Genomic DNA, 57,671 nt, shown 5'->3' on the forward strand with positions numbered 1-57,671 from the left:
ACCGCGCCCTCGTGCCACACGTGCCACAGCGCACGCGCGGCCGGGGCACCGGTGCCCCTGACCCAGATGAGGCCGGACTTCTTCGCGGCCTCCTCGATGAGGGCCCGGTCGAGCAGCTCGCTTGTCATGCGCCCAGCCTATCCAGCGCCGCTCACAGCCAGCCGTTGCGCTTCAGCGTGCGGTGGATGCCGAGGCAGATGACGACCGTGACCCCCATGATCACCGGGTAGCCGTACTTCCAGTGCAGCTCGGGCATGTACGTGAAGTTCATGCCGTAGACCCCGCACACCATCGTCGGCACGGCGATGATCGCGGCCCAGGCGGTGATCTTGCGCATGTCCTCGTTCTGCGCGACGGACGCCTGCGCCAGGTTGGCCTGGAGGATGGAGTTGAGGAGTTCGTCGAAGCCCAGCACCTGCTCCTGGACCCGGGCGAGGTGGTCGGCGACGTCCCGGAAGTACTTCTGGATGTCCGGGTCGATCAGCCGCATCGGCCGCTCGCTCAGCAGCTGCATCGGGCGCAGCAGGGGAGCCACCGCCCGCTTGAACTCCAGCACCTCACGCTTGAGTTGGTAGATCCGCGCCGAGTCCACACCACGGGACACCCCGCCCTTGCGGCCCGGCGAGAAGACCTCGGTCTCCACCTCGTCGATGTCGTCCTGCACCGCGTCGGCGACCGCGATGTAGCCGTCCACGACATGGTCGGCGATGGCGTGCAGCACGGCCGAGGGGCCCTTGGCCAGCAGTTCCGGGTCGTCCTGCAGCCGGTGGCGCAGTGCCCTGAGCGAGCCCTGGCCGCCGTGCCGGACGGTGATGAAGAAGTCCCGGCCGGTGAAGCACATGACCTCCCCCGTCTCGACGACCTCGCTGTTGGCGGTGAGCCGGTCGTGCTCGACGTAGTGGATGGTCTTGAAGACGGTGAAGAGCGAGTCGTCGTACCGCTCCAGCTTGGGGCGCTGGTGCGCCTGCACCGCGTCCTCGACGGCCAGCGGGTGCAGCCCGAACTCTCCGGCGATACCGGCGAATTCGGCCTCGGTCGGCTCGTGCAGTCCGATCCACACGAAGCCGCCGTCGCGCCGCACCAGCCGCATCGCCTCGTGCGGGGTGAGCGGCTTGGCGCTCGCGACCCGGGCACCGTCGCGGTACACGGCGCAGTCCACGACCGCCGAGGGCGTGGCGGGGTCGCGGGTGGTGTCGTACGACGCGCTCGACGTGCTCGTGGGCTTGCGCAGCGAGACACGGGACGGACGGACCACGGCGCGCAGGTCGCGGATCATCGACATGGGCAGGCTCCTTCGCGACAGGCAACGAAAGACCGCCGGCGACGGGTGGAACTACCCGGAATGAGGACGTTTTCACTGCGGATGTTTGGCACGTCCACAAAGCGGGGAGCACCGCACCGTCGCGGTGGCGACTTCGCTACTGATGCAGAACTGATTCGATCAGGCAGATCGGGTGATCAGGCGATCAGGGCAAAGCGAAACGAGGTGCTCTTCCGAAGGGCAACGCGCACGGGAAGGCGGCAGCGGCCAGCCAGAAAACAGCCAGTGACTACATCAACGGGCGGAAGAGCGAGTGGTACTGCACGGTCGACTTCGATCCATGACAGCCCCACCTCCTCCGGCCGGTCCCTCGTAAGGGAGTCTCATCGGCGTCGGGACTCGATAGCGACGCTTCTACGTGCTGTCCCGAACCACCGGCTCAGCGTAGCAGCCGCCCCATGTGTCAAGGCGCCGCTTTGCCCGCTGCTGACGAGTTCTATGCTCACCGCATGGTTGATGTTCTTCCTCTGGTCGAGGCACGGTTGACCACCGCGCTGGGCGAACCGGACGCGCGCGCCGCCGTCACCTTCCTCGGCACGGACCGCATCGAGGTGCTCCGGTTCCAGGAGGGGGACGTCGTGCGGTACGCCACCCTCGGCATGTCCGCGCACCCCATGACCGACCCCACCGCGATGCTCGCCGACCCGGTCAAGGGTCCCCGAGCCGAGCTGGTCCTGTCCGTCCGCGCAGGTGTCGCCGACACCGACAAGGTGCTCCGTCCGCTCGCCGTGCTGGCCGCGTCCCCGCAGGTGGAAGGGCTGATCGTGACCCCGGGTGCCTCCCTGGACGTGGGCGGCCCGCTGTGGCCCGGCGCCCCGTTCACCTCGGTCCTGGTGGGCGAGCCCGGCGGCCTGGTGGACGACCTGGAGCTGGACGACCCGATGGAGCCCGTACGGTTCCTGCCGCTGTTGCCGATGACCCCGAACGAGGCCGCCTGGAAGCGGGTGCACGGCGCGCAGGCCCTCCAGGAGAGGTGGCTCGCGAACGGCACGGACCTGCGTGACCCGGTCCGCCGGTCCGTCCCGCTGGACTGAGCGCCGACGTGAGCAAGCTCACCAACTGGCTGCCGCGGGCGGTCAGTTGGCGAAGGCCCCGACCACTTCCTCGGTGGCGCGCCGCGGCGCCGGCTCTCTCGGCTTCCCTCCTGGCACGTCAGGTCGCCTGGTGAAGGCGGTGGGCATGCGACTTGCGGGGTGACGGGTTCCGTCCGGACGGGTGATCGTCCTTGACGTGGGCGGTCAGGGGTAGGACCGTGGAGCCCTATGAGGGGCGAACCCAGTTGCCCGAGGTGCGGTGGCCGGGTCAGGGCGCCCGGTCTCTTCGCCGATGCCTGGCAGTGCGATGTGCACGGCACGGTGTATCCGCTGCAGCCCGTGATCCCGCCCAGCGTCGAAGCCCTCGGTGCCGTCGTGCACCGCACGCACGTCCCGCTGTGGATGCCCTGGCCGCTGCCGGTCGGCTGGCTCTTCACGGGCGTGGCCTACGCCGGCGACGACCGCAGCGGCGGTCGCGCGACCGCCGTCGCCTGCTCCGGACCCGGCCCGCTCGGCGGCCCCGGGGAGCTGATCCTGGTGGCGGAGGAACTCGGCGTCGGTCTCGGTGCGCATTACGCGGGCATCGACGGCCCGGACCCGGGGTCGTACATGAACATCGAGAAGCCGCCCCAGGCCAAGGTCCTGGCCGCCGGCCGCCCGACCCCCCTCTGGCACGTCTACCGCACCCCCGACGACCGCGCCGTCTTCGCCGGCGAGGCACTCGGCATGTGGCTGTGGGCGGTGATGTGGCCCGAGCAGTCCGGGCTGCTCATGTACGACGAGCTGGTGCTGACGGATCTGCGGGACGCGGGGGCGGAGCTGGATCTGGTGCCCTTCGGAGCGTTGTCGCCGCGCTTGCTCAGGCCCTGACGCCCACCGGGGTGCCGGGGCGAGGGGGTTCGTCCGATCAGGCCGGCTGTGAGGTGGGGTGCCGGTGCGTGGTGTGCGGCTCGCGCGGTTCCCCGCGTCCCTTGGGGTGCGTTCAGTAGGGGGTGCCTCCCGGGTGCGGGTGTGACAGCCGGGCTCCAAAAGCCCGCTATCCTTAGGTGTCCCTTCCGTCATGTCCCCGTCTGGAGTCACCGTGCGTATCGATCTGCACTGTCACTCCACGGCCTCGGACGGTACGGACAGCCCGGCCGAGCTGGTGCGGAATGCCGCTGCCGCCGGACTGGACGTCGTCGCGCTGACCGATCACGACACCACCCGCGGGTACGCCGAGGCGGTCGCCGCGCTGCCCGGGGGACTCACCCTGGTGACCGGTGCCGAGCTGTCCTGCCGGGTCGACGGCATCTCCATGCACCTGCTGGCCTATCTCTTCGATCCCGCGGAGCCCGCTCTGCTCGCCGAGCGTGAGCTGGTGCGGGACGACCGGGTGCCGCGGGCCAAGGGCATGGTCGCCAAGCTGAACGCGCTGGGTGTGCCGGTCACCTGGGAGCAGGTCGAGCGGATCGCGGCCGGCGGTTCCGTGGGGCGCCCGCACGTCGCGACGGCGCTGGTCGAGCTGGGGGTCGTACCGACGGTGAGCGACGCGTTCACCGAGGAGTGGCTGGCCGACGGCGGCCGGGCCTTCGTGGAGAAGCACGAGACCGACCCCTTCGAGGCGATCCGGCTGGTCAAGGGCGCGGGCGGGGTCTGTGTGTTCGCGCACCCGGCCGCCGCCAAGCGGGGTCGTACGGTCCCGGAGGCGACGATCGCCGAGATGGCCGCGGCCGGCCTGGACGGCGTCGAGGTCGACCACATGGACCACGACGCCGAGGCGCGCGACCGGCTGCGGGGCCTGGCGAAGGATCTGGATCTGCTGGTCACGGGCTCCTCGGACTACCACGGCAGCCGCAAGACCGTGACGCTGGGCGCGTACACGACCGACCCCGAGGTGTACGGGGAGATCACACGGCGGGCGACCGGCGCGTTCCCGGTGCCGGGCACCGGCGGGGCCTGAGGCCGTCAGCGGCCCTCCCGCGCCCGCAGTTCACCCTTTTCCAGCAAGGCCAGTACTTCCCCCATGTTCGACATCGCCGTCTTCGGCTCCCTGTTCCTGACCCTCTTCGTCATCATGGATCCCCCCGGGATCACCCCGATCTTCCTCGCCCTCACCGCCGGCCGTCCGGCCAAGGTGCAGAAGCGCATGGCCTTCCAGGCCGTGTGCGTGGCGGGCGGGGTCATCGCCACGTTCGGCGTCCTGGGCCACCAGATCCTCGACTACCTGCACGTCTCCGTCCCCGCGCTGATGATCGCGGGCGGTCTGCTGCTCCTGCTGATCGCGCTGGACCTGCTCACCGGCAAGACCGACGAGCCGAAGCAGACCAAGGACGTGAACGTGGCGCTCGTACCGCTGGGCATGCCGCTGCTGGCGGGGCCCGGTGCGATCGTGTCCGTGATCCTGGCCGTGCAGAAGGCCGACAGTGTGTCCACGCAGATCTCGGTGTGGTCCGCGATCCTCGCGATCCACGTCGTGCTGTGGCTGGTGATGCGTTACTCGCTGCTGATCATCCGCGTCATCAAGGACGGCGGTGTGGTGCTGGTGACACGCCTCGCGGGCATGATGCTCTCCGCGATCGCCGTGCAGCAGATCATCAACGGGATCACTCAGGTGATCCGGGGGAGCTGAGCCCTCGTCGGCTCGGCTCCCCCGGAAAGCTTGAGTGGCGCGGAACGCCCGAGCGTTACGAGGCCTTGGTCTCGGCCGGGCGGATCCACAGGCGCTGTCCGATGGCGGCGGCCTGCTGCACGATCCGGTTGACGGAGGCGGCGTCCACGACGGTGCTGTCCACGGTGGTGCCGTCGACCTCGTCGAGTCGCATGATTTCGAAGCGCATGGGCTTCTCCCTTCGTCTGGTCATCCTCCTGCGGAGAACTACTCGCTGCACCGGCTGTGTGTCCGGTGTCGTACGTAGTCAACATGCTCCGTGTTACAAACATTCCCTACGCTAAAGAAATTTTTCGAACGACTAATTACTGACCGGTAAGTCGAGCCCGTGGGACCTCGGCGGGACCGACCGGGAACGGTTGTGTTCGCTGCGTGACGACCGGGACAATGAAAGCGATGAACGACGACCTGGCGGCCCTGGGCGCCCGCATCGACCACACGAACGAGCTGCTGAAACGCATGCTCGCCGAGGTGGCGAAGACGCCCTCCACCCACGCGATCTTCGTCGACGCGGGCTACCTGTACGCGGCGGCGGGCCGGCTGGTCGCGGGGACCGAGGACCGCCGGGCCTTCGACCTCGACGCCGAGGGCCTGATCGAGGCCCTCATCGACCGGGCCCGCTCGGTCTTCGCCGACAGCCGCCTGCTGCGCGTCTACTGGTACGACGGCGCCCGCCGCCGCATCCACACCGCCGAGCAGCAGGCCATCGCCGAACTGCCCGACGTCAAGGTCCGCCTCGGCAACCTCAACGCCAACAACCAGCAGAAAGGCGTCGATTCACTGATCCGCACGGATCTGGAGTCCCTCGCCCGGCACCGCGCCATCAGCGACGCGGCGCTCCTCGGCGGCGACGAGGACCTGGTCTCGGCGGTCGAGGCGGCGCAAGGCTACGGCGCCCGTGTCCACCTGTGGGGCATCGAGGCGCCCGAGGGCCGCAACCAGGCCGAGCCGCTGCTCTGGGAGGTCGACAGCCAGCGCACCCTCGACCTGGAGTTCTTCAAGCCGTACGTCTCCCGCCGTACGGCCGCCGCCTACGAGGCCACCTCCGGCACCCGCCCCAGCCGCGAGGACGTCCGCTTCGTAGGCGCCCAGATCGCGGCCAAGTGGCTGGCCTCCCGGGGGCGCGAGGCCCTGGTCGAACTGCTCCCCGGCCACCCCTACCTTCCCGGCTCCGTCGACCAGGACCTGCTGGTCGAGGCGGAGAGCCTGCTGCAGTACTCCCTCCGCGGCCAGGCCGACCTGCGCCGCGCCCTCAGGGACGGCTTCTGGGGCCATCTGCAGGCGCAGTACTGACGCGGTGGTGCCGTCCCACCCCTGTCACGCGGTTCAGCCCTGCTGCGCCGCTCCAGACCCTGCGACGCCGGGATGATCCAGACGTGAGGGCCTAGCCCTGTTCGCCGGCGGCGTCCCAGAAGTCGGCGAGGGCACGCGCCGTGGGCAGGGGCTGGTCGGTGTTCGGGGAGTGCTCGGCGTCCTCGATCACGGTCCGCCGTGCGGCCAGCCGTACCGCCATGTCGTCCAGCAGGGGCAACGGCCAGGTGTCGTCCCGTGCACCGGACAGGATGTGGAACGGCAGCGGTACGGCGGCCAGTTCCGCGACCCGGTCCGGTTCCGTGCACAACTGGTGCCCGGTGGCCAGGAGTTGGGCGGGCTTGGTGCCCAGCCAGCGGCGCCGCAGGTCGTTCCGGTCGTCCAGGCCGTCGTCGAGCGCGGGGGTCTCGGTCTCCTCGGGCGGCTCCATCGCCTGGATCGCCTCCCACACCTCCGCCATCGACATCACCGCGAGCGCGTCCCGCAGCAGCTTCACGCGCTGCTGCTGGGATTCCGAGATCTGGGCTGGGCCGGACGCCATGAGGGTGAGCGACCGGAAGGGGGTGTGGTCGAGCAGGACGGCGGCGCGTGAGATCTGCCCGCCGAGGGAGTGCCCCAGCAGATGCACCGGCTCCCCGAGCACCTCGGCCTGGGCCAGCACGTCGCGTGCCAACTCCTCCTGCGCGTAGGCGGATTGATCGCTCTCGGGTCCGTCCGACTCGTACTGGCCGCGCCCGTCGACGGCGACGGTCCGGTACCCGCGCTCCGCGAGCGGCACGTGCAGCGGATTGAAGTCCTCCTTGCTCCCGGTGAACCCCGGCAGCAACAGCGCGACCCCGCGCGGCTCCACCCCGTCGGCCACGGGAGCGTCGACAACGGCGAACTCCCCCCGTGCGGTTCGCAGGGAGTATGCCCGAGCACCGGGCGGCGGGAGGAAGGTGGCGGGCCTGCTCATGGAGAGAGGCTATCGGGCCGGGGGAGGGGCGGCGGGGGAGGGGAGGCGCGGGCCGCCGGTGAGCGCGGGGAACTGCGGGAGGGGGCGTCGGCACGGGTACGGGGGGCGGAAACGCGACGGCCCGGTCCACCTGAGTGGACCGGGCCGTCGGTGACGGTGCGCCGGATCAGCCTTCGACTGCCTCGACGGCCGCCGTGGCCTTGCGGGTACGGCGGCGCGGCTTGGCCTCCGGCTCGTCGGTCGCCTGGGCCGGGATCTCGACAGCGGCCGTCTTCCGGGTCCGTCGCGGCTTGGCCTCGGCCTCGGGGGCCTCCGGTGCGGCTGCTGCGGCGGTCTTCCGGGTGCGGCGCGGCTTGGCTTCCGTGCCTTCGGCGGTGTCGACGGCAGCGGCGGCGGTCTTCCGCGTGCGGCGGGGCTTGACCTCGGCCTCGGGAACCTCGGCCGCCTCCGGCGCGGCAGTGGCCGTCTTCCGGGTCCGTCGCGGCTTGGCCTCGGCGGTCTCGGCGGCGTCCGGTGCGGCTGCGGCGGCGGTCTTCCGGGTGCGGCGCGGCTTGGCTTCCGTGGTCTCGGCCGGGTCCGTCGCGGGTTCGGCGGCAGCCGCCGTCTTGCGCGTGCGGCGCGGCCTGGTCGCCGGGGCGGGCTCCTCCGCCGGGACCTCGGTCACGACGGACGCGGCCTCGGCGACCGGCTCCGCTGCCTTGCGGGTACGGCGGCGGGGCTTGGTCTCCGTGCCTTCGGCCGTGTCCACGGCGGTCTCGTCGCTGTCCGCGGCCGTCTCGGCGGCTGCTGCCGCCTTACGGGCGCGGCGCGGCTTGGCCTCGGCCTCCGGGGCTTCCGGCGCCGTGGCGGCGGTCTTCCGGGTGCGGCGCGGCTTGGCCTCGGTGGCCTCGGCCGTGTCCACGGCGGCTTCGGCGGCGGCAGCGGCGGTCTTCCGGGTCCGTCGCGGCTTGGCCTCGGCGGTCTCGGCGGTGTCCGTGGCCGTCTCGGCGGCAGCTGCCGCCTTGCGGGTGCGGCGGCGGGGCTTGGCCTCCGCCGTCTCGGCCGCCGGCTCCGGCGCCGGGCTCTCCTCGACCACGGGGGCCGGAACCACGGGCTCGGGCTGCGCCGGCACCTCCGCGACCGCGGAGTCCGTCGCCTGCGGGGCCTGCGCGTCCGCGTTCCCGCGGGTGCGGCGGCGGCGCGGCTTCGCCCCAGCCTCCTGCTCCGGCGTGGTCGGCGCGGGCGCGCCCTCAGCCGTGTCCAGCGACTCGACGGCGGCCTCGGCCGCTGCCGGCTGCGCCGGAGCACCGGCGCGCGTACGGCGACGGCGGCGCAGGGTGCGGGGAGCCCGCGACGCCGCCACGCCCGTGGCGTCCGCGGTGCCGGACTCGGCGGCCGGCGCCGCAGGGGTCGTGGCGGCGTCGAGCGGTGCTCCGCCGCGGGTACGGCGGCGACGGCGCGGGGTGCGGGCCGTACGCTCGCGCTCGGCGGTGCCGGACTCGGGACGGCCGCCCCGCTCACCGCGGCCACCACGGCCGCGACCGCGTGCGCCGCGCCCGCCGGTCTCGCCCAGGTCCTCCAGCTCCTCCGCGTCCAGCCCGGCACGGGTCCGCTCCGAGCGCGGCAGGGTGCCCTTGGTGCCCTCGGGGATGCCGAGGTCGGAGAACAGGTGCGGGGACGAGGAGTACGTCTCCACCGGGTCGTTGAAGTCGAGCTCCAGCGCCTTGTTGATCAGCTGCCAGCGCGGGATGTCGTCCCAGTCGACGAACGTGATCGCCGTACCCTTGGCGCCCGCGCGGCCCGTACGGCCGACCCGGTGCAGGTACGTCTTCTCGTCCTCGGGGGACTGGTAGTTGATGACGTGGGTCACGCCCTCGACGTCGATGCCGCGCGCGGCGACGTCGGTGCAGACCAGGACGTCCACCTTGCCGTTGCGGAACGCGCGCAGCGCCTGCTCGCGGGCGCCCTGCCCGAGGTCGCCGTGGACCGCGCCGGAGGCGAAGCCGCGGCGCTGGAGCTGCTCGGCGATGTCGGCGGCCGTGCGCTTGGTACGGCAGAAGATCATCGCCAGTCCGCGGCCCTCGGCCTGCAGGATGCGGGCGACCATCTCCGGCTTGTCCATGTTGTGCGCGCGGTAGACGAACTGCTTGATGTTCGCGACCGTCGCGCCCTCGTCGTCCGGCGCGGTGGCACGGATGTGCGTGGGCCGGGACATGTAGCGGCGCGCGAGGCCGATGACCGCGCCCGGCATGGTCGCCGAGAACAGCATGGTCTGGCGCTTGGCCGGCAGCATGTCGATGATCTTCTCGACGTCGGGCAGGAAGCCCAGGTCGAGCATCTCGTCGGCCTCGTCGAGGACCAGGCACCTGACGTGCTTCAGGTCCAGCTTCTTCTGGCCCGCGAGGTCGAGCAGCCGGCCGGGGGTGCCGACGACCACGTCGACGCCCTTCTTCAGGGCCTCGACCTGGGGCTCGTAGGCCCGGCCGCCGTAGATCGCCGTCACGCGCACGTTACGGACCTTGCCGGCCGTCAGCAGGTCGTTGGTGACCTGGGTGCACAGCTCGCGCGTGGGGACGACGACGAGGGCCTGCGGGGCGTCGGTGAGGGCCTCGGGGGCGGCGCGTCCGGCCTCGACGTCGGCGGGGACGGTGACGCGCTCGAGGAGCGGAAGACCGAAGCCCAGCGTCTTGCCGGTGCCGGTCTTGGCCTGGCCGATGACGTCCGTGCCGGAAAGGGCGACGGGGAGCGTCATCTCCTGGATGGGGAAGGGGGTGATGATGCCGACGGCTTCGAGGGCCTCGGCGGTCTCGGGGAGGATCCCAAGTTCGCGGAACGTCGTAGTCAGGGTCATGCCTCTTCTGTGTGCGCGGTGCGAGGCGAGCGCGGGGGTCGTGTGCGACCGTGCCGGGGGGGACGTCGGCTGCCGTACGGGCAAACCATTCAAGGCAAGCCGTAAGACACGGGACCTCTGCCGACGCTCTAGCGCTCGTACCGCTGAGGGTGTCCCTCCGGTCGTCGTACGGACTGTGCCGTACGGCCGGGGAGGGCTGTCGGGTCGGAGCCGATCGGGCCACCGACCGGGCATCCTCATGCGTGCGCCCTGTCCGGAGACGTCGACCACCGTCAACGCACTCTTGCAGGCGCATTACCACCATACCCCGGATTCCCGCACATGCGATGGCCGATTTGGTCACGTCATGGTCGTCACAGTGGTTGACCAGGGGCTCCGAGGAGGGCCGAGCGGGCTATTGTGCGGCTCATGACTAGCTCTGACAAGCCTGTGAACGGGTCCGCCGCCTCCGCCGGACCCACCGGTGTCGCCGCCCAGGACTGGGCGCAGGCCTCCGCCGACCCGCAGTACCGCGCCGCCGTCGTGGACCTGCTCGGGGCGCTCGCGTACGGGGAGCTGGCGGCGTTCGAGCGGCTCGCGGAGGACGCGAAGCTGGCTCCGACCCTCGCGGACAAGGCGGAGCTCGCGAAGATGGCCTCGGCCGAGTTCCACCACTTCGAGCGGCTGCGGGACCGGCTGACCGAGATCGGTGAGGAGCCGACGGCCGCGATGGACCCGTTCGTCGCGGCCCTGGACGGCTTCCACCGGCAGACCGCGCCCTCGGACTGGCTGGAGGGCCTGGTCAAGGCGTACGTCGGCGACTCGATCGCGAGTGACTTCTACCGGGAGGTCGCGGCGCGTCTCGACTCCGACACGCGTGAACTGGTCCTCGCCGTCCTCGACGACACCGGGCACGCCGGGTTCGCCGTGGAGAAGGTGCGGGCCGCCATCGACGCCGACCCGCGGGTGGGCGGCCGGCTGGCGCTGTGGGCGCGGCGGCTGATGGGCGAGGCGCTGTCGCAGTCCCAGCGGGTCGTCGCCGACCGGGACGCGCTGTCGACGATGCTCGTGGGCGGGGTCGCCGACGGGTTCGATCTCGCGGAGGTCGGGAAGATGTTCTCGCGGATCACGGAGGCGCACACGAAGCGGATGGCGGCGCTGGGCCTCGCGGCCTGAGAAACGGATGCGCTCCGCGGGGGTTGCGCGGCGCGGGCCCGTCCGGGCCGGTCGCGCAGTCCCCGCGCCCCTGGGGAGGTGCCTGTGGCGCCCGCTGCGAAGGCGTCGCTACGCCGTCGCTGATCGGCGCAGTCTGCCTGCCGGGCGCAGCAGGAGGGACAGGGACGCCGCGGAGATGATCGCGGCACCCAGGAGGCTCGGCCAGGTGGCGGCGGAGCCGAGGGCGGTGTGGGTGACGAAGTCACCGAAGAGGGCGCCGGCGATGCCCGTCGAGAGGACCAGCGGGCGGGCCGGCAGCCGGTGGGGCAGGCGGTACGCCGCGATCAGGGCGAGGGCCAGACCGAGCACTGCGGCGCCGAGTGCTTCCAGGATCATGTCGGGGTCCCTCCCACGGCCGGTCTGCGTTGAACGGTCGTAGCCCGTCATACCCGTGACCTGCGGAGCACAATCCTCCGCTGTGGAGAGGTTGTGCGCCACATGTGTGTGCCGTGCATGCGGAAGGGCCCGGCGGCACAGGCCGCCGGGCCCTTCTCACGAGGCCGGCCTACAGTGCGCCGAACCCCACCTTGCGCACGGTCGGCTCACCGATCTCCACGTACGCCAGACGGTCGGTCGGCACCAGGACCTTGCGGCCCTTCTCGTCCTGGAGGCTCAGCAGCTGCGTCTTTCCGGACAGGGCGTCGGACACCAGGCGCTCGACCTCCTCGACGCTCTGACCGCTCTCCAGAACGATCTCGCGGGGCGCGTACTGCACGCCGATCTTGACCTCCACGGCTTTGTCCCTCCGACGGTCAGTGATGTGCGCGATCTTCCGCGCCGTACCCAGCACACATTAGCCCGGTGAGGGGACGTACACGCTGCGGGCCGGAACGCCGTCAGCGAACAGCGCGCGGGAACAAAGGGCCGTCAGTGGTGTTCGCTGCCGTGCAGGGGGAAGCCGGCGATGCCCCGCCAGGCCAGCGAGGTGAGCAGTTGCACCGCCTGGTCGCGCGGCACGCTGCGGTCGCTGTGCAGCCAGGAGCGGGCCACCACCTGGGCGAGACCGCCGAGGCCGGAGGCGAGCAGCATCGACTCCGCGCGCGAGAGGCCGGTGTCCTCGGCGATGACGTCGCAGATCGCCTCGGCGCAGTCGTTGGTGACCTTGTCGACGCGCTCGCGCACCGCCGGCTCGTTCGTCAGGTCCGACTCGAAGACCAGCCGGAAGGCGCCGCCGTCGTCCTCGACGTACGCGAAATAGGCGTCCATGGTGGCCCGGACGCGCTGCTTGTTGTCGGTCGTCGACGCCAGCGCGCCGCGCACGGACTGGATCAGCGACTCGCAGTGCTGGTCCAGCAGGGCGAGGTAGAGGTCGAGCTTGCCGGGGAAGTGCTGGTAGAGCACCGGCTTGCTCACGCCGGCCCGCTCGGCGATGTCGTCCATCGCCGCCGCGTGATAGCCCTGTGCGACGAAAACCTCCTGGGCGGCGCCCAGCAGCTGGTTCCGTCGGGCGCGGCGCGGCAGACGGGTGCCACGCGGGCGTGCCGCCTCAGTTTGCTCGATGGCTGTCACGCCGCCTCCCAAAGTCGTCCATATCGCGGTGTCACCCGCGCCGCCATCGTACTTTTCGGTAACCGTGGTGTGCGCGGTGCGAGCGCAGAATTTCACGTACCGGACGGCGGCGAAAGCGGCTGCGGGTCCCGGGTGGGGCCGCAGGAGTGCGTCGACGTCAGCGGCGGGACCGCTGTGACGTCAGCGGTAGTCGTCCTCGTCGAGTGAGACCACGCGCGCCTGTTCGACCAGATCGGCCTCGTTCGCACGGTCCGGATCCACTCCCGTCAGGGGGTCGTCCCGGTCCGGCTTGATGTCCGCCTGCTGCTCGGCGGCGTCCACCTCGGGAGCCTCGACATCGATCTCGGGGGTTGTCTCGGCCTCCAGGTCGTCGATCGCGTCGGGCTCGGTCGGGTCATAGGACATGGTGGGCTCCCTTCCTACGAACGTCCCTGGGAGAAGCAGGGGCCACATGCGGGTGCCCTCTGACGAGCCTATGAGACGGCAGATCCGGACGCCATGCCGTCTCGTCCCTTCGCCGCCCCTGTGCACCGGTCGCGGACGGTCCGGCGCGCCGCCCGCGCTCATTCCGGTTCACCCGTGACCCGCGTTTCACTCTGTGACGGCCACCACACGAATCTCGGCGTGATCACCTCGTAACATTGCCGCATGTCTTCGACCGAGTCGCCGTCCGTGCCGGCCGCCAGCGTCCTTCCGAAGGTGGCGCCCGTCCGGGTGGCAGAGGGCGAACGGCTGCGGTCCGTGAGGCTGCCCGGGGTCACTCTGTCGATCCGTTCCCGCCGTCCCGCGCGCGAGGGTCTGCCGCCCGCCCTGTACGTCCACGGGCTCGGCGGCTCCTCGCAGAACTGGTCGGCGCTGATGGCCGAGCTGGACGGCGTGGTGGACAGCGAGGCGGTCGACCTGCCGGGCTTCGGCGACTCCCCGCCCCCGGACGACGGGGACTACTCCGTCACCGGGCACGCGCGCGCGGTGATCCGCCATCTCGACGCGGCCGGCCGCGGCCCCGTCCACCTGGTCGGCAACTCGCTCGGCGGCGCGGTCACCACGCGCGTGGCCGCCGTACGACCCGACCTGGTCCGTACGCTCACCCTGGTCTCGCCCGCCCTGCCGGAGCTGCGCATCCAGCGCACCGCGGCGCCGACCGCCCTGCTCGGCGTGCCCGGTGTCGCCGCCCTGTTCACCCGGTTGACCAAGGAGTGGACCGCCGAACAGCGGGTGCGCGGGGTCCTGGGGCTCTGTTACGGCGACCCCGCGCGCGTGTCGCCCGAGGCGTTCGGGCACGCCGTGGAGGAGCTGGAGCGGCGGCTGCAGCTGCCCTATTTCTGGGACGCGATGGCCCGCTCCGCGCGCGGGATCGTCAACGCCTACACGCTCGGCGGACAGCACGGACTGTGGCGCCAGGCCGAGCGCGTGCTCGCGCCGACCCTGCTCGTCTACGGCGGCCGCGACCAGCTGATCGGCTTCCGCATGGCGCACCGGGCCGCCCGTGCCTTCCGTGACTCCCGCCTGCTGTCCCTGCCGGACGCCGGTCACGTGGCGATGATGGAGTACCCGGAGGTGGTGGCCACGGCGTTCCGGGAACTCCTCGCGGAGCGCGGGGGCGGCGGCACCGACTCGGGTACGGGGAGCTGAGGCCGGCGTGGGACGCCACAGCCGCCGCGGCCCGGCACCCAAGGGCGACTCCGCGGACATAATCGCCAGGCGCAGGGAACAACAGGACACCCCCTCGGACACCGGCGGGGACATTCCGGTCCGGAGCGGCGGCCAACCGCTGTTGCCCGGGCAGCGACAGGCGCCGCCGGGGCAGCGACCGGAGTCGCAGGGGCGGCGACCGGTGCCGATGGGCGGGGCGGGTACCGCTGCCGGCCATCCGCCGCGCGCCCCCCAGGGATCGCCGACGTTCCCGGACGGCACCCCCGCTCACGGAGTGCCGCGTTTCGGCGAGGGCACGCCTGCGCGTGGTGTCCCGACGCTTTCCGACGGTACGCCGGCGCGTGGTGTGCCCGGCTTCGGTGACGGCAGGCCCGCGCGTGGGGTGCCGCGTCTTCCTGACGGCACACCGGGGCCCGGTGTCCCGACGTTTTCCGATGGGTCGCCGGCGCGTGGTGTGCCCGGCTTCGGTGACGGCACGCCCGCGCACGGTGTACCCCGTTTCCCCGATGGCACGCCCGCGCACGGTGTGCCGAGGCTGGCCGGGGGCACCCCGGCTCACGGGGTGCCGCGTTCCGGTGACGGCACCCCCGCTCACGGCATGCCGGGGCTTCCCGACGGCACCCCCGCGCAGGGTGCGCCCCGCCTTCGTGGCGGTGCTGCCACGCGGGGTGGGCACCCCGAGCAGCGGGAAGCCGGGGGTGGCTGGGGGGAGTTCTCGGGGGCGGCCGGTTCCGGTGGCGTGCTTCCGGGGCAGCGGCCGGCGGGGCCGGGGTCCGGTAGGGGGCCCCGGCAGGAGTACCTCGACGCCTTCTCCGCCGGACACGCCGGCGCCGAGGACGACGTCGACGTCTTCGCGCCCCGCGTGGGCAAGCCCCGCCCCGCAGAGCGGCACCCGGCCGACGCGCCGGAGACGGACGGCCCCGGCGACAGCGCCCCGCAAGAGGCGCGGGGAGCCGCGCGGGCGGCCACAGCGCAGCCGCAGTCGCAGGACGGCGCAGCCGCCCCCCAGGGACCCCCGCGCGCCCGGACCTTCACCGGTATCGCCGCGGCCGCCGTCACCACGGTGCTCGCGGTGGTCGTCGCCGGACAGGTGACCGAGTCGCGCGACGGCGGCGCCGCGCAGTCGAGGTCGGCCACCGACCAGGCCCGTGACGCACGTCCCGCCGGCGGACAGGCCCCCTCGGCCTCGCCCGGCACGGCCACGCTGTCGTACGAGCAGAAGATGGGCCGGACGTACCCGCTCAGCGCCACGCTGAAGGGCCCGGGGAAGTTCGACGCGGTGCCCGGTTTCGCCAAGGCGCCGGGCCGGGGGCAGAAGTACACCTACCGCGTGGACGTCGAGCAGGGGCTGGGGCTCGACGGCGAGCTGTTCGCCGAGGCCGTGCAGAAGACCCTGAACGACGACCGCAGTTGGGCCCACGGCGGTGCCCGTACCTTCGAGCGGGTCTCCTCCGGCAAGCCCGACTTCGTGATCACGCTGGCCAGCCCGGGTACGACCGCCCAGTGGTGTGCGAAGTCGGGCCTGGACACCACGGAGGACAACGTCTCCTGCGACTCGGCCGCCACCGAACGCGTGATGATCAATGCGTACAGATGGGCCCAGGGCAGCAGGACATACGGGGACAAGATCCATGCCTATCGGCAGATGTTGATCAACCATGAGGTCGGTCACCGGCTCGGCCACGGCCATGTGACGTGCCAGAAGGACGGCGAACTCGCCCCCGTTATGCAACAGCAGACCAAGTTCCTGAACCATGACGGAATCCACTGTCTGCCCAACCCCTGGCCGTATCCCCGAAGTTGACGGGCGCCTCTTGCGTCACATTGACATGAGCCGCAAGGTCGTTCATATTTCTGCGCATGTGGTCTAGTCATGCCGCCTCCGGGAGCGCCGCCATCGAGCTGGCGCTCATCGGCGTGACCGCACTCTGCGTGGCCGACATCCACTGTCGCTGACGCCGCCTGCCTGGCGTCCGCGTCGCGACCCCTTTCCTTTTTCTGTGTCCGTGGCTGAGCCACGGATTTTTCGACGACCCGACGCCGAGGCCGACGTCTGCCCGCAAACGTCTCACTCCTCGTCCATCAGTCTCAGTATCCGAGAGGTCGTCATTCCGATGCGTCAACCGTCCGTCATAGCGCGCCGTGTGGCAGCGGCATCCGTCAGCCTGGCCGTGGCAGCGGGCGCCGCCGCCTGCGGCCCGAAGGACAACGATGCCAAGGTCTCCGGTGGCGACTCCGCGCCCCGCAAGGGCGGCACCCTGACGGTGCTGAACTCCCAGCCGCAGACCGACTTCGACCCCGCCCGCCTCTACACCTCCGGCGGCGGAAACGTCCCTTCGCTGGTCTTCCGCACCCTCACCACGCGCAACCGCGAGAACGGCGCGGCCGGCGCCAAGGTCGTCCCCGACCTCGCCACCGACACCGGACGCCCCACCAAGGACGCGACCGTGTGGACGTACACCCTGAAGAAGGGCCTGAAGTACGAGGACGGCACGCCGATCACCTCGGCCGACATCAAGTACGGCATCGAGCGCTCCTTCGCCCCGGAACTCTCCGGCGGCGCGCCCTACCTGCGTGACTGGCTGGCCGGCGCGGCCGACTACCAGGGGCCCTACAAGGACAAGGAGGGCCTCTCGGCGATCGAGACACCCGACGCGCGGACCATCGTCTTCCACCTGAACAAGCCCGAGGGCGAGTTCCCGTTCCTCGCCACGCAGACGCAGTTCACCCCGGTGCCCAAGAGCAAGGACAACGGCACCAAGTACGAGGAGCACCCGATCTCGTCGGGTCCGTACAAGGTCGTCAAGAACGAGAACGACGGCGAGCACGTGCTCCTCACGCGCAACACGAACTGGTCGGCGGCCACCGACGCCGAGCGCAAGGCCTACCCGGACACCGTCGACGTCCGCTCCGGGCTGGACTCCTCCGTGATCAACCAGCGGCTGTCCGCGTCCCAGGGTGCGGACGCGGCCGCGGTCACCACGGACACCAATCTCGGCCCGGCCGAGCTCGCCAAGGTCGGCGGCGACAAGGAACTGGCCGCGCGCGTGGGCACCGGCCACTTCGGTTACACCAACTACATCGCGTTCAACCCGACCGTGAAGCCGTTCGACGACCCCAAGGTGCGTGAGGCGATCGCCTACGCCATCGACCGGTCCTCGGTGGTCAACGCGGCCGGCGGCAGCGCGCTCGCCGAGCCCGCCACCACCTTCCTGCCCAACCAGAAGTCCTTCGGCTACACGCCGTACGACCCGTTCCCGGCCGGCGCGTCCGGCAATGCGGCCAAGGCCAAGGAGCTGCTCGCCCAGGCCGGCCACAAGAACGGGCTCACGGTGACCCTCACCCACTCCAACGCCAAGGACTTCGAGACCAGCCCGGAGATCGCGACCGCTGTCCAGGACGCGCTCAAGAAGGCCGGCATCACGGTCAAGCTGCAGGGCCTGGAGGACAACGACTACCGGGACAAGATCCACAGCGTGAAGACCGAGCCCGGTTTCTTCCTCGCGCACTGGGGTGCCGACTGGCCCTCCGGCGGTCCCTTCCTCGCCCCGATCTTCGACGGCAGGCAGATCGTCAAGGACGGCGCGAACTTCAACACGGGCCTGCTCAACGACACGTCGGTCAATGACGAGATTGACGCGATCAACAAGTTGACCGACCTCGACGCCGCCGCCAAGCGGTGGGGTGCGCTGGACAAGAAGATCGGCGACAAGGCCCTCGTCGTGCCGCTGTTCCACCCGGTCTACAAGCGCCTGTACGGCAAGGACGTCAAGAACATCGTCATCAGCGACTGGACCGGCGTCCTGGACATCTCCCAGGTCGCGGTGAAGTAGCGCCGTGAGCGGGGCACTTGTCGCCGTCGAGACCGCCGGGGCGGACACCGCCGTCCCGGCGGTCTCGGGGGCACGTCAGTTCTGGCGGCGGCTGCGGGCGCAGCGCGCCGCCCTGGTCGCCGCGGCCGTCGTCGCGCTGCTCGTCCTGATCGCGCTCGCCGCGCCGCTGTTCACCGCGCTGGAGGGCCAGGACCCCACCACGTACCACCCGTCCCTGATCGACTCCGCGCGCGGCGGCGTGCCCGTCGGCTCCTTCGGCGGCACGAGCGCCGACCACTGGCTGGGCGTCGAGCCCCAGACCGGCCGCGACATGTTCGCGCGGCTGGTGTACGGCGCGCGGGTGTCGCTCGGGGTGGCGCTGGCGGCGACGGTGGCGCAGGTCGTCATCGGCGTCCTCATGGGCGTCGCCGCGGGGCTGGGCAACCGATGGGTCGACCTGGTCCTGAGCCGGATCACGGACATCTTCGTCTCGATGCCGCTGATGATCATGGCGCTCGCGCTGCTCGCCGTCGTCCCGAACGGCTTCCCGCGGCCCGTGCTCGTGGCCCTCGTCATCGCCCTGGTCTCCGGCTGGAGCACGACCGCGAAAATGGTGCGCGCGCAGACCCTCACCCTCAAGAACCTCGACTACGTCGCCGCGTCCCGGCTCAGCGGCTGGAGCACCTGGCGGACCGCCGTGCGCGAGCTGCTGCCGGGGCTCGCCGCGCCGGTCATCACCTACGCGGCACTGCTGATCCCGACGAACATCAGCGCCGAGGCGGCCCTGTCCTTCCTCGGCGTCGGCGTGAAGCCCCCGACGCCGTCCTGGGGGCAGATGCTGACCTCCGCCGACGTCTGGTACCAGGCGGCCCCGCAGTACCTGCTGCTGCCCGCCGGCGCCCTGTTCGTGACCGTGTTCGCGATGACCGTCCTCGGCGACGGCGTCCGCGTCGCCCTCGACCCGCGCGCGGCCTCCCGCCTGCGCGTCGGCACCGGCCGCAAGCGCGAGGCCCGCGCGGAGAAGGCCGTACCGAAGGCGGAGAGGACCGTACCGAAGACGGAGACGGCCGTACCGGAGACCGAGACGGCCGTACCGGAGAAGGAGGACCGGGCATGAGCGGCCTCACCGGATTCGTCCTGCGGCGCGTGCTCGGCGCCGTGGTCACCCTGTTCGCGCTCTCGGTGATCATCTACGTCGTCTTCTACGTCACCCCCGGCAACGTCGCCCAGATCACCTGCGGCCCGCGCTGCTCCCCGGCCCAGGTCCACCAGGTGACCCAGCAACTCCACCTCGACGACCCGCTGTACGTGCGCTACGGACACTTCCTGCAGGGCCTCTTCGCCGGCCAGGACTTCTCCACCGGCACCTCCGTCGAGCACTGCCCGGCGCCCTGCCTCGGCCAGTCGTACCAGACCGACCGGCAGGTCACCGACATCATCCTGACCAAGCTGCCGGTGAGCTTCTCGCTGGTCCTCGGCGCGATGGTGATCTGGCTGCTGCTCGGCGTCGGCACCGGTGTGCTCTCCGCCTGGCGGCGCGGCCGGTTCAGCGAGCGCGTGCTCACCGCGATCACGCTGGCGGGCGTCGCCACGCCGGTCTTCGTCATCGGCCTGGTCCTGATGATCGTCGTCTGCGGCGAACTGCAGCTGCTGCCCTTCCCGCAGTACGTGAACTTCACCGACGACCCCGAGCAGTGGGCCTGGAACCTGCTGCTGCCCTGGCTCTCCCTCGCCCTCATCGAGTCGGCCAACTTCGCCCGGCTCACCCGGGCCTCGATGCTGGAGACCCTCGCCGAGGACCACATCCGTACCTTCCGCGCGTACGGCGTCGGCGAGCGGGCGGTGATCGTCCGGCACGCGCTGCGCGGCGCGACCGCGTCCGTCATCGCGCTCAACGCGGTCACCTTCGGCTCGGCCGTCGGCGGCGCCGTCCTCACCGAGACCCTCTTCGGCCTGCCCGGCATCGGCCAGGAGCTGGTGCACGCCGTGAAGGTCGTCGACCTGCCGGTGGTCGTCGGCATGGTCCTCGTCATCGGCTTCTTCGTGGTCCTCGCCAACGCCGTCGCGGACGTCCTGTACGCGGTGGCCGACCGACGGGTGGTGCTCACATGAGCCCGGACGAACGTACGAGCCTGGTCGACGTCACGGACCTGACCGTCGAGTTCGGTGCGCTGCGGGCCGTGGACTCCCTCTCCTTCAGCCTGGCGAAGGGCGCCGCGCTGGCCCTCGTCGGCGAGTCCGGCTCCGGCAAGTCCACGGTCGCCGGCGCCCTGCTGGGCCTGCACCGCGGCACCGGGGCGCGGGTCGCCGGCTCGGTGCGCGTCGCCGGCACCGACGTACAGGACGCCTCCGACGACGAGCTGCGGCGGCTGCGCGGCGCCAAGGCCGCCATGGTCTTCCAGGACCCGCTGTCCTCGCTGGACCCGTACTACGCGATCGGCGACCAGATCGCCGAGGTCTACCGCGTGCACGCGCGCGTGTCGCGTCGCCACGCACGCGCGCGTGCGGTGGAGGTGCTGGACCGGGTGGGCATTTCGGACGCACAGCGCCGGTCCCGGTCCCGCCCGCACGAGTTCAGCGGCGGTATGCGCCAGCGCGCGCTCATCGCCATGGCACTCGCCTGCGAACCGGACCTGCTGATCGCCGACGAGCCGACCACCGCTCTCGACGTCACCGTCCAGGCCCAGATCCTCGACCTGCTGCACACCCTGCGCGAGGAGACCGGCATGGGCCTGCTGCTGGTCACGCACGACGTGGGCGTCGCCGCCGAGAGCGTGGACGACATCCTCGTCATGCGGCACGGCAGGGCCGTCGAGCACGGCCCGGTCGGCACGGTCCTCGCGGCGCCCGTCGAGGCGTACACCCGTGAACTCCTCGACGCCGTCCCGCGCGTGGACGCGCGCCGCACCGGCTCCCCGGCCACCGACGAGGTCGTGCTGGAGGCCACCGGCGTGCGGCGCGAGTTCGGGCGCGGCAAGCGGGCGTTCGCGGCCGTGGACGACGTCGCGGTGACCGTCCGGCGCGGCGAGACCCTCGGCGTGGTCGGGGAGAGCGGCAGCGGCAAGACCACCCTCGGCCGCATGCTCGTCGGGCTGCTGGAGCCGACCGCCGGCGCGATCCGCTACGAGGGCCGCCCGCACACCGGCGTGAACCCGGCCGTCCAGATGGTCTTCCAGGACCCCGTCTCCTCCCTCAACCCCCGCCGGAGCGTGGGCGAGTCCATCGCCGACCCGCTCCGCGCGCGTGGTGAACGGGACGAGGAGCGCATCCAGGGGCGCGTGCGGGAACTGCTGGAGCGCGTGGGGCTCGACAGGGCGCACTACGACCGTTACCCGCACGAGTTCAGCGGCGGCCAGCGCCAGCGCATCGGCATCGCCCGCGCGCTCGCCGCCGAACCGCGCGTCATCGTCTGCGACGAGCCCGTCTCCGCGCTCGACGTCACCACACAGGCCCAGGTGGTCGAGCTGCTCGGCGAGCTCCAGCAGGAGCTGGGCCTCGCGCTGGTGTTCATCGCGCACGACCTCGCCGTCGTACGCCAGGTGAGCGACCGTGTCGCGGTGATGCGCCGGGGCCGGGTCGTCGAGTACGGGCCGGCCGACGAGGTGTACGACAGTCCGCGCGAGCCGTACACCCGGCAGCTCCTGGCCGCCGTACCGGCCCTCGACCCGGAACATGCGGCCCAGCGCCGTGCGGCCCGCCGCGAACCGGCCGTGGCGTAACGTTTCGTGCACGGTTGATCGCGCTGTGAGGCCCTAGCGCGACCGAACGCGACCCGCACGCGAAAGTTACGACCGTTCACCCCTTTTGGTGGCGCGATGGACAACCGTCCGTCGCGCCACCGCCTTGTCCCCTTACGTTCGTCCCGCTGCGAGCCGCCGGGACCGGGGCGGCTCACCGGACGGGAGATCGGGGGTGCACACGTGCGTATCGGACTGCTTACGGAGGGTGGCTACCCGTTTGTGGGCGGTGACGCCGGACTCTGGTGCGACCGGCTCGTGCGCGGGCTCGAGCAGCACGAGTTCGACATCTACGCGCTCAGCCGCAGTCGGCGCCAGGAGGACGACGGCTGGGTCGCGCTCCCACCGCAGGTCAGCGGGGTCCGTACGGCGCCGCTGTGGACAGCCGAGGACGACGGGGTCGCCCACGGGCGGCGCGCGCGCCGGCGCTTCACCGAGTGCTACGGCGAACTGGTCGCGGCGGTGTGCGCCGGGACCGGCACCGATGCCGCCTCCGAGGAGGGGTCCACCGCTCTGGCGGACCGTTTCGGCAGCGCGCTGTACGGACTCGCCGAACTCGCCCGGGACAAGGGCGGACTGGTCGGCGCCCTGCGCTCGGACGCCGCCGTGCGCACCCTCGAACGCGCCTGCCGCACCCCCGGCGCGCTGCGCACGGCGCACGAGGCGCGCGTACCCGATCTGCTCACCGTCACCGCACACCTCGAACGCGCCCTGCGGCCCCTCTCCCTCGACTGGTACGGCGACGACGGCCTGGGCGCGGCCGACCTCTGTCACGCCACCGCCGGCGGCCCGGCCGCCCTCCCCGGACTGCTCGCCCGGCACTTCTGCGACGTACCGCTGCTCGTCACCGAGTACGGCGTCCCCCTCCGCTCGCACTACCTGACCCTCGGCCCCGACACCGCCGCCCCCGCCGTACGCGCGCTGCTCGGCGCCTTCCACGGCCGGCTCGCCACCGAGGTCTACCGGCGGGCCGAGATCCTCACCCCCGGCAACGCCCACGCCCGCCGCTGGCAGGAACGGTGCGGCGCCGACCGGGCCCGGATCCGCACGGTCCACCCGGGGATGGACGCCGCCCGCTTCACGGACGTCGGCGAGGCCCAGGACCACGCCGACCCGGACACGCTGGTCTGGGTCGGGCGCGTGGAACCCGCGAAGGACCTGATCTCGCTGCTGCACGCCTTCGCCGAGGTCCGCAAGGAGGAACCCAAGGCACGCCTCCGGATCGTCGGCGCACCCGCCGGCCCCGAGGGCGCGGCCTACCTCGGCCACTGCCGGGCGCTCGCCGCGCAGCTCTTCCCGGACGAGGCCGAAGGGGTGCACTCGGTCGGCGACAACCCGGTCTCCTTCGAGGAGATCGGCGGCCCGGAGGCCCCCACGCTGCCCGACGCGTACGCCGCCGGCGCGGTCGTCGTGCTGTCCAGTGTGGTCGAGGGCTTCCCGATCGGCCTCATCGAGGCCATGTTCTGCGGCCGGGCCACGGTGTCCACCGACGTCGGCGCGGTGGTCGAGGTCATCGGGGGCACGGGGCTCGTCGTACCCCCGCGCAACCCGCGGGCGCTCGCCGAGGCGTGCGTGGCGCTGCTGCGCGACCCCGAGCGCCGTGCGCGCCTCGGCGCCGCCGCGCGCGCCCGCGCGCTCGAACTGTTCACCGTCGAGCAGAACATCGCGGCGTTCCACGGCATCTACCTGCAGATCGTCTCGCACTGCCCGGTACGCCGGGTCGTCCTCGACGAGGCCGGCGAGCCACGGCCGTTCGCCACCCCCGCCGAATCCCACGTCCCCGGCCGCTGGACCGGCCCCACGGCCCGCGTCCTGCCCCGGACCGTCCCCGGCTGGGCGACGGCCCCACCGGTGCGCGCGACACCGCTGGCCGCTGCCGAGGGGGCGTGATGGGCGTACGGGACGCGGACGAGAAGGGTGTGGTGGGTGAGCCGGCCGAGGCGGGGACGTCGGTCCGGCTGGACCGGCCGGCGATGCCCAGGGGGACCGAGCCCTGGGGCGCGCGGTCGGGGGAGAGGCGCAACCCGGCCGCCCGCGAAGAGGGTTCGGGCAGCCCCCGGCCGGGCGAGCGGCACGTCGCCGCGCCCCGGCGCGGCGCCGCCGACCCCGTGAAGGCCCTGCTGCACCGGCACCGGGAGCTGTGCGAGCGGGCCGTGGACCCGTTGGAGATCGCCGCCGGGCTCGAGGCGCACGGCGTCACCGACCGGACCGCCGCCCGGTTCCGCCACCGCGACGTCTTCTCGCTCGCCGAGGAGCTGTACGCACGCGTGCCCCGCACCGGTGAGCACGGCCCCCGGACCGAACCGCTGCCCGCACCCCGTGTCCGCGCGGACTGGGTCCTGCTCACCCTCCTGCCCGGCGCCCTCGGCGCGGCCACCGTCGCAGGACTGCGCCTCACCCACGGCCACCCCCGCCTCCTGGTCGCCCTCGCCGGCATCGTCACCGTCGCCCTCGCCACGCGGGCCGCACTGCGCCGCGGTCCCCTCGCCGGCCCTTCCGGCAGGCACACGGGCCAGACGCCGCACGGCACGCGCAGGTGGCACGCGGCGCACGGCACGCGCGTGTGGACGCTCTGGCTCCTCGGGTACGCCCTCCTCGGCGACGGCCTGCTGCGCGCCGTCGTGTCGGGCGGCCCCGACGCCCTGCCGACCGGGACCCCCGACGGCCCCTGGCCCACGGCCGGCGCGCCCGCCCTCGCCCTGACCCTGGCCTGCGCCCCGGCCGCCTGGTGCGCCCACCTGCTCACCGCGGGCGCCCGCCGCAGGCTCACCGGCAGCCGGGGCCTGGAGGACTTCACGGCCGCCGCCCGACCGCTGCTGTGCGGCACGGTCGTGCTCTTCCTCGGCGCGCTCACCGCGCTGCTCCTGGTGTGCGGCACCGTCCTGCGCGAACCCGCGGCCTTCCCGCAGACCCTCGCCCTGGGCGCGCTGCTCCTGCTCGCCCGCCTGCTCACCGCGCACCACCACCGGCATGCCCCGGCCGTGGTGCTCGGCGCCGCCGCGGTCACAGAGGTGGTGGCCCTCACCCTGCCGCTGGCCGGAAGACTGCCCGGCTGCGCCGCCCTGGCGGTCCCTGTCCGGACCCTCGTGCACACCTGGGGTGAGGCCGCCGTCCCGGCCCTCGCCTGCGGCACCGCGGCGCTGGCCCTGCTGCTGCACGCCGCCCGCACGCTGACCCGGGCCTCGGCGCACGCGCCCACGGGAGCCCCCGACTGAACCTCCCGCCACCGGCCCGGACCGCCGGAGGCGACCGCATCACCCCTTTTGAAGGAGAACACCAGATGACCACCTCCCGACCCGGAGCGTCCGGGGCCCCCGGAGCCGTCGGCGGGTCCGCCGCAGCCGCGGGCGCAGGAGCCGCCGGGACCGCCGGAGCCGGAGTCCGGGGAACGACCGGATCCGCCGGCACCGTGAGAGCGAGCGGAGCCGCCGTACAGTCCTGGGGCAGCGCGGCCACGGGCCAGGCGGATCCCGTCTGCCACGGCGATCCCGCCGGGCCCGTTCGTCACGCAGGACCCGCAGGTCGTACAGGCCCCGCCCGTCACGCCGGTATCGCCGCTCAGGCCGGCGCGCACACCCCGGGAGCCGTCCGATGAGGGTCCTGCTGATCGGAGCCAACGGATACATCGGCCGGTTCGTCGCCGACCGCCTGCTCGCCGACCCGGCCGTCCAGCTCACCGCGCTCGGCCGCGGTGACGACGCCGACGTCCGCTTCGACCTGGCCACCGGCAGTCCGGGGGCACTCACCCGGTTCCTCGACGCGGTGCACCCCGGGGTCGTCATCAACTGCGCGGGCGCCATCCGCGGCGGCGCCCGCGAACTCACCCGGCACAACACCGTCGCCGTCGCCACCGTCTGCGAGGCCCTGCGCCGCAGCGGCTGCGGCGCCCGCCTGGTGCAGATCGGGTGCAGCGCCGAGTACGGGCCGAGCCAGCCCGGCTCCTCCACCGCCGAGGACGCCGTACCGCGCCCCGGCGGCCCGTACGGCGTCAGCAAGCTCGCCGCGACCGAACTGGTCCTCGGCTCCGGCCTGGACGCCGTCGTGCTGCGGGTCTTCTCCCCGGCCGGCCCCGGCACCCCGGCCGGCTCCCCGCTGGGCCGGCTCGCCGAGGCCATGCGGCGCGCCATGCAGTCCGGCGACGGCGAACTCAAGCTCGGCGGCCTCGGCGCCCAGCGCGACTTCGTCGACGTACGCGACGTCGCCCGCGCCGTGCACGCCGCCTCGCTCTCCGCCGCGCAGGGCGTCATCAACATCGGCTCCGGCCGCGCCGTCCGCCTGCGCGACGCCGCCGCCGTCCTCGCGCGCGTGGCCGGATACGGCGGCGCCCTGCACGAACTCGACGCCCCGCCCGGCCCGCTGCGCGGCGCCATCGGCCATCCCCGGCCCGACTCCGACCACGCGGCACCGGTGGCCTACCCGTACCCGGACGGTTGCGGCGGCTGGCAGCAGGCCGATGTGCGCACCGCTCGCGACCGGCTCGGCTGGCGCCCCCGCATCAACCTCGAAGAGTCCCTGGCCGACATCTGGATGGAGGCGGCATGCCGCATCTGACCAGCACCACAGCAGGCGCCCCGAGCACCGGCCTGCGCACCGCCCTCGGTGTCCCCGGCTACGCCCACCCGCTCGTCGCCCCCGCCCAGTGGGCCGAACTCGCCCGCCCCGGCACCCCCCTGGACTGGGTGGTCCTCAACGTGGCCGCCGGACCGGGCACCCGCCCCGACCCGCACTGCCTGGAAGCGGCGGGCAGGCTGCGCGGCGCCGGCGTACGGATCCTCGGCCACCTGGACCTCACCCATGGCGCCCGCGCCTTCGCCGACCTGCTCTCCGACGCCCACCGCCACCTCGACTGGTACCGCGTCGACGGCTTCCTGCTGGACCGCTGCCCGACCGACCGCGCGGCGCTCCCCGAGGTCCGGCGCGCGGTCACCACCCTGCGGGCGATCAGTGACAGCGCGCACGTCGTCCTCGGCCACGGCAGCCACCCGTACCCCGGCTATGCCGAGAACGCCGACCAGTTGGTCACCTTCTCCGGCTCCTGGTCCGACTACCGCTGGTCGCAGGTCGCCGAGTGGACCGCCGACTATCCGCCGGACCGCTTCTGCCACTTCGTGCACGGCGTGCCCCGCGGTCATCTGGAGGAGGCGCTGCGCATCGCCCGCTGGCAGGGAGCGGCGACGATCTACTTCACCGACCGCACGGACCACGGCGGGCGCGCCGACCCCTGGGAGACGATGCCCGGCTACTGGGACGACATCGTCTCGCGTATCGGAACGGGTGTCTCGGAATGAAAAAGGCCGTGGCAGTGTTACGGGAAGAACAACCGTACTGTTTGACCGACCAACGGAGTCCCCGTGTCGCTGCCACCCCTGGTCGAGCCAGCCGATGAGCTCACCGTAGACGAGGTCCGCAGGTACTCCCGCCACCTGATCATCCCCGACGTGGGCATGGACGGGCAGAAGCGGCTGAAGAACGCCAAGGTGCTCTGCGTGGGCGCCGGCGGTCTGGGCTCGCCGGCGCTGATGTACCTGGCCGCCGCGGGCGTGGGCACCCTCGGCATCGTGGAGTTCGACGAGGTCGACGAGTCGAACCTGCAGCGCCAGATCATCCACAGCCAGTCCGACATCGGCCGCTCCAAGGCCGAGTCCGCGCGTGACACGGTCAAGGGCATCAACCCGTACGTGAACGTGATCCTTCACGAGGAGCGGCTGGAAGCCGACAACGTGATGGACATCTTCAGCCAGTACGACCTGATCGTCGACGGCACGGACAACTTCGCGACCCGCTACCTGGTCAACGACGCGTGCGTGCTGCTGAACAAGCCGTACGTGTGGGGTTCGATCTACCGCTTCGACGGCCAGGCCTCCGTCTTCTGGTCCGTGCACGGCCCCTGCTACCGCTGCCTCTACCCGGAGCCCCCGCCCCCCGGCATGGTCCCCTCCTGCGCCGAGGGCGGCGTCCTGGGCGTGCTGTGCGCGTCCATCGGCTCCATCCAGGTCAACGAGGCCATCAAGCTCCTCGCGGGCATCGGCGAGCCGCTGGTCGGCCGCCTGATGATCTACGACGCCCTGGAGATGCAGTACCGCCAGGTCAAGGTCCGCAAGGACCCGAACTGCGCGGTCTGCGGCGAGAACCCGACCGTCACCGAGCTCATCGACTACGAGGCCTTCTGCGGCGTCGTCTCCGAGGAGGCCCAGGCGGCGGCGGCCGACTCCACGATCACTCCGAAGCAGCTCAAGGAGTGGATCGACGAGGGCGAGAGCATCGAGATCATCGACGTCCGCGAGCCGAACGAGTACGAGATCGTCTCCATCCCGGGCGCCAAGCTGATCCCGAAGAACGAGTTCCTCATGGGCACCGCTCTGCAGGGCCTGCCGCAGGACAAGAAGATCGTCCTGCACTGCAAGACGGGTGTCCGCAGTGCGGAAGTCCTGGCCGTCCTGAAGTCCGCGGGCTTCGCCGACGCCGTCCACGTCGGCGGCGGCGTCATCGGCTGGGTCAACCAGATCGAACCGCACAAGCCGGTCTACTGATCACCGGTTCCGCCGACCAGCGGGACTGACGAAGCCCACGGCTCTGAACTGCTCGGATGCCGTGGGCTTCGGTCGTTGTCGGTCGACGCCGGGTGGCCTCGGACGGCCCAGGACGCGCGCCAGTGGCGCGCGTCAGGGAGGTGTCACCGTCCGGTCAGCGGACGAAGGAGATCTCCGGATAGCTCCTGGACGGGCCGTCCAGCAGGGTGCTGTGCTTGCCGCGCAGCTCCTGGTCGAAGAAGGCGGCGAGGTAGGTGGACTGGACCTTGACCGCTCGGTTGGGATCGATCGTGCCGAACTGCTGCTGCAGCTGAGCCTGGGAGAGCCCGAGCAGGCCCGCCTCCTGCGGCACCATCCACTCGTTGTCGCTGAACGACAGGTGCGCCGCGCCATGGAGCTGGATGTCGACCCGGTATCCCTTCAGATGCGACCACAGCGTGCGCCACGACCCGTCGTTGTTGCGGTTGTGGGTGCCGGAGCTGAAGAGCATGAAGGGGCGGTCCAGGTCCTTGCTCGGCGCCGTCCCGAAGAACTGGCCGTCCAGGTTGGCGCCGGCGGCGATACGGTGGTCGAGCTGCATGGAGGTGTCGACCGCGGCGCCGCCCAGCGACCAGCCGAACATCCCGATACGGGACATGTCCACGGCCTTCGACAGCCCGGTGGGGAGCGTGGGGTGGCTGGGGTCCGGGTTGCCGCCCTTGCTGATCGTGCCGAGCTGGTTGATGACGAACCGGATGTCGGCCGCGCGCACCTTCAGCGTGTCGGAGGAGTGGGCGCCGGCCGGCATGGTGTTGACCTCGAGCCGGTTCCCGGGAAACTGCACCTCGTTGGCGTCGTGGGTGTGGTCGACGGTGACGACGAGGTAGCCGCGGCTGGCGAGATCCTGGGCGAGCGCGGTGCCCATCGCGCGGTCCGAGTGCAGCCCGGTCGAGTACAGCAGGACCGGCAGCTTGCCGAGCTTGGTGTTCACCGGGGCGAGGACGTGGCCCGCGGTCCTCGGCAGCGTCACCTGCTGCGGCGACAGTCCCCGGGTGGCGAGGAAGTGGGCGCCGGAGATCGACGGCATCCACGGCGCCTGGTAGTGCCCGGACGTGGCGGTCGCCGGATACCAGAGCGACACCATCACCTCGCGAGGCGTGCCGCCGGGGACGTACGGATCCGTACGGGACTTGTCGACGAGGTGCAGGCCGACCATGCCCACGCTGTACTGCCCGGCCGGCGCGGGCATGGTGAGCTGCAGACCGGACGGGTCCGTGCGGCCGGACGTGAGGGCGTTAGGGCGGACGGGCTTGTGGTGCAGCGGCGCCTCGTCGTTCTCGGGCGCCCAGGGCGTCTTCGGGTCGGGCTGGTCGGGCGAGGACCCGGTGGCCGCAGGCTTGCCGGACGTCGTCCCGGCGGCCATCGCCGGCGTCATCCCTGCACCCAGCGCGACGGCCAGCGCACCCGCCGTACCGACCGCTCTGGCGAGCACTCTGCGACGGTGGCGCGGGCGGCGGTGTTTCATGGAACCCCCTTGTTGGTTCAGCGATCGCAGAACGGGCGATCGAAATGCCGCACACCGTACCGCTGCGGCGGCTGACGAGCAGCGCGGGGATCCACGCCGCCGGCGGCGCCTCCCAGCCGTTTTGCGAATGCGACTTCACAAGCGCCCCAGCGGACAGTGGTGCACTGACACATACGCGTCCCGTCGGGTTTCTGCTCAGCGAGGAGCGGTCGCTCTCGCGGTGCACGCCCGCCCGGTCCCGGCCCTCCATCCCGTCGGGCGGAGCCGAGGGCTTCGGTGATCTTGCGGGTCACCTCGGCCACCGAAGCCGACCGTCCCCACAGAAGACCTGTACAGGCGCCTTCCACGGCTCACCATTCCGCCGATCTTCAGGGAGGTCGGGCGGGGCGGGATCACCGCTCCCCGCGTCCGTATGGCAGGTCGAACGGCTGCGCACCACCAGAGCCAAGACCATGCCTTTGCTGGTGCGATCTGTCTCGGCGGTGATGCGGCACTCGGAGATTCCTGCTCCGCGGAGAGGTCAGGAGCAGACCGTGCCGGTCTTCGGTTCCCTGCCGTTGAGCAGGTAGTCGTTGACCGCGCTCTGCACGCACTTGTTCTTGCTGTCGTACGCGCCGTGTCCCTGGCCCTTGTACGTCAGCTCGACGGCGACGCCCTTGCCGAGCGCGTCCACCATCTTCTTCGCGCCCTCGTACGGTGTGGCCGGGTCGCCGGTGTTGCCGACGACGAGGATGGGCGCCGAGCCGGCCGCGCTGACGTCGGGATGGTCGGCGGCGCCCGGCACGGCCCAGTCGGTGCAGCTGACCATGCCCCAGGCCAGGTAGTCCCCGAACAGCGGGGATGCGGCGCGGAACTCGGGCAGCTTCTGCTGGACGTAGTCGGCGGTGTACCGGGGTTTGTCGTCGGCGCAGTTGATGGCGATGTTCGCCGCCGTGATGTTGCTGTATTCGCCGTTCTCGCTGCGGCCGTTCAACGAGTCGGACAGCAGCATCAGGATCTTGCCGTCGCCCTCGTAGGCCTGCTCCAGGCCCTCGGTGAGGTACTCCCAGAAGTCCTTGGAGTACAGGGCCTGCGCGATGCCGTTCGTCGCGGCGGTCTGGGTCAGCTGCCGTGGCGTGATGCCGGGGATCGGCTTCTTCTCCAGGTCGTTCAGGAGCTTCGCGATGCGGTTCTTCACGTCCTGGGCGGTGTCGCCGATCGGGCACTCCGTGGTTTTCGAGGTGCAGTCCGCGGCGAAGTTGTCGAGCGCCAGCTGGAAGCCCCTGGCCTGTCCCACCGCGCTCTGTTCGGGGTTCTGCGTGGGGTCGACGACGGCGTCGAATACGGCCCGGCCGACGTGCTTGGGGAACAAATGGGCGTACACGCCGCCCAGTTCGGTGCCGTAGGAGATGCCGAAGTAGTGCAGCTGGGCGTCGCCGAGGACCTGGCGCATCAGGTCCATGTCGCGCGCCGCGTCGGTGGTCGCCACGTGCGGCAGGATCTTCTGGGAGTTCTTCTCGCAGGCGGCGTTGAACTGCTTGGTGCGCTCCAGGAGCGCGGTGCGCTCGGCGCTCGTGTCCGGGGTCGCGTCCTGCTGGAAGTACGCGTCCAGTTGGGCGTCGCTCTCGCACTTCACCGGCTTGCTGCGGCCGACCCCGCGCGGGTCGAAGCTGACCAGGTCGTAACGCGTGCCCAAAGTGGCGTAGTCGGCGCCGAACGCGGGCAGCGTGCTGACGCCGCTGCCGCCGGGGCCGCCGAAGTTGAACACCAGCGAGCCGATCCGCTTGTCCGCGGGGCCGCTGGCCTTGGCGCGGATCAGGGCGATGCCGATGGTGTCGCCCTTCGGTTTGTTCCAGTCGAGGGGCGCCTGCATGGTGGCGCACTGCCAGGTGGTGCCGTTCGGCAGCGGCGAGGGAGCGCTGCCGCCGCCCTCCGCCTCGGACGGAGCGGGGCAGTCCTTCCAGTCCAGCTTCTGCGCCGTGAGGTCGCCGACGTGCCGGGTCCCGTCGCCGCATCCGGCCAGCAGGGCGGCCAGCAGCACGGCCGTGGTGGTCAGGGCGGCGGCGTGCGGCCGGTAGGGGTTCGCCATGCTCCCATCCTGGGGGCGTACGCCGAGGCGCGCGCGGGGCGCGGGCCGTACGAGGTACGGGCACGCCCCGCCGTGCGGGAGTCCGTCTACAGGGCTCCCTTGCGGGTGAGGTGGTTGAAGGCCAGCCAGCCCGGCAGGACCGGCAGCCACAGCGTCAGCAGGCGGTACAGCAGCACGGCCGGAGCGGCGACCTCCTTGGGCAGTCCGAAGGCGATCAGGCCGAGCGTGAGGCTCGCCTCCACGGCGCCCACGCCGCCCGGGGTGGGCGCCGCGGACCCCAGCGCGTTGCCGGCGAGGAAGACGACGGCGACGCTGGCGATGCTCAGCGAGGCCGAGCCGTCGCCGAACGCCCGCACGGAGGCGTCCAGGCACATCACGAAACAGGCCGTCAGCAGGAGCATGCCGCCGATGCCGGTGACGAGCTTCTGCGGCCGCTGCAGCACGTCGAGCATCCGCGGTACGACACCGGCGAACAGCGACCGCACGCGCGTGACGACGAACTTCCGCAGGAACGGCACCGACGTCACCACGAGCACCAGCACCGCCACGGTCAGCAGACCCGCGATGACCGTCCGGGACGGCGACAGCGACGGGGTCTTCTCGGTGCCGGTCAGATAGCCGAAGGACAGCAGCATCAGGATGTGGCAGCCGAGCCCGAACAGCTGCGACGCGCCGACGCTCGCCACCGCGAGCCCCGCGCGCACGCCGGCGCGCTGCAGGAAGCGTGTGTTCAGGGCGACACCGCCGACCGCGGCCGGCGCCACGATCTTCACGAAGGACCCGGCGACCTGTGCCGCCGCCGTTCTCAGGAACGGCACCCGCTCGGGCACGAAGCCCAGCAGGGCCATCGCCGCGGCGACGTAGCTGAGCGCCGAGAACAGCACCGCGGCGAGCACCCAGCCCCACTGGGCCTGCGCGAACAGCGTGCCGAACTCGATGTGGGTGAGCTGGGTCAGCAGGTAGTACGCGCCGATCGCACCCGCGATGAAGCTGATGAGCGTGCGCGGCCGCACGCGCTCCAGCCGGGCCGGCTCCACGGGGGCCTGCGGTCTGATCCGCAGCACCTCGTGCCGGATCTGGGTGAGCAGATCCTCCTCGCGGGCCTCTTCGAGGGCTTCGTCGATGGCCCGCCGCTCCGCGCGCTGCTCGGCGCGGACCGCCTTCTTGGCGGGCTTTCCCGGCTTCTTGTCCGGCCCTTCCCGGGCGTCCCGGCCCGTCTCGGTCGCGTCCTCCAGGCGGGCCTGCTTGGCCTGCCGGGACGCCTCCAGGACCGCTTCCCGCTCGCGCTCGGCGCGTTCGCGGCCCAGCCGGCGCAGCGTCGCGCGCGTGGAGCGCGTCAGCGCGATCGGCTGCAGCATCGGCAGGCAGTCGGCGACCGCGTCGGGTCCGAGCACCCCGACCGCCGAGGCCACCGCCCGCTCGGCACCGACCCGCAGCCCGAGGGTCGTGACCAGTTGCGCCACGTCCATGCGCAGCAGCAGCTCACCGGCCGCGATCTCGCCGCCGCGCAGCTCGGTCAGGATCACCCTGCCGGAACGATCCACCAGTATCGCGTCACCCGCGAGTCTGCGGTGTGCGATACGCCGCGACTGCAGCGCCTGCACCTGGTGCCAGGTGTTGCGCAGCAGCTCGTCGGTGATCTCCGCGTCGGCCAGCGAGTCCAGCGTGCGCCCGCCGGTGTGCTCGTAGACGAGCATGACGGCGTCGGGGCCGAGTTCGGAGGTGGCGATGAGCTTGGGCGCGCGGGCGCCGGCCGCGATCGCCGCGTAGGCCAGCAGCGCCTCCTGCTCCAGTGCCTGGCGCAGCGACTGCAGGCTGGAGCGGGTGGCGAAACCACGCAGGGTGAGATTGCGCCACGCCCGGTAGAAGAAGCCCTGGGCCTGCTGCTCGCGGTCGACGACCGTGACGTCCAGCGGCGGTCCGTCCTCCAGGGTGACGAAGTAGCGCCGGCCGCGGTCGCCGTTCTCCGTCTCCACGGCCTCCTCGCGGGCCGCGCTGACGGGGTGGAAGCCGACGTGCCGCAGGCCCGCCATCAGGGTCTGCCCGGTGGGGCGGACGTTGGGGGAGCCGACCGCGTACAGGGTGCCGTAGGCGATGGTCCAGCCGATCAGCACGGTCAGGATGATCGAGAACGGGGTCGTGTAGCCGGTGACCAGCATCGAGAACGCGTCGAGCAGCAGCACGATCCACAGCACCGCGCGCCATCTGGGTCTGCGGGACATGCCGACGGCCGTCATATAGGCGATGACGGGGGCCAGATAGCCGTGCACCGGGTCGGTCAGGGCGTGGATGTCGCCCGGCGAGGGCTGGGTGAGCGCCTCCTGGATCGAGTCCGGGGCGGCCCGGGCGACCCACAGGTCGGTCGCGAGGGTCACCCCGTGGGCGAGGACGGCCGCGAGGACGCCGTCGGCGATGCGCAGCCCGTCGCGTTTGATCAGCCGTTCGATCGCGAAAGCGACCGGTACCAGCAGGATCGCGATGCTGGACGCCAGACCCGCGAACCTGATGAGCAGGTCGGGGGCCTGCCCGGTGCCCTTGTTGATGTCCTGTTCGAGACCCGAGGTGGTGCCGTGCGCGAACGCGGCGATCGCGAGCAGCACCACGATGGCGAGCAGGCCCACCAGGAGCCGCATCAGGTCGGAGGGGCGGTGCACGCGCGCGGGGAGCAGCGGTTCGTCGCCCTCCACGGCCTCGGCGTGCGGATCGTCGTCCGCGCCCGGACCGCGGCCGGGGGGCGTGTTCTCCGGGACGTGCGCCCCCTCGGTGTCGCCGCGGTCGTGCGTGCGGTGGTCGTCCTCGCGCGCGTGCGCGCCGTCGTCCTCGGGCGGACCGGTGTTCACGGCGGCGTCGTCCCTGCGCGAACCGGCGTCTTCGCCGCCCTCCTGCCGACGCGGACCGGTACCGGGGCGTGCGCCGGCGTCAGGGGTGCCCGCTCCGCCCTCGGGATGCACGCCCTGCTGCTTCATGGTCTCTTCTTGGTCTCGTATCACCAGTCACCGCCCGCACGATGGTGGCATGCCCCACCGACACACGCGGGCATCAGGGTGCGGATGCGTGGGCGCACAGTCTGCCGGAAGCGGCGTCCTGGGGCGAGAGGGCCGCTCCTCGCGGTCCGCCCCGCGATGTCGGCGGGGTGCGGCAGGATGGGACGAATGAGCGAGCAGAGCCCTGCCGAGGACACCCCGGGGGAGTACGCGGACGCCCTGCCGGACTACGCCGAGCGGGTCCTCGAGACCGCCGAGCGGATTCCGCCGGGCCGGGTCATGACGTACGGCGATGTCGCCGAGTGGCTCGAGGAAGGGGGCCCGCGCCAGGTCGGCCGGGTGATGTCCCGCTACGGGGGCGCCGTGCCGTGGTGGCGGGTCGTCCGGGCCGACGGGCTGCTGCTGCCCGGCCACGAACTGCGCGCGCTCGCCCACTACCGCGCGGAGGGCACACCGCTGAAGGAGGCGGCCAGGAGCGCCGAGGGCCATCTGCCGCGACTCGACATGCGGCGGGCCCGTTGGGACGGCGGGGCGGGCACGGGGGGTCACATCTGACAGCTTCCGCCATCCGATGCCTCCGGGGAGCACCCTTGGCCCGTTCGGGTGACATGGGGGACGCCCGTGGCATGACGTACGTTCGTGAGGTGAGGGACGCACGTGACTCCGGCGCCGTGAGGGAAGAAGCCGAAGCCCTGCTTCCGTCCACGGCGGCGGCGTAGCGTCGGCTGCGCGCGTCCCCCTCACCCCGCGGCCACCGCCTCGCACGCGTGACCGCCCGACCACCAGCACAACCACCAGGACCGGACGATCACGTGAGCTCCTCCTCCACCACAAGGCGTCCGCCGCACCTCCAGGTGCGGCCGGGGGGCCGGGGCGCCTACCGACTGGTCCGAACCCCGCCGGCCGCCATGGACCCCCCTCGACTGGACGCGGCACAGCGCGCCGTGGTTGACCACCGCAGCGGCCCCCTGCTGGTCCTCGCCGGACCCGGCACCGGCAAGACCACCACTCTCGTCGAGTCGGTCGCCGCGCGGATCGCCCGGGGCGCCGACCCCGAGCGCATCCTGGTGCTGACGTTCAGCCGCAAGGCCGCCGTCGATCTGCGCGACCGCATGGCCCTGCGCATCGGCGCCGCCCGCGCGCCCCGTGCGACCACATTCCACTCGTACTGCTACGCCCTGGTGCGCGCCCACCAGGACAGCGGCCTGTTCGCCGAGCCGCTGCGCCTGCTCTCCGGCCCCGAGCAGGACGTCACCGTCCGCGAGCTGCTCGCCGGCCAGCCGGAGCTCGAACGGCTCGGGCTCACCTCTGTCCGCTGGCCCGACGAACTGCGCGCCTGCCTGACCACGCGCGGCTTCGCCGACGAGGTCCGCGCGGTCCTCGCCCGCAGCCGCGAGCTGGGCCTCGGCCCGGACGCGCTGGACGCCTTCGCCCGCCGTATCGGGCGCCCGGACTGGCGCGCCGCAGCCGGGTTCCTCGCCGAGTACCTCGACGTCCTCGACATGCAGGGCGTGATCGACTATGCGGAACTGGTCCACCGCGCGGTCCTGCTCGCCGGCCGCCCCGAGACCGCCGCCCGGCTCGCCGCCCGGTACGACGCCGTGTACGTCGACGAGTACCAGGACACCGACCCCGCCCAGGTCCGGCTGCTGCACGCGCTGGCCGGCGGCGGACGCACCCTGGTCGCCCTCGGCGACCCCGACCAGTCGATCTACGCCTTCCGAGGTGCCGACGTCAACGGCATCCTCGACTTCCCGGCGGCCTTCCCGCGCGTGGACGGCCGCCCCGCCCCCGTCGAGGTGCTGCGCACCTCCCGCCGCTCCGGTGGCGCCCTGCTGGCCGCCACCCGTCTGATCACCCGGCGCATGCCGCTGCCCCGGCTGCCCGCCGAGAAGGTCCGCGCCCACCGCGAGCCCGTCGCCGTACGGGACGGCGGCCGCGTCGAGGTCTACACGTACCCGACGTCCGGGACGGAACTGGACAACATCGCGGACATCCTGCGCCGCGCGCACCTGGAGGACGGCGTCGCCTGGAGCGACATGGCCGTCCTGGTCCGGGCCGGCTCCCGCACCCTGCCGACCCTGCGCCGCGCCCTCACCGCGGCCGGCGTCCCGCTGGACATCGACGGCGACGACCTGCCCCTGCGCCACGAGCCGGCGGTGACCCCCCTGCTGACGGCCCTGCGCGCCGTGGCCGGGGCGGAGGCGCGACGGCACGAGGGGAACAGCGCCGCGCGGGACGAGCCCTCCGCCGAGGACGCTGCTCCTGGGGACGCCGCCGAGCCCGCCCCGGACACGGCCTCCTGGCTCGGCACCGAGACCGCGCTCACCCTGCTCGCCTCACCCCTCGCCGGCATGGATCCCGCCGACCTGCGCCGCCTCGGACGGGCCCTGCGCGACGAGGAGCGGGCGGCCGGCAACCCGCTGCCGCCCCCCTCCGACGTCCTGCTCGCACGGGCGCTCGCCGAACCCGAGCGCCTGGCCGTGCACGACCCGGCGTACGCGCGCGGGGCGCAGCGCCTCGGCGCGCTGCTCCGCAAGGCCCGCGAACGGCTGGCAGGCGGCGGTACGGCCGAGGAGGCGCTGTGGGACCTGTGGGAGGGCACGCCCTGGCCCGCGCGCCTGGAGCGGGCCGCCCGGCGCGGCGGCGCGGCCGGCCGCAACGCCGACCGGGACCTGGACGCCGTGTGCGCGTTGTTCGCCACCGCCGCGCGCGCGGAGGAGCGCACCGGGGGGCGCGGCGCGCTGAACTTCCTGGAGGAGATCGAGGCCGAGGACATCGCCGCCGACACGCTCACGCGCCGCGCGGTGCGCCCGGACGCCGTCCGCCTGATGACCGCGCACCGCTCCAAGGGCCTTCAGTGGCGGCTGGTCGTCGTCGCCGGCGTCCAGGAGGGCCTGTGGCCCGACCTGCGCCGCCGTGGCTCCCTCCTGGAGGCCGACCGCATCGGCCGGGACGGACTCGCCGAACCGCTCACTCCGGGCGCGCTGCTCGCCGAGGAGCGCCAGCTGTTCTACGTCGCCGCCACGCGCGCGTGCGAACGCCTCGTCGTGACCGCGGTGAAGGCACCGGCCGACGACGGCGACCAGCCGTCCCGCTTCCTGACCGAACTCGGCGTGGAACCCCGCGACGTCACCGGCCGCCCCCGGCGCCCGCTGTCCGTGGCCGCGCTCGTCGCCGAGCTGCGCGCCACCACGGTCGACCCGCGCGCGTCCGCCGCCCTGCGCCGGGCCGCCGCCCGCCGCCTGGCCCGGCTCGCCGCCCTCGCCGACGAGGACGGCCGCCCGCTGGTGCCGTCCGCGCACCCCTACCGCTGGTGGGGCATGTACGACCCGACCGAGAGCAAGGTGCCGCTACGCCACCGCGACCAGCCGGTCGTCCTCTCCGGCAGCGCCCTCGACCAGCTCGCCCACACCTGTGCGCTCCAGTGGTTCCTGGGCCGCGAGGTGAAGGCCGACGCCCCGGCCACCGCCGCACAGGGCTTCGGCAACGTCGTCCACGTCCTCGCCGACGAGGTCGCCTCCGGCCGCACCCCGGCCGACCTCGACGTCCTGATGGAACGCCTCGACACGGTCTGGAACGCTCTCGCCTTCGACGCGCCCTGGAAGTCCCAGCAGGAGAAGGACAACGCGCGCGTGGCGCTCGAACGCTTCCTGAACTGGCATGTGCTGGCCCGCGCCGGGCGCACCCCGGTGGCGAGCGAGCAGGACTTCGACGTCACCCTCGAAGCGGGCGACTACCAGGTCCGCATCCGTGGCCAGATGGACCGCGTGGAGACCGACGGCGAGGGCCGCGCCTACGTGGTCGACTTCAAGACCGGCAAACAGGCGCCCAGCGCCGCCGAGGTGGCCCGCCACCCCCAGCTCGCCGTCTACCAGCTCGCCGTCCGCGAAGGCGCCGTCGACGACGCCTTCGACGGCGTACGTCCCGAACCCGGCGGCGCGGAACTGGTACACCTCAGGCAGGGGGCCGCCAAGCGTGACGGAGGCGACAGCCTGCCCAGGGTGCAGCCCCAGGAGCCGCTGTCGGGGCAGTGGGTCGGTGAGCTGCTGGCCACCGCCGCCGGCAAGGTCCTCGACGAGCGGTTCGCGCCGAACACCGGCCAGCACTGCACCCACTGCGCGTTCCGCGCCTCGTGCAGCGCCCGGCCCGAGGGGCGGCACGTGGTCGAGTGAGCAACCGCGAGATGTCGTGGTGACGCACAGCACCACCCGCGCTGACCTGCGGTTCTTCTGTCCGGGAAGGTCACTGTGTCCTCGGTTGTCAGTCCTCGCCGCTAGCCTCTTTCGACATGCCCGCCCGTATCACCGACCCCGAGCAGCTCAAAGAGCTCCTCGGTATCCCGTTCACCCCGGAGCAGACGGCCTGCATCACCGCGCCGCCCGCCCCGCAGGTGATCGTGGCCGGAGCCGGGTCGGGCAAGACCACCGTGATGGCCGCCCGCGTGGTCTGGCTGGTCGGCACCGGCCAGGTCGCCCCCGAACAGGTCCTCGGCCTGACCTTCACCAACAAGGCTGCCGGTGAGCTGGCCGAACGCGTCCGCAAGGCACTGATCAAAGCCGGCGTGACCGACCCTGACGTCATCGACCCGGACAACCCGCCCGGCGAACCGGTGATCTCGACGTACCACTCCTTCGCCGGCCGCCTCCTCACCGACCACGGCCTGCGCCTCGGCCTGGAACCCACCTCCCGGCTGCTCGCCGACGCCACCCGCTACCAGCTCGCCGCGCGCGTGCTGCGCGAGGCCCCCGGCCCCTACCCGGCGCTGACCCGCTCCTTCGCCGACCTCGTCAGCGACCTGCTCGCCCTCGACTCCGAACTCGCCGAACACCTCGTCGAGCCCGAGGAACTGCGCGCCTGGGACACCGATCTGCTGCGCACCCTGGAAGGCGCCAAGCTCACCAACGCCGATCTGCGCAAGGTCCCCGAGACGGCCGCGGCCCGCCGGGAACTGACCGATCTCGTCCGGCGCTACCGGGCCGCCAAACGCGAGCGCGACCTGCTCGACTTCGGCGACCAGATCGCCCTGTCCGCCCGCCTCGCCCACGTCCCCGAGGTGGGCCGGCTGCTGCGCGAGGAGTTCCGCGTGGTGCTCCTGGACGAGTACCAGGACACCTCGGTGGCCCAGCGCGTCCTGCTGGCGGGCCTGTTCGGCGGTGGTACGGGCCATCCGGTGACCGCGGTCGGCGACCCCTGCCAGGCGATCTACGGCTGGCGCGGCGCGTCCGTCGCCAACCTGGACGACTTCCCGGCGCACTTCGCGCACCCCGACGGCCGGCCCGCCACCCGGCAGGCGCTCAGCGAGAACCGCCGCAGCGGCGGCCGCCTCCTCGACCTCGCCAACGGCCTCGCCGAGCCGCTGCGCGCCATGCACGCCGGCGTCGAGGCCCTCCGCCCGGCTTCCGGCGCCGAGCACGACGGCACGGTCCGCTGCGCCCTGCTGCGCACCCACGCCGAGGAGATCGACTGGATCGCCGACTCGATCGCCCATCTCGTGCGCACCGGCACGGCCCCCGGCGAGATCGCCGTCCTGTGCCGCACGGCGACCGACTTCGCCGAGATCCAGGGCGCCCTCGTGACCCGTGACATCCCCGTCGAGGTCGTCGGCCTGTCCGGGCTGCTGCACCTGCCGGAGGTCGCCGACCTCGTCGCCGTCTGCGAGGTCCTGCAGGACCCCGGCGCCAACGCCTCCCTGGTGCGCCTGCTGACGGGCCCGCGCTGGCGTATCGGCCCCCGCGACCTCGCCCTCCTGGGCCGCCGCGCCCGCCTGCTGGTCGCCCACGCGCGCGGGGACGACACCGACGACCCGGACCACCGGCTCGCCGCGGCCGTCGAAGGCGTCGACCCGGCCGAGGTGATATCGCTCGCGGACGCCCTCGACACCTTCCTCGAAGCCCCCATGGACAGCGAGGGGGACGACGACGGGCTGCCGTTCTCGCCGGACGCGCGCGTGCGCTTCGCCCGGCTGGCCGCCGAGCTGCGCGACCTGCGCCGTTCGCTGTCCGACCCGCTGATGGACGTCCTGCACCGCGTCCTCGCCGTCACCGGCCTGGAGGTGGAGCTGTCGGCGTCCCCGCACGCCCTGGCCGCCCGCCGCCGCGAGACCCTGTCCAATTTCCTGGACATCGCCGCATCCTTCGCGGCGAGCGACGCCGACGCCACCCTGCTCGCCTTCCTCGGCTTCCTGCGCACCGCCGCGCAGTACGAGAAGGGCCTCGACAACGCCCTGCCCGGCGGCGAGAACACCGTCAAGGTCCTCACCGCCCACAAGTCCAAGGGCCTGGAGTGGGACGTCGTCGCCGTTCCCGGACTGGTCAAGGGCCAGTTCCCCAGCGCGCAGGGTCGCGAGAAGTGGACGGCGCAGGCCAAGGTGGTGCCCCACGCCCTGCGCGGCGACACGGACACCCTGCCCGACGTCGACGGCTGGGACGCGCGCGGCATGAAGGCCTTCCACGAGGCCATGAAGGACCACCAGCACACCGAGGAGCTCCGCCTCGGCTACGTCACCTTCACCCGCCCCCGGTCCCTGCTGCTCGGCTCCGGCCACTGGTGGGGACCCAGCCAGAAGAAGCCGCGGGGCCCCTCCGACTTCCTCCAGGCCCTCCACGACCACTGCGCCGCCGGGTACGGCGAGATCGAGGCGTGGGCCGAGGAGCCCGCCGAGGACGAGGAGAACCCCGCCCTGCACACGGCCGGTGCCGACCAGGTGTGGCCGCTCCCGCTGGACGCCGCGGCCCTGGCCCGCCGCCGCGCGGCCGCCGACACCGTCCTCGCCCACCTCGAAGCCCTCGCCGCCGGGGATCCCGGCCACCCGCCGGCCGCGCACGACCCCACCGCCCTCGACGACCCGGACTGGCCCGCACCGCCGGACGAAGAGGACGCATACGGCCAAGACCCGTACAGCGAGGAACCGTACGAGGGCGAGCCCTACGCCGCGCAGGACCCCTACGACGAGGACCCGTACGGGGACGAGCTCCCCCACAGCGGCGGCCCCGGTGCGCGGGATCCCGGTGGATGGGACTCCTGGAGCGCCGAGCGGCCGACCGTCCCCCACCAGTCGCCCGCACCCGGCGCACACGCCGCGCGCACCCCCCACGCCGCGCCCGACACCTCCCTCACCCCCGAGGAGGCCCGCACCATCGCCTCCTGGGACCGTGACCTCGACGCGCTGTCCGGAGAGCTGCTGCGGGCCCGGCAGGCCGTCACCGACGTCCCGCTGCCCGCCACGCTCAGCGCGACCCAGCTGCTGCGCCTGGCCGAGGACCCGGACGGGCTCGCGCGTGAACTCGCGCGCCCCATGCCGCGCCCCCCGCAACCGGCCGCGCGCCGTGGCATCCGGTTCCACGCCTGGGTCGAAGCCCGCTTCGAGGAACTGACACTGCCCCTGCTGGGACCGGACGAGCTGCCCGGCAGCGACGCCGACATCGCCGACGAACACGACCTGGAAGCCCTGAAGGAGGCCTTCGAACGCAGCGAGTACGCCCGGCGCACCCCCTACCGGGTCGAGGCCCCCTTCCAGCTCACCCTCGCCGGCCGCGTCGTACGGGGCCGCATCGACGCGATCTACAAGCTGGGCGACGGCGAGGAGGCGACGTACGAGATCGTCGACTGGAAGACCAGCCGCACCCGCGGCGCCGACCCGCTCCAGCTCGCCGTGTACCGGCTGGCCTGGGCCGAGCAGCAGGGCGTGCCGCCGGAGTCCGTAACGGCCGCCTTCCTGTACGTCCGCAGCGGCGAGGTCGTACGACCGCGGGACCTGCCGGACCGGGCCGCCCTGGAACGGCTCCTCACGGAAGACGCCGGAACGGAAAACGCCGGAACGGAAGACCCCGGAACAGCGGGCGCCGGAACTGCGGGCGCCGGAACGAAGACGCCGAAGCGGCACACCAGGCGACCTGAGTGTGACGAACCGCCCGCCGAGGATGTCGGTGCGGGCCGATAGGCTCGTGAGCATGAGCCAGACCCCGGACAGCGCCGTCCGCACGTACATCGAGCAGCACCGCGCCGCCTTCCTCGACGACCTCGCCGCATGGCTGCGCATCCCCTCGGTGTCGGCCCGGCCCGATCACGCGCCCGACGTACGGCGCAGCGCCGACTGGCTCGCCGCCAAGCTCGAGGAGACCGGCTTCCCGACCGCCGAGGTCTGGCCGACGGCGGGCGCCCCGGCCGTCTTCGCCGAGTGGCCCTCGGACGACCCCGACGCTCCCACCGTCCTCGTCTACGGCCACCACGACGTCCAGCCCGCCGCCCGCGAGGACGGCTGGAACAGCGACCCCTTCGAGCCGGTCGTCCGCGGAAACCGGCTCTACGCGCGCGGGGCCGCCGACGACAAGGGCCAGGTGTTCTTCCACACACTCGGCGTCCGCGCCCACCTCGCCGCCACCGGCCGCACCGCCCCCGCCGTCACCCTGAAGCTGCTGATCGAGGGCGAGGAGGAATCCGGCTCCCCGCACTTCCGGGCGCTCGTCGAAGAACACGCGGGACGGCTCGCCGCCGACGCGGTGATCGTCTCCGACACCGGCATGTGGTCCGAGGACACCCCCACCGTGTGCACCGGCATGCGCGGCCTCGCCGAGTGCGAGATCCGGCTCCACGGCCCCGACCAGGACATCCACTCCGGCTCCTTCGGCGGCGCCGTACCCAACCCGGCCACCGCGGCCGCCCGCCTGGTCGCCGCCCTGCACGACGAGCACGCGCGCGTGGCCGTCCCCGGCTTCTACGACGGCATCGTCGAGCTGACCGACCGCGAGCGCGCCCTGTTCGCCGATCTGCCCTTCGACGAGCAGCGCTGGCTGGACACCGCCAAGTCCCGCGCCCCCCACGGCGAGGCCGGCTACAGCACCCTCGAACGCATCTGGGCCCGCCCGACCGCCGAGGTCAACGGCATCGGCGGCGGCTACCAGGGCCCCGGCAGCAAGACCATCATCCCGTCCTCCGCCATGGTGAAGCTCTCCTTCCGGCTGGTCGCGGGCCAGGACCCCGACCACATCGAGAAGGCCGTCCGAGCCTGGGCCGCCACCCAGGTGCCCGCCGGCATCCGGCACGAGATCAGCTTCGGCCCGGCCACCCGCCCGTGCCTGACCCCGCTCGACCACCCCGCGCTGCAGTCCGTGGCCCGCGCCATGGGCCGCGCCTTCGAGAGGCCGGTCCGCTTCACCCGCGAGGGCGGCTCGGGACCCGCCGCCGACCTCCAGGAAGTCCTCGCGGCCCCCGTGCTCTTCCTGGGCATCTCCGTACCCTCCGACGGCTGGCACGCCCCCGACGAAAAGGTCGAGCTGGACCTCCTCCTCAAGGGCGTCGAGACCAGCGCCTACCTCTGGGGTGACCTGGCCGAGCACTGGCGCCCCACGCCCTGACCGGCCGGCGCCGTACGGGCGGGCACCGCAGGCCGGGCACACTGGAAGGACCACCCCGTGCCCCGCCCGCGCCCGGCCCGGTGTCCTCCCGCCGTACGTCCCGCCGAACCGCCCGCCGAACGAACCGCTGCCCTGGGGGAGTTGGAAGCACCCGTGACCACCTGGACCGACGACACAGCCGATCGACCCATCTCGCTGACCGCCCCGAGCGGCATCGACCGCGCCGCCCACCACCGGCTCGACGAGGCCTGGCTCGCGGCGGCGTGGAGCCACCCCACGACCCGCTGCTTCGTGGTCTCCGGCGGCCAGGTACTCATCGACGAGACACCGGACGGCCGGACCGAACTCGTCATGACACCCTCCTTCGAGGCCCCGCTCACCGAGGCCCACCGCTACTTCCTCGGCAGCGACGAGGACGGCGTCAGCTACTTCGCGCTCCAGAAGGACGCGCTGCCCGGCCGTATCGACCAGTCCGCGCGCCCCGCCGGGCTGCGCGAGGCGGGCCTGCTGCTCTCGCCGCGCGACGTCGGACTCATGGTGCACGCGGTCGGCCTGGAGAACTGGCAGCGCACCCACCGCTTCTGCTCCCGCTGCGGCGAGCGCACGGTCATCGCCGCCGCCGGTCACATCCGCCGCTGCCCCGCCTGCGGCGCCGAGCACTACCCGCGCACCGACCCGGCAGTGATCATGGCGGTGACCGACGCGGAGGACCGCATCCTGCTCGGCCGCCAGGTCCACTGGCCCGAGGGCCGCTTCTCCACACTCGCCGGCTTCGTCGAACCCGGCGAGTCCATCGAGCAGGCGGTGCGCCGCGAGGTGTCCGAGGAGGTCGGTGTGACCGTCGGACCCGTGGAGTACGTGGCCAGCCAGCCCTGGCCGTTCCCGTCCAGCCTGATGCTCGGCTTCGTCGCCCGCGCCACCTCGACCGAGATCAACGTCGACGGCGACGAGATCCACGAGGCCCGCTGGTTCTCCCGCGAGGAACTCCACGAGGCCTTCGAGTCCGGCGAGGTACTGCCGCCCTACGGCATCTCCATCGCGGCCCGCCTGATCGAGATGTGGTACGGCAAGCCGCTGCCCACGCGCAGCTTCGTCTGAGACCGGCCCCGTCCGGGACACGGCAGGGCGGCCCCTGATCCGGTCAGGGGCCGCCCTGCTGGGTCACCGCGGAAACCCGCGGAGGGGACACGGCCTTGACCCCCGGCTTTCCAGAACGGGAAAGCCGCACACTCGGCGTTCCGCGCGAGTGGTCCCCGGCAGTTGCCCTCGGTGGGTACGAGGGGGCCGGACACCCGAGCACGTCAGTCCAGCAGAGCGACCGTGAACGCCCCGCGGTGGGCGGCCAGCCAGCCCTGCATGCGGTCCCAGCGCTGCCATCCGCCGCGTTCGGCCAGCGCCTGGAGGTAGACGGGATCACCGTCGGCCACGCGGCGGGCGACGAAGGCCCGGCAGACCTCCGTGGCCTGCTCGATCACGCCGGGCAATTCGGTGCGCTCCCCCGGCGAGAGGCCGTAGCCGTCGGCGAGGATCCGCAACCGTGCGGCCGCATCCAATCCGCCGGGATACACGGCAGCCGCGGACACCGGATCAAGCATGGGTACCCAGTAGCGGGCAGCCATGGCGACGTCCCAGAGAGGGCGGCCGGGAGCCGCCAGGTCGAAATCAATCAAGGCGGCGGCACGACCGTCGCGGAAGACGACGTTCTCCAGGCACACGTCGTTGTGGCAGAGCATTGCTCCTCCCTCCGGATCGGCGAGATCCCGGGGCCACTCGACGTCCGTGTCGACCGCGATGGCCGCGCCGGCCTCATGCAGGCGGCGCAGCAGGATCCCCACCGATCCGAGGGCGGTTGTCGTCAGCACCCAGGGCGGGAACGGTGGCAGAGCCACATCGCCAGGAACGAAGGTCAGCTGCTCACGACCGTCGGCGGTGAGGCCCACGGGAGTCGGAGCCGCGTCGAAGCCGTGCCTTCTCAGCGCCAGGAGGTGGGCATGGAGGGCGTGTGCGTGGCGCGGTGCTGGGCGTTCCACCACCCCACCCCGGCGGAAGACCGCCCCCGTGTTCATCATGCCTCCGACCAGCGCCTCGCCGTCCGCCTCGTCTTCGGTCGTCATGTCGATCACGCTACCGCCGAGTCGGCCCCGTACAGGCCGGGCATACGGCATACAAAGACCCCCGATCCGGCGCCAGACCGGTCGGGGGTCGTGTGCGTCATGCGGGTCAGACGCCGAGCGCCTGCTTCACCTGGGCAAGGCTCGGGTTCGTCATCACGACCTCGGTGCCACCGTTGGCGGGAACAACCTGGACGGTCGGGACCGTCTGGTTTCCGCCATTCACCTTCTCCACGAAAGCGGCGGACGCGGGATCCTGCTCGATGTTGATCTCGGTGTAGCCGATGCCCTCCCGGTCCAGCTGGCTCTTCAGCCGCCGGCAGTAGCCGCACCAAGTCGTGCTGTACATCGTCACAGTCCCCTGCATGTCTCTCGCGCTCCTCAGGCAGCTCGGAAAAAATCGTCCGGGGGAGGAACGTACGCGAGCCGTCGGTCATTCCCGCCAGGGGTATCCACAGGCGACTGTGACGCCTGCCGCATTAGTACGACCACGGGTGCCCGCCTGTGGACAACCGACACGGCATTCCCTCATGACCTGGCAGCATGGCGGTGTGACAGCAGCAACGCACTCCACCCTCTTCCCGCAGACACCGGACTCGGCCGACGCGGTGCTCGAAGGGCTCGACCCCGAGCAGCGCGCGGTGGCCACCGCCCTGCGCGGCCCGGTGTGCGTCCTCGCCGGAGCGGGCACGGGCAAGACACGGGCGATCACCCACCGCATCGCCTACGGAGTGCGGGCCGGCATCCTCCAGCCCTCCAGCGTGCTCGCCGTCACCTTCACCAACCGCGCCGCCGGAGAGATGCGCGGCCGGCTGCGCCAGCTCGGCGCCCACGGCGTCCAGGCCCGCACCTTCCACTCCGCCGCCCTGCGCCAGCTGCAGTACTTCTGGCCGAAAGCGATCGGTGGCGGCATGCCCCGGCTGATCGACCGCAAGATCCAGCTCGTCGCCGAGGCCGCCACCGGCCTCGGCACCCGGCTCGACCGGGGCGAGCTGCGGGACGTCACCGCGGAGATCGAGTGGTCCAAGGTCACCCAGACCGTCCCCGCCGACTACCCCTACGCGGCTGCGAAGGCCGGCCGCGAGGCCCCGCGCGACCCCGCAGAGATCGCCCACCTCTACGCGGCCTACGAAGACCTCAAACGAGACCGCGCGGTGATCGACTTCGAGGACGTCCTGCTGCTCACCGTCGCCGTCCTCCAGGACCGGCACGACATCGCCGAACAGGTCCGCGCCCAGTACCAGCACTTCGTCGTCGACGAGTACCAGGACGTCAGCCCCCTGCAGCAGCGGCTGCTGGAGCTGTGGCTCGGCGACCGCGACGACCTGTGCGTCGTCGGCGACGCCAGCCAGACCATCTACTCCTTCACGGGAGCAACGCCCGACCACCTCCTCGACTTCCGCACCCGGCACCCCGGCGCCACCGTCGTCAAACTCGTCCGCGACTACCGCTCCACCCCCCAGGTGGTCCATCTCGCCAACGGCCTGCTCGCCCAGGCCCGCGGCCGCGCCGCCGACCACCGGCTGGCACTGGTCTCCCAGCGCACCCCCGGCCCCGAGCCGGTCTACACCGAGTACACCGACGAGCCCGCCGAGGCCGAAGGCGCCGCCCGCCGCATCCGCGAACTGATCGACGCCGGTGTCCCGGCCGCCGAGATCGCCGTCCTGTTCCGGACGAACGCCCAGTCCGAGACCTACGAGCAGGCTCTCGCCGACGCCGGCGTCCCCTACCAGCTGCGCGGTGCCGAGCGCTTCTTCGACCGGCCCGAGGTACGCAAGGCCGGCATCGCCCTGCGCGGCGCGGCACGCTTCGGCGGCAACGACTCCCTGCTGGACGACGCCGTGGACCTGCCCTCCCAGGTCCGTGCCGTCCTGTCCGGGGAGGGCTGGACCACCGAGCCCCCGGCCGGCTCCGGCGCCGCCAGGGAACGCTGGGAGTCCCTCGCCGCCCTGGTCAACCTCGCCCAGGACCTCGCCGCCGCCAGGCCCGGCGCCACCCTCGGCGACTTCGTGGCGGAACTGGACGAGCGGGCGAACGCCCAGCACGCCCCGACCGTCCAGGGCGTCACCCTCGCCTCCCTGCACGCCGCCAAGGGCCTGGAGTGGGATGTCGTGTTCCTGGCCGGCATCGCCGAGGGCATGCTGCCCATCACCTACGCCAGGACCGACGAACAGATCGAGGAGGAACGCCGGCTCCTCTACGTCGGCGTCACCCGCGCGCGGGAACGGCTCCATGTGTCCTGGGCCCTGTCCCGTTCACCCGGAGGCCGCCCCAGCCGCAGACCGAGCCGCTTCCTCGACGGGCTGCGTCCCGGCACCACCGCCACCGTCGGCCGCGCCGGCACCGGTGCCGGCGGAGGCGTCGAGCACGGGATCACCCGAGCCGGAGCCGCCGCTCCCCGGCGCGCCCAGCGCACCCCCGCCCGCTGCCGGGTCTGCGGCCGCACGCTCACCGACGCGGGCGAGATGAAGCTGATGCGCTGCGAGGACTGCCCGTCGGACATGGACGAAGGGCTCTACGAACGGCTGCGGGAGTGGCGCGCGGTCCAGGCCGAGCGCAGCGGACAGCCGGACTTCTGCGTCTTCACCGACCGCACCCTGATGGCCATCGCCGAGGCGAGGCCCGAGAGCCCCGCCGAGCTCTCCCGCATCCCCGGTGTCCTCAGCCGCAAGTTGCGCAGCTACGGAACCGATGTGCTGGCCATCTGCGCAGGTGACGAGGCCGGGGAAGCCGACGAGGACGACTGATGCGAACTCGTCGAAAAAATAGTTTGCGCATGCCCCAGCAATCCCCATAGGTTCTAGGCACGGATGCAGCGGCCTTCTCGAAGGGCCCAACTCCGTGTTGTACTTGCATATCCGAACGGACTGGCTCACCCCAGTCCCAGAGACGCCGAGAGGAGGCGAGTCCAGTGATCAGCATCAACACCAGCACCATCAGCACGGCCAAACTGACCGATCGCTCGGCCGTCTCCCTGTGCATGCTCGGCGCCTCCTCCCAGGGCACCGGTCTGTCCGGCATTCGTGCCGTCCGTCCGGCGTCCTCCCCCGCTCTCGTGGACCTGCCCGTCCGTGAGCGCAATGAGCGACCGACCAAGGCACTGGAAGCGGTAGCGGCACAGGCGCAGGCCTATGCCTTTGCGGCGGCCGGTGCCGGATTCCGGAAGCAGACGACGCAGCACCACCAGATGTGGGCCTTCCGTGGGCCAGAACCCTGGAGTGATCCAGCCTGATCCAATCAGGCCGGCGCCTTCAGGGCCGCGGAACCCCATCCGGGATCCGCGGCCCTTCTGTTTTCCCCACATCGGGGACGACGGAGCGAAGGGGCCTCGGGACAGGAAAAGAACCCGGTACCCAGCCGCCACCCGGTCAACCGGCCGGAACGACCAGACGAGGAAGACCAACCGTGCAACTCGAAGCGCACGCCCCGTCCGTACCGCCTTCGCAAACGATCCCCCCGCCCGGCCTCACGGAGGACTCCACCTTGACCCCCCTCACCGCGCTCACCGCGCTCGACGACGCCATCGAGAACCTCGGCGTACCCGTCCCCTGCCGCTCCTACGACCCGGAGGTCTTCTTCGCCGAGTCGCCGGCGGACGTCGAGTACGCCAAGTCCCTCTGCCGCACCTGCCCGCTGATCGAGGCCTGCCTCGCCGGCGCCAAGGAGCGGCGTGAGCCCTGGGGCGTCTGGGGTGGCGAGCTGTTCGTCCAGGGTGTCGTCGTCGCCCGGAAGCGGCCGCGTGGTCGCCCGCGGAAGAACCCGGTCACGGCATGAACACCGCAGGAACGATCGATCGCCCCCTCACGCACGACCCCAAGAAGCAGGCCCCGATGAAGCCGTCCACCAGTGAGCTCGCAGGCTCCGTGACCCCAGACGTCACCACCACCAGCGCGACCGAAGCGCGCCAGAACAGGACCCGAGAGATGCAACTCATGCAAGAAGCCCTGGCTCGTGCGCATATGCACGAGCGACTCCATGACGCCGTACGGGAACGCCGGGCCGTGCGCCTGGCGGTCGCCCAGCGGATGCAGCGCCGGGCCGAGCGGGCCTCGCTGCGCGCCCGGCGGGCGCTCGCCATGGCGGTCATGCAGTAACGATCACACCCACGGAAGCGGTGGCCTCCCGGCCCTTCGGGGAGGCGGTGTCTTCCGCGCGGGGGCCGGTCCGGTCGAACGGACCGGCCCCCGCGGTGCGTTGTGCACGGCGATCGGGCGCCTGCGGAGTTATCGTCGCCGGGTGACGAGTCTTCCCGGAGGAAGTGATCAGGGCGGCTCCACTCCGGAGCGCCGTGTGCTCCTGTGCGCCCGCTGCGGCACCCCAGCCGACGGCGCCCCGCCGACCACCTGGACCTGCTCCGTGGAGAACGGCATCCGCCAGTACTTCTGCGACACCTGCTCCAGGGAGAACCTACGGGCGATCGAGGGCCGCCTGGACTCGGCTTGGTGGTGAGCCTTTCCTCGGTGCTCTCTGGGGGCCCTCCCCCCTCCCTCCCCCTCCCCGCCCACCCCCCACTTCAAGGCGCCACGGATCAAGCCTCCGCCGCCGGTTCCTCCTCGCTCAGGTCCTCGTCGGGTACGAATCCCGGCAGCCACTCCTCCAGTTCCTCGCGCAGGCGTACCGTGGCGCCCAGCTGGCACAGGACGCCGATCGTGCTCAGGGTCACCCGGTGGATCAGCAGATAGGCCGGCGGCAGGTTCAGCCGCTTGCCCAGCTGGTAGGCGGGGGAGCGGGGGTCGGCGATGCGGGCCGCCTGGCTGCGCATCCAGGTGCGGGTGAAGGTGAACGTCTCGGCCCGGGCCGGTTCGATGATCGGCAGGAGGTAGTCGAGGACCGCGTCCGGGTCCAGCTCTATGGACTCCTTCACGAATCCTTCGGCGCAGAGCATGTCGTAGACCGACTCGGCTTCGTCGTCCAGCGTCATGCGCAGGGAGGTGCCGATCGGCAGGGGGAGCCCCCCGGGCAGCCGGTCGACCGTGCCGAAGTCGAGGACGCCGAGGCGCCAGTCGTCCTCGCCGGCCGGGCCGCCCGGCAGCAGCCGGAAGTTGCCCGGGTGCGGGTCGGCGTGGAGCAGGCCGGTGCGGGCCGGGCCCGAGAAGAGGAAGCGGGCCAGAAGCTGGCCGGCCCGGTCGCGCTGCTCCTGGGTGCCGTCCGAGATCACCTCGGACAGCGGGATGCCGTCGATCCACTCGGTCACCAGGACCTGCTCGCGCTGGTGCACCACTGCCGGGACCACCACGTCCGGGTCGTCCGCGAACTCCTCCGCGTGGGCGGACTGGGCCTGCGCCTCCAGTCCGTAGTCCAACTCCTCGGAGACGCGGTCCTTCAGTTCCGCGATCAGCGGCTTGATGTCCATGCCAGGAATCAGCGGCCCCAACAGACGGGCGAAGCGGCTCAGTTGTCCCAGGTCGGAGAGCAGGGCCTCGCCGGCGCCCGGGTACTGCACCTTGACCGCCACCTCACGGCCGTCGTGCCACACGGCCCGGTGCACCTGCCCGATCGAGGCCGCGGCGGCCGGTTTGTCCTCGAACTCCTCGAACAGATCGCGCCAGTCCGGACCCAGCCGCTCCTCGAGGACCGCGTGCACGGTACGGGTCGGCATGGGCGGTGCCGCCTCCTGGAGCTTGGTCAGGGCCGCGCGGTAGGGGCCGGCGATCTCCTCGGGCAGCGCCGACTCGAAGACGGACAGGGCCTGCCCGAACTTCATCGCACCGCCCTTCAGCTCGCCGAGCACCTTGAACAGCTGCTCCGCGGTGCGCTGTTGCAGTTCCCGGCCGACGATCTCCGCGGACTCGCCCACGATCCGCTTGCCCAGCCCCCAGGTCGCCCGGCCGGCGATGCCGAGCGGGAGCGCGGCGAGCTTGGCGGTACGGGTGACCGCCTTCCGGGGAAGATCAGACATGCGCCCTCCAAGTCCCAGTCGGCCGCGCCTCGCCTGCCTTGCGTCGTCGCTTCGCCGACGGCCGTTGCACCGCCATTGTCGCGCGCGGTTCGCCGCCCGTTGAGGAGTGCTCCCCCTTCTTACCTCTCTCCGCCGCCCCGCACCCGCATGCCGGGTGCGGCCGGACCGGTCGGCTGCGCCAGTTGAGGCCGGGCAGGGACACCTCCTGGCGGGTGCCGACGCTGGACGGCGTCTGCCCGTCGAGGAAGGCCAGCGCGTGCGCCGCGGCCAGTCCCGCGACCGCGGTGGCCAGTGTCAGATCGCAGGCGCCGACCCGGCGGGCCTTCGGGGACCGCCACTGGGCGGTCAGCCGGGGCCAGGCCGGGTCCCGGTCGCCGCGGTCGAGGTGCAGGCAGCCGACGCAGCCCGATGCGCCGGGCAGGACGAGGGGGCCCACGACGCCTGTGCCCTCGACCACGCCGGCACACAGGTGCGGTGTTCCGGCGGTCATGAGCGCTTCGGTGTCGGCCGGGTCGGGTGCGTGCACGGCCACGTCGTCCCGGGGCGCGAGGATCACCAGGGAGAGCCCGGCGTCCTGGGCGCCGGATCCGGGGGAGTGGGCGTGGCGCGGTGGTCGGTCGGGTGCCGCGCGGCGCACGGCGGCCCGCGCCGCCGTCTCGCGGCGCTCGCCGAGCGACTCGGCGGGCAGTCCGCCCGGGGCCAGGTCCCACGGTTCGACGTGTCCCGTGTCGCGCACGTCGACCTCGCCCACTCCGGCCCCCGACAGAGCCGACGCCAGGACGGCGCCGACCCGCCCCGCGCCCCGTACCTGCACGCGCAGCGCGCGGCGGGCGGCGAGCCGGGCGAGGGCGGCGCCCGGCTCGGCGGTGGTCAGGGACAGCGCGGCGAGGTCGGGGCGCAGCCGCCGCAGGACGTCGTCCTTCTCGCGCAGGGCGTCCGCGGCCGGTCCGCCGCCGCGCGCGTCGTCGACCAGGCCCGCGCGGGTCAGCCGTGCCAGCAGGGTGTCGACGCGGCCGTCCGGCAGATTGCGGCGGCGGCCCTCCTCGCGCAGCAGCGGCAGCCCGCGCGTGCCGTTGAGCAGGTCCAGGAAGCCGCTCGTCGCCGGGTCCATCGGGCCCAGTGTCAGCGCGTGCGCCGGGGTCATCCCGAACTGCGCGGTGTCGCGATCACGCCAGCCGCGCCGCAGCGCGGGTTTGATCACCGGATGCATGACTGACCCCCGTTTCCGTGGAACCATTCCGGACCTCTCGTCGCCTGCGGAGCCGGTCGTGCTCCGCCGACGCATGCCAGCATGCCGCGCCGGTCCGTCCGGCGCCGGGAGTTATCCACAGGTCGGGCATGTTTGTCATATGAGCGTGTAGGTAAAAGCCAGTATTTCCACGGGAACTGGAATAAACCGGATGTGCGGATCAGTCGGAGGAGTCATAGGAATCAGACGCATGGTGGGGGATCGGCGCAGAACCGTTCCGCAGCCGGGACTTCGGCCGTGCCCAGCGGGTAACGTCGGGGCGTGCCCGCCGACCCACTGCACCGCGCCGGAAACCCACAGCGCAGCACGACGAGCCAGCCGCCCGGCGGCTCGGGGGCGAGCGCGATCGAGGTCCGCAGGAGCACCCGGCGCCGCCGGACGGTCTCCGCGTACCGCGAGGGCGATCGCACCGTCGTACTGATCCCCGCCCGGATGTCGAAGGCGGAGGAACAGCGCTGGATCACCGTCATGCTCGACAAACTCGCCGCCCAGGAGAGCAAACGGACGCTGGGCGACTCCGAGCTGGGTGAGCGCGCCGAGCGGCTGTCGGCGCAGTACTTCGACGGCCGGGCGCGGCCCGCCTCCGTGCGCTGGGTCACCAACCAGAACACCCGGTGGGGTTCGTGCACCCCGGCCGAGGGCAGCATCCGGCTCTCGCACCGGCTGCAGGGGATGCCCGAGTACGTCGTCGACTACGTCCTCTGCCATGAGCTGGCCCATCTGCTGGTCCCCGGTCACGGGCCGGACTTCTGGCGGCTGCTGGAGGCCTATCCGCGCACCGAGCGGGCCCGCGGCTACCTCGAGGGGGTCGTCGCCGCCGGGCGGCTGCCGCATGTGCCGGGGGCGCGCGGGGAGTGAGCCGGGTGCCGTCCGTCCGCCTCGGGGTGCGGTTGTGTACCGGGTCTGTACCGGCTGCGTGCGATGTCGGACTTTGCCGTTAGCCTTGCGCGACGCACTCACACTCGGGATGGGGGACGGTCGTTACGCATGGCCAGGGAATTCCAACGCGGCCACAAGGCCAGGGTCAGTGACCTCACGGCGGGCACGGATCTGTACGTAGGCGTGCAGATCTCCGCTCCCGGGCTCACCTTCGACATCAGCTGCTTCGGTCTGGACGCCGACGAGCGCCTCTCGGACGACCGGTACTTCGTCTTCTTCAACCAGCCGAAGTCCCCGGAGGAGTCCGTCCAGCTGCTCGGCGCCCAGGCGGGCGACACGGAGTCGTTCCGGGTCACGCTGGACCGGGTCCCCTCGCACATCCGCAAGCTGTCCTTCACGGCGACCATCGACGGCGCCGGGCAGATGTCGCAGGTCGCGCCCGGCTATCTGCGCATCGTGGCGGGGGGCGAGGAGGTCGTGCGGTACTCCTTCACCGGCGCGGAGTTCTCCACCGAGCGAGCCGTCATGCTCGGTGACCTCTACTTCAAGGACGGCTGGCGGTTCGCCGCGGTCGGACAGGGCTTCGACGGCGGTCTGGAGGCGCTGCTGAAGAACTTCGGCGGCGAGGTACTGGAGGAGGAGGCTCCCGCCGCCCCGCAGCAGCCGCAGCCCGGTGCCACCCCCGGTTTCGCCCCGCCCGCCCAGGCCGCCGCCCCGCCGGCGTTCGCGGCCCCCCAAGCCCCCGCGCCCGCCCCGGGCCCCGCGCCGCAGCCCGCCGCACAGGGCTTCGCCGCGCCGCCCGGTGGAACTCCGCCGCAGGGCTTCACAGCCCCGGGTCACACCCCGCCGCAGGGCTTCACACCGCCCGGTCACACCCCGCCCCCGTCCCCGGCGCCCGCGCCGAACGTGCACGCCGCGCCGACGGTCATCGCCCCCCTGGCCCCGCCCCCCGGCGGCGCCGTCCCGCCGCCGGCCCCGGCCCCCGCACCGTACGGGCAGCCCCAGCAGCCGTACGGGCAGCCGCCCCAGCAGCCGTCGTACGGCGGCCAGCCGGCCGCGCCGATGCCCCCGGGCTACGGCCAGCAGCCGCCCTCCTACGGCGGCCAGCCCGCCCCGCCGATGCCCCCGGGCTACGGCCAGGTCCCGGGCCAGCAGCCCGCCGGCTACGGAGTGCCGCAGGGCGCCCCGCAGGGCGGCGCCGGGGTGACCGCCGCGCTCCAGGCGTTCAAGGAGACGCCGACCGGGCAGCGCTGGACGCAGCAGAACAAGAAGCTCATCCGCGTCGACCTCGGCATCGGCGGCCAGCCCGTGCTGGCCAAGCAGGGCAGCATGGTGCTCTACCAGGGCAAGGTCGACTTCAGCTACAAGGGCGCCGGTTTCGCCGGGCGGATCGTCGGCAGCGCCACCGGCCAGGAGATGCAGCTGATGCGCTGCACCGGCCAGGGCCAGGTGTTCCTCGCCGAGAACTCCACCCACCTGCACCCCGTCGAGCTGCAGGGCGACGCGATCTGCGTCTCCGCCGAGAACGTCCTCGCGTTCGACGAGAGCCTGCAGTACGAGGTGCGCCGCGTCGAGGGCCACGGCATCCCCGGCGGCGCGTTGTTCACCATGCAGTTCCAGGGCACCGGCACGATCGTCGTCAAGACACACGGCACGCCCGTGGTCCTGCCGGTCACACCGACCACCTTCGCCGACTGCAACGCCGTCGTCGCCTGGTCGGCCGCCTCCCAGGTGATCGTCTCCAGCCAGGTCCGCATGCGCCGCAACGCCTACCCGGGCGACACCGGCGAGAGCGTCAACCTCCAGTTCCGGGGCGCACCCGGCAACTTCATCGTCGTCCAGCCGTACGAGGTCTGAGGGAGCCCGTCATGAACCAGCCGCTCGCGGGCTACGCCCCCGCACCCGTCGCCGCCCGCATGGAGAACCACGGCAACCACATGCTGAAGGTCGCCATGCAGACCGGGAACGACCTCCTCGCGCGCGTGGGCTCCATGGTCGCCTACGAAGGCTTCATCCAGTACGAGCCCAACCCCCCGGCCGTCCGCCAGATCGCCCGCGACTGGATCACCGGCGAGGGGGCGCCCCTGATGAAGTGCACCGGCGACGGCCTGCTCTACCTGGCCGACTACGGCGCCGACGTCGTCGTGATCAACCTCAACGGCGACGGCATCTCCGTCAACGCCACCAACCTGCTCGCCTTCGACGCCCATCTGACGTGGGGCGTCGAACGGGTCAAGGGACTCGCGAAGTTCGCCGGGCAGGGCCTGTGGAACACGAAGATCTCCGGGCAGGGCTGGGTCGCGCTGACCTCCCGGGGCAAGCCGATCGTCGTCGACTGCGGCGGCGGCGAGGACGAGACGTACGTCGACCCGGACGCGCTCGTCGCCTGGTCGCCGAACCTGAGGGTGAAGGGCAAGCGCAGCTTCAAGGCGCAGTCGCTGATCGGCCGGGGCAGCGGCGAGGCCTACCAGATGGCCTTCTCCGGCCAGGGCATCGTCGTCGTCCAGCCCAGCGAGGACAGCACCGACCGCCTCCGGGTCCGGGGCTGAGGGGGAGTCAGAAAGCCATGCAGAGCCCGCTTTTCGCACACAACGACGTCCAGACGCAGGAGCGCTGGAGCCTGCAGAACAAGCAGATGCTCCGCGTCACCCTGGAGGGTCACGACGACATCCTGGCCCGCAAGGGCACCATGGTCGCCTACCAGGGCCTGGTCGAGTTCGACGCCGAGTACCGCAGCAACAACCAGGCACGCGCGCGTGCGTACACCGGCGAGGGCCTGGACCTGATGCGCTGCCACGGGCAGGGCACGGTGTACCTCGCCAACCTCGGCCAGCACGTGCACGTCATGGACGTCGAGCAGGACGGGCTGACCGTCGACAGCTCCTACGTCCTCGCCATGGACTCCTCGCTGCACTATGAGGTCATCGCCGTCGACAGCCTCTACGGCATCTCCGGCTCCGGGAAGTACCAGCTGAACATCACCGGACGCGGCAAGGTCGCCCTGATGACCTCCGGCGCGCCGCTGCTGATGCAGGTCACACCCGACAAGTACGTCAACTGCGACGCGGACGCGATCGTCGCCTGGTCC

At 72.4% G+C, this 57,671-nt stretch carries 48 protein-coding genes (2 of these 48 running past the window's edge); 32 read left to right on the top strand and 16 right to left on the bottom strand.

The genetic code is table 11. The features are described 5' to 3' along the window. Both ACWC94_RS10435 and ACWC94_RS10440 read right to left on the bottom strand, forming a co-directional pair. Nucleotides 1-128, bottom strand: partial view of a hypothetical protein gene (locus ACWC94_RS10435; protein ID WP_450796111.1) — the 5' portion only. 385 nt of this gene lie to the left of the window's left edge; the window shows 128 of its 513 coding nt (coding positions 1-128); its start codon is at nt 126-128; its stop codon lies off the left edge, out of view. A gap of 23 nt (nt 129-151) precedes the next feature. Next, nucleotides 152-1,282, bottom strand: coding sequence for a magnesium and cobalt transport protein CorA (locus tag ACWC94_RS10440; RefSeq protein WP_450796112.1), 1,131 nt, complete (start codon nt 1,280-1,282; stop codon nt 152-154). A 488-nt stretch (nt 1,283-1,770) separates the two neighbouring features. On the opposite strand from ACWC94_RS10440, the gene ACWC94_RS10445 reads away from it, so the two are divergent. From ACWC94_RS10445 to ACWC94_RS10460, 4 genes are all read left to right on the top strand, one after another. Continuing rightward, nucleotides 1,771-2,355, top strand: a complete 585-nt coding sequence (locus ACWC94_RS10445; protein ID WP_450796113.1) for a suppressor of fused domain protein — start codon at nt 1,771-1,773, stop codon at nt 2,353-2,355. Nucleotides 2,356-2,583: 228 nt separating this feature from the next. After that, entirely contained in the window at nt 2,584-3,225 is a 642-nt protein-coding gene (locus ACWC94_RS10450; RefSeq protein WP_450796114.1) for a DUF6758 family protein, read from the top strand. Between the two features lie 211 nt (nt 3,226-3,436). Further along, nucleotides 3,437-4,294 (top strand): PHP domain-containing protein, encoded by an 858-nt coding sequence (locus ACWC94_RS10455; RefSeq protein WP_450796115.1) that lies wholly within the window; start codon nt 3,437-3,439, stop codon nt 4,292-4,294. Nucleotides 4,295-4,357: 63 nt separating this feature from the next. After that, the gene (locus ACWC94_RS10460) at nt 4,358-4,963 is read left to right on the top strand and encodes a MarC family protein (RefSeq protein ID WP_351238331.1); all 606 of its coding nucleotides are present in this window, start codon (nt 4,358-4,360) and stop codon (nt 4,961-4,963) included. A 55-nt stretch (nt 4,964-5,018) separates the two neighbouring features. On the opposite strand, the gene ACWC94_RS10465 is transcribed toward ACWC94_RS10460, so the two are convergent. Then, the gene (locus ACWC94_RS10465; RefSeq protein WP_019058373.1) at nt 5,019-5,171 is read right to left on the bottom strand and encodes a hypothetical protein; all 153 of its coding nucleotides are present in this window, start codon (nt 5,169-5,171) and stop codon (nt 5,019-5,021) included. Nucleotides 5,172-5,389: 218 nt separating this feature from the next. Here ACWC94_RS10465 and ACWC94_RS10470 point away from each other — a divergent pair, with 218 nt between their 5' ends. After that, nucleotides 5,390-6,295 (top strand): NYN domain-containing protein, encoded by a 906-nt coding sequence (locus ACWC94_RS10470; protein ID WP_450796242.1) that lies wholly within the window; start codon nt 5,390-5,392, stop codon nt 6,293-6,295. Between the two features lie 91 nt (nt 6,296-6,386). Here the strand turns inward: ACWC94_RS10470 and ACWC94_RS10475 are convergent, their stop codons facing one another. Both ACWC94_RS10475 and ACWC94_RS10480 read right to left on the bottom strand, forming a co-directional pair. Next, nucleotides 6,387-7,268: an alpha/beta fold hydrolase gene (locus ACWC94_RS10475; protein ID WP_450796116.1), complete on the bottom strand. Its 882-nt coding sequence runs from the start codon at nt 7,266-7,268 to the stop codon at nt 6,387-6,389. 166 nt (nt 7,269-7,434) lie between these two features. After that, entirely contained in the window at nt 7,435-9,999 is a 2,565-nt protein-coding gene (locus ACWC94_RS10480; RefSeq protein ID WP_450796243.1) for a DEAD/DEAH box helicase, read from the bottom strand. 507 nt (nt 10,000-10,506) lie between these two features. Here ACWC94_RS10480 and ACWC94_RS10485 point away from each other — a divergent pair. Next, entirely contained in the window at nt 10,507-11,253 is a 747-nt protein-coding gene (locus tag ACWC94_RS10485; protein WP_450796117.1) for a ferritin-like fold-containing protein, read from the top strand. Between the two features lie 108 nt (nt 11,254-11,361). Here ACWC94_RS10485 and ACWC94_RS10490 read toward each other — a convergent pair whose 3' ends face one another. From ACWC94_RS10490 to ACWC94_RS10505, 4 genes are all read right to left on the bottom strand, one after another. Continuing rightward, nucleotides 11,362-11,628, bottom strand: coding sequence for a hypothetical protein (locus tag ACWC94_RS10490; protein ID WP_450796118.1), 267 nt, complete (start codon nt 11,626-11,628; stop codon nt 11,362-11,364). Between the two features lie 169 nt (nt 11,629-11,797). Next, nucleotides 11,798-12,025 (bottom strand): DUF3107 domain-containing protein, encoded by a 228-nt coding sequence (locus ACWC94_RS10495; RefSeq protein ID WP_351024142.1) that lies wholly within the window; start codon nt 12,023-12,025, stop codon nt 11,798-11,800. A 134-nt stretch (nt 12,026-12,159) separates the two neighbouring features. Continuing rightward, entirely contained in the window at nt 12,160-12,801 is a 642-nt protein-coding gene (locus ACWC94_RS10500) for a TetR/AcrR family transcriptional regulator (protein ID WP_450796119.1), read from the bottom strand. A 180-nt stretch (nt 12,802-12,981) separates the two neighbouring features. Further along, entirely contained in the window at nt 12,982-13,206 is a 225-nt protein-coding gene (locus tag ACWC94_RS10505; RefSeq protein WP_450796120.1) for a hypothetical protein, read from the bottom strand. Nucleotides 13,207-13,449: 243 nt separating this feature from the next. On the opposite strand from ACWC94_RS10505, the gene ACWC94_RS10510 reads away from it, so the two are divergent. From ACWC94_RS10510 to moeZ, 12 genes are all read left to right on the top strand, one after another. After that, entirely contained in the window at nt 13,450-14,433 is a 984-nt protein-coding gene (locus tag ACWC94_RS10510) for an alpha/beta fold hydrolase (RefSeq protein WP_450796121.1), read from the top strand. A 7-nt stretch (nt 14,434-14,440) separates the two neighbouring features. Continuing rightward, nucleotides 14,441-16,258, top strand: coding sequence for a DUF3152 domain-containing protein (locus ACWC94_RS10515; protein WP_450796122.1), 1,818 nt, complete (start codon nt 14,441-14,443; stop codon nt 16,256-16,258). A 56-nt stretch (nt 16,259-16,314) separates the two neighbouring features. After that, nucleotides 16,315-16,410 carry an Ms4533A family Cys-rich leader peptide gene (locus ACWC94_RS10520; protein WP_450796123.1) on the top strand — a complete coding sequence of 32 codons (96 nt, stop codon included), beginning with the start codon at nt 16,315-16,317 and terminating at the stop codon, nt 16,408-16,410. Between the two features lie 158 nt (nt 16,411-16,568). Beyond that, nucleotides 16,569-18,287, top strand: a complete 1,719-nt coding sequence (locus ACWC94_RS10525; RefSeq protein ID WP_450796124.1) for an ABC transporter substrate-binding protein — start codon at nt 16,569-16,571, stop codon at nt 18,285-18,287. A gap of 4 nt (nt 18,288-18,291) precedes the next feature. Then, complete coding sequence (locus ACWC94_RS10530; protein WP_450796125.1) at nt 18,292-19,383, top strand: ABC transporter permease; 1,092 nt, start codon at nt 18,292-18,294, stop codon at nt 19,381-19,383. Then, complete coding sequence (locus ACWC94_RS10535) at nt 19,380-20,378, top strand: ABC transporter permease (protein WP_450796126.1); 999 nt, start codon at nt 19,380-19,382, stop codon at nt 20,376-20,378. The genes ACWC94_RS10530 and ACWC94_RS10535 overlap by 4 nt, the downstream gene beginning before the upstream one ends. Next, nucleotides 20,375-21,985: a dipeptide ABC transporter ATP-binding protein gene (locus ACWC94_RS10540; protein WP_450796127.1), complete on the top strand. Its 1,611-nt coding sequence runs from the start codon at nt 20,375-20,377 to the stop codon at nt 21,983-21,985. Before ACWC94_RS10535 ends, ACWC94_RS10540 begins: the two co-directional genes overlap by 4 nt. A 201-nt stretch (nt 21,986-22,186) precedes the next feature. Next, a complete protein-coding gene (locus ACWC94_RS10545; protein ID WP_450796128.1) occupies nt 22,187-23,893 on the top strand; it encodes a DUF3492 domain-containing protein in 1,707 nt (568 codons plus the stop codon). A gap of 218 nt (nt 23,894-24,111) precedes the next feature. Then, nucleotides 24,112-25,218, top strand: coding sequence for a hypothetical protein (locus tag ACWC94_RS10550; protein ID WP_450796244.1), 1,107 nt, complete (start codon nt 24,112-24,114; stop codon nt 25,216-25,218). A gap of 376 nt (nt 25,219-25,594) precedes the next feature. After that, complete coding sequence (locus ACWC94_RS10555) at nt 25,595-26,554, top strand: NAD-dependent epimerase/dehydratase family protein (protein WP_450796129.1); 960 nt, start codon at nt 25,595-25,597, stop codon at nt 26,552-26,554. Continuing rightward, complete coding sequence (locus ACWC94_RS10560; RefSeq protein ID WP_450796130.1) at nt 26,542-27,291, top strand: spherulation-specific family 4 protein; 750 nt, start codon at nt 26,542-26,544, stop codon at nt 27,289-27,291. The genes ACWC94_RS10555 and ACWC94_RS10560 overlap by 13 nt, the downstream gene beginning before the upstream one ends. 63 nt (nt 27,292-27,354) lie before the next feature. Beyond that, nucleotides 27,355-28,533, top strand: a complete 1,179-nt coding sequence (moeZ, locus tag ACWC94_RS10565) for an adenylyltransferase/sulfurtransferase MoeZ (protein WP_450796131.1) — start codon at nt 27,355-27,357, stop codon at nt 28,531-28,533. Nucleotides 28,534-28,687: 154 nt separating this feature from the next. Here the strand turns inward: moeZ and ACWC94_RS10570 are convergent, their stop codons facing one another. The 3 genes from ACWC94_RS10570 to ACWC94_RS10580 all read right to left on the bottom strand — a co-directional run bounded on the left by ACWC94_RS10570 (nt 28,688) and on the right by ACWC94_RS10580 (nt 35,071). Further along, on the bottom strand, nt 28,688-30,004 hold the full coding sequence (locus ACWC94_RS10570) for an alpha/beta hydrolase family protein (protein WP_450796132.1): 1,317 nt from the start codon (nt 30,002-30,004) through the stop codon (nt 28,688-28,690). A gap of 553 nt (nt 30,005-30,557) precedes the next feature. After that, a complete protein-coding gene (locus ACWC94_RS10575) occupies nt 30,558-32,105 on the bottom strand; it encodes an alpha/beta hydrolase (RefSeq protein ID WP_450796133.1) in 1,548 nt (515 codons plus the stop codon). An 86-nt stretch (nt 32,106-32,191) separates the two neighbouring features. Beyond that, nucleotides 32,192-35,071, bottom strand: a complete 2,880-nt coding sequence (locus tag ACWC94_RS10580; RefSeq protein ID WP_450796134.1) for a lysylphosphatidylglycerol synthase domain-containing protein — start codon at nt 35,069-35,071, stop codon at nt 32,192-32,194. A 186-nt stretch (nt 35,072-35,257) separates the two neighbouring features. On the opposite strand from ACWC94_RS10580, the gene ACWC94_RS10585 reads away from it, so the two are divergent. The 5 genes from ACWC94_RS10585 (at nt 35,258) to nudC (ending at nt 45,543) form a co-directional block, all read left to right on the top strand. Next, the gene (locus tag ACWC94_RS10585; RefSeq protein WP_450796135.1) at nt 35,258-35,644 is read left to right on the top strand and encodes an MGMT family protein; all 387 of its coding nucleotides are present in this window, start codon (nt 35,258-35,260) and stop codon (nt 35,642-35,644) included. 257 nt (nt 35,645-35,901) lie between these two features. Continuing rightward, a complete protein-coding gene (locus ACWC94_RS10590; protein ID WP_450796136.1) occupies nt 35,902-39,264 on the top strand; it encodes an ATP-dependent helicase in 3,363 nt (1,120 codons plus the stop codon). Nucleotides 39,265-39,380: 116 nt separating this feature from the next. Beyond that, on the top strand, nt 39,381-43,031 hold the full coding sequence (locus ACWC94_RS10595; protein ID WP_450796137.1) for a UvrD-helicase domain-containing protein: 3,651 nt from the start codon (nt 39,381-39,383) through the stop codon (nt 43,029-43,031). A gap of 10 nt (nt 43,032-43,041) precedes the next feature. After that, nucleotides 43,042-44,445, top strand: coding sequence for a dipeptidase (locus ACWC94_RS10600; RefSeq protein ID WP_450796138.1), 1,404 nt, complete (start codon nt 43,042-43,044; stop codon nt 44,443-44,445). Between the two features lie 153 nt (nt 44,446-44,598). Then, complete coding sequence (gene nudC, locus ACWC94_RS10605; RefSeq protein ID WP_450796139.1) at nt 44,599-45,543, top strand: NAD(+) diphosphatase; 945 nt, start codon at nt 44,599-44,601, stop codon at nt 45,541-45,543. 203 nt (nt 45,544-45,746) lie between these two features. Here nudC and ACWC94_RS10610 read toward each other — a convergent pair whose 3' ends face one another. Continuing rightward, complete coding sequence (locus ACWC94_RS10610; RefSeq protein WP_450796140.1) at nt 45,747-46,559, bottom strand: phosphotransferase; 813 nt, start codon at nt 46,557-46,559, stop codon at nt 45,747-45,749. Nucleotides 46,560-46,665: 106 nt separating this feature from the next. Continuing rightward, nucleotides 46,666-46,923: a mycoredoxin gene (locus tag ACWC94_RS10615; protein WP_450796141.1), complete on the bottom strand. Its 258-nt coding sequence runs from the start codon at nt 46,921-46,923 to the stop codon at nt 46,666-46,668. A gap of 184 nt (nt 46,924-47,107) precedes the next feature. On the opposite strand from ACWC94_RS10615, the gene ACWC94_RS10620 reads away from it, so the two are divergent. From ACWC94_RS10620 to ACWC94_RS10640, 5 genes are all read left to right on the top strand, one after another. Further along, the gene (locus ACWC94_RS10620) at nt 47,108-49,303 is read left to right on the top strand and encodes an ATP-dependent DNA helicase UvrD2 (protein WP_450796142.1); all 2,196 of its coding nucleotides are present in this window, start codon (nt 47,108-47,110) and stop codon (nt 49,301-49,303) included. A 164-nt stretch (nt 49,304-49,467) separates the two neighbouring features. Beyond that, a complete protein-coding gene (locus ACWC94_RS10625) occupies nt 49,468-49,788 on the top strand; it encodes a hypothetical protein (protein WP_450796143.1) in 321 nt (106 codons plus the stop codon). A gap of 173 nt (nt 49,789-49,961) precedes the next feature. Further along, the gene (locus tag ACWC94_RS10630; RefSeq protein ID WP_023546912.1) at nt 49,962-50,330 is read left to right on the top strand and encodes a WhiB family transcriptional regulator; all 369 of its coding nucleotides are present in this window, start codon (nt 49,962-49,964) and stop codon (nt 50,328-50,330) included. Continuing rightward, entirely contained in the window at nt 50,327-50,650 is a 324-nt protein-coding gene (locus ACWC94_RS10635; protein ID WP_450796144.1) for a hypothetical protein, read from the top strand. Before ACWC94_RS10630 ends, ACWC94_RS10635 begins: the two co-directional genes overlap by 4 nt. Nucleotides 50,651-50,792: 142 nt before the next feature. Then, the gene (locus ACWC94_RS10640; protein ID WP_450796145.1) at nt 50,793-51,005 is read left to right on the top strand and encodes a hypothetical protein; all 213 of its coding nucleotides are present in this window, start codon (nt 50,793-50,795) and stop codon (nt 51,003-51,005) included. A 79-nt stretch (nt 51,006-51,084) separates the two neighbouring features. On the opposite strand, the gene ACWC94_RS10645 is transcribed toward ACWC94_RS10640, so the two are convergent. Beyond that, a complete protein-coding gene (locus tag ACWC94_RS10645; protein ID WP_450796146.1) occupies nt 51,085-52,455 on the bottom strand; it encodes an ABC1 kinase family protein in 1,371 nt (456 codons plus the stop codon). Continuing rightward, the gene (locus tag ACWC94_RS10650; protein WP_450796147.1) at nt 52,448-53,665 is read right to left on the bottom strand and encodes a TOMM precursor leader peptide-binding protein; all 1,218 of its coding nucleotides are present in this window, start codon (nt 53,663-53,665) and stop codon (nt 52,448-52,450) included. Before ACWC94_RS10650 ends, ACWC94_RS10645 begins: the two co-directional genes overlap by 8 nt. A gap of 300 nt (nt 53,666-53,965) precedes the next feature. Here ACWC94_RS10650 and ACWC94_RS10655 point away from each other — a divergent pair, with 300 nt between their 5' ends. The 4 genes from ACWC94_RS10655 to ACWC94_RS10670 all read left to right on the top strand — a co-directional run. Next, a complete protein-coding gene (locus ACWC94_RS10655; protein WP_450796148.1) occupies nt 53,966-54,562 on the top strand; it encodes a M48 metallopeptidase family protein in 597 nt (198 codons plus the stop codon). 129 nt (nt 54,563-54,691) lie between these two features. Continuing rightward, nucleotides 54,692-56,440 (top strand): TerD family protein, encoded by a 1,749-nt coding sequence (locus ACWC94_RS10660; protein WP_450796149.1) that lies wholly within the window; start codon nt 54,692-54,694, stop codon nt 56,438-56,440. 11 nt (nt 56,441-56,451) lie between these two features. Then, the gene (locus ACWC94_RS10665) at nt 56,452-57,132 is read left to right on the top strand and encodes an AIM24 family protein (RefSeq protein ID WP_450796150.1); all 681 of its coding nucleotides are present in this window, start codon (nt 56,452-56,454) and stop codon (nt 57,130-57,132) included. A 17-nt stretch (nt 57,133-57,149) separates the two neighbouring features. Further along, on the top strand, nt 57,150-57,671 hold the 5' portion of the coding sequence (locus tag ACWC94_RS10670; RefSeq protein WP_450796151.1) for an AIM24 family protein. Its footprint extends 234 nt past the window's final position; 522 of the gene's 756 nt are visible here — the first part of the coding sequence; its start codon is at nt 57,150-57,152; its stop codon lies beyond the right edge, outside the window.

This window comes from Streptomyces sp. NPDC001135, from assembly GCF_053598395.1.

Excerpts from the sequence above, each read along its gene's own strand:
- ACWC94_RS10540 (WP_450796127.1), top strand. The coding sequence starts at position 20,375 with ATGAGCCCGGACGAACGTACGAGCCTGGTCGACGTCACGGACCTGACC.
- ACWC94_RS10615 (WP_450796141.1), bottom strand. The coding sequence starts at position 46,923 with ATGCAGGGGACTGTGACGATGTACAGCACGACTTGGTGCGGCTACTGC.
- ACWC94_RS10475 (WP_450796116.1), bottom strand. The coding sequence starts at position 7,268 with ATGAGCAGGCCCGCCACCTTCCTCCCGCCGCCCGGTGCTCGGGCATAC.
- ACWC94_RS10480 (WP_450796243.1), bottom strand. The coding sequence starts at position 9,999 with ATGACGCTCCCCGTCGCCCTTTCCGGCACGGACGTCATCGGCCAGGCC.
- ACWC94_RS10660 (WP_450796149.1), top strand. The coding sequence starts at position 54,692 with ATGGCCAGGGAATTCCAACGCGGCCACAAGGCCAGGGTCAGTGACCTC.
- ACWC94_RS10460 (WP_351238331.1), top strand. The coding sequence starts at position 4,358 with ATGTTCGACATCGCCGTCTTCGGCTCCCTGTTCCTGACCCTCTTCGTC.
- ACWC94_RS10610 (WP_450796140.1), bottom strand. The coding sequence starts at position 46,559 with ATGACGACCGAAGACGAGGCGGACGGCGAGGCGCTGGTCGGAGGCATG.
- ACWC94_RS10520 (WP_450796123.1), top strand. The coding sequence starts at position 16,315 with ATGTGGTCTAGTCATGCCGCCTCCGGGAGCGCCGCCATCGAGCTGGCG.
- ACWC94_RS10585 (WP_450796135.1), top strand. The coding sequence starts at position 35,258 with ATGAGCGAGCAGAGCCCTGCCGAGGACACCCCGGGGGAGTACGCGGAC.
- ACWC94_RS10560 (WP_450796130.1), top strand. The coding sequence starts at position 26,542 with ATGCCGCATCTGACCAGCACCACAGCAGGCGCCCCGAGCACCGGCCTG.
- ACWC94_RS10470 (WP_450796242.1), top strand. The coding sequence starts at position 5,390 with ATGAAAGCGATGAACGACGACCTGGCGGCCCTGGGCGCCCGCATCGAC.
- ACWC94_RS10580 (WP_450796134.1), bottom strand. The coding sequence starts at position 35,071 with ATGAAGCAGCAGGGCGTGCATCCCGAGGGCGGAGCGGGCACCCCTGAC.
- ACWC94_RS10450 (WP_450796114.1), top strand. The coding sequence starts at position 2,584 with ATGAGGGGCGAACCCAGTTGCCCGAGGTGCGGTGGCCGGGTCAGGGCG.
- ACWC94_RS10635 (WP_450796144.1), top strand. The coding sequence starts at position 50,327 with ATGAACACCGCAGGAACGATCGATCGCCCCCTCACGCACGACCCCAAG.
- ACWC94_RS10650 (WP_450796147.1), bottom strand. The coding sequence starts at position 53,665 with ATGCATCCGGTGATCAAACCCGCGCTGCGGCGCGGCTGGCGTGATCGC.
- ACWC94_RS10555 (WP_450796129.1), top strand. The coding sequence starts at position 25,595 with ATGAGGGTCCTGCTGATCGGAGCCAACGGATACATCGGCCGGTTCGTC.
- ACWC94_RS10510 (WP_450796121.1), top strand. The coding sequence starts at position 13,450 with ATGTCTTCGACCGAGTCGCCGTCCGTGCCGGCCGCCAGCGTCCTTCCG.
- ACWC94_RS10665 (WP_450796150.1), top strand. The coding sequence starts at position 56,452 with ATGAACCAGCCGCTCGCGGGCTACGCCCCCGCACCCGTCGCCGCCCGC.
- ACWC94_RS10505 (WP_450796120.1), bottom strand. The coding sequence starts at position 13,206 with ATGTCCTATGACCCGACCGAGCCCGACGCGATCGACGACCTGGAGGCC.
- ACWC94_RS10465 (WP_019058373.1), bottom strand. The coding sequence starts at position 5,171 with ATGCGCTTCGAAATCATGCGACTCGACGAGGTCGACGGCACCACCGTG.
- ACWC94_RS10440 (WP_450796112.1), bottom strand. The coding sequence starts at position 1,282 with ATGTCGATGATCCGCGACCTGCGCGCCGTGGTCCGTCCGTCCCGTGTC.
- ACWC94_RS10575 (WP_450796133.1), bottom strand. The coding sequence starts at position 32,105 with ATGGCGAACCCCTACCGGCCGCACGCCGCCGCCCTGACCACCACGGCC.
- ACWC94_RS10485 (WP_450796117.1), top strand. The coding sequence starts at position 10,507 with ATGACTAGCTCTGACAAGCCTGTGAACGGGTCCGCCGCCTCCGCCGGA.
- ACWC94_RS10525 (WP_450796124.1), top strand. The coding sequence starts at position 16,569 with ATGCGTCAACCGTCCGTCATAGCGCGCCGTGTGGCAGCGGCATCCGTC.
- ACWC94_RS10490 (WP_450796118.1), bottom strand. The coding sequence starts at position 11,628 with ATGATCCTGGAAGCACTCGGCGCCGCAGTGCTCGGTCTGGCCCTCGCC.
- ACWC94_RS10595 (WP_450796137.1), top strand. The coding sequence starts at position 39,381 with ATGCCCGCCCGTATCACCGACCCCGAGCAGCTCAAAGAGCTCCTCGGT.
- ACWC94_RS10600 (WP_450796138.1), top strand. The coding sequence starts at position 43,042 with ATGAGCCAGACCCCGGACAGCGCCGTCCGCACGTACATCGAGCAGCAC.
- ACWC94_RS10445 (WP_450796113.1), top strand. The coding sequence starts at position 1,771 with ATGGTTGATGTTCTTCCTCTGGTCGAGGCACGGTTGACCACCGCGCTG.
- ACWC94_RS10535 (WP_450796126.1), top strand. The coding sequence starts at position 19,380 with ATGAGCGGCCTCACCGGATTCGTCCTGCGGCGCGTGCTCGGCGCCGTG.
- ACWC94_RS10645 (WP_450796146.1), bottom strand. The coding sequence starts at position 52,455 with ATGTCTGATCTTCCCCGGAAGGCGGTCACCCGTACCGCCAAGCTCGCC.